Genomic DNA, 55,658 nt, shown 5'->3' on the forward strand with positions numbered 1-55,658 from the left:
CCACGCACGAGCGCAGGTGTTTCTTGCCCTGTGCCTTCGCCTCGTCGTCGCTATCACCAACTACGAACGCGGAGACAATCCAGGAAGTACGATCATCACGGTGTGAGAACTCTTCTATGACACCCTCGAAGAGGTTCTCCATCCCACCGGGTTCGGACGACGTGATGTCGGTTACCAGCGTTCGGAACTCGTCGGCGGTTTCGGTGAGCGTCTCGGGGTCGAACCCCGCGGCGTCGACGACGGTGACGACGTCTTCTGTCACACCGATGGTCGGATCATCGGTTCGCTTCTGCCAGACCGGATCGAACGGATCGGTCGATCCATCAGTGATCGGTTCGTACTCCGCATCGAGCACGGCTGTCTCGACGCGATTACGGTAGTGCTGAACGTCCATGTGCGGAACACAGACGTATAGAGTATATGTTATTCGGTGTCCAGTCGCCGACCTATCAACCAGTTGTCTACCGGAGTCCCCGTCGGATCACTGCGGGCTTCGGATGGATTTAGTGGATGGCGACCGTAACTGGGCGTATGCCGTACGATCCAGCCACGACCGCGCTCGTCGTCGTCGATATGCAGAACGGCTTCTGTCATCCGGATGGCTCGCTGTACGCCCCCGGCAGCGAGGACGCGATCGCCCCCGTCGCCGAGTTGGTCGATCGAGCCCACGAGGCCACCGCTCCCGTTATTTATACCCGAGACGTCCACCCGCCCGATCAGTTCGATGACGTCCACTACTACGACGAGTTCGACCGCTGGGGTGAACACGTCCTGGAGGGCTCGTGGGAGGCCGAGATCGTCGACGAACTTCCGGCCGACGACGCGGACCACGTCGTCGTCAAACACACCTACGACGCCTTTTATCAGACCGAGTTGGAGGGCTGGCTGCGGGCCCACAACATCGATACTCTCCTGCTCTGCGGGACGCTGGCCAACGTCTGTGTGTTCCACACCGCAGGCAGCGCGGGGCTCCGGGATTTCAAACCCGTGCTCGTCGAAGACGCCCTTGGCTACATTGATGAAGACCACCGTGAGTACGCGGTCGACCACTCGGAGTTCCTCTACGGTGAGGCGACGACCCGCGAGGAGATCGCCTTCGACTGATCCGTTCGGCTTGGCTGGCGCGTTACCGATTTTTGAGAAACCGCTGTAGGTGTTTTTTCAGCCGGTTCGTATCGGATACTGATGCGAGAGACGACATACAGCAGGCGGGCAGTCGTCGGCACGACGGGTATCGCGGCGGTCACGCTGCTGGCGGGCTGTTCGGGGGGCGGCTCCGGCGACGATCGGACCGCCGATCGGGAGTACCTCGACGAGGAGCCAGCCTACGACAACTGGTTCGAGGGCGTCGACAACTACAACGGTACCGTCGATTGGACCGGCCAGGAAGCGGTGACCGTCGAGGTCGGGTACAATCAGTACGAATTCGATCCGACGGCCATCGCTGTCTCGCCGGGGACGACCGTTACCTGGGAGTGGACCGGCATGGGCGGCGGCCACGACGTCGTCTCCGAGGGCGAAGCGGGGCTCCTGGAGAGCGATCTCGTCAACAGCGAGGGCCACACCTACAGCCACACCTTCGAGACGTCGGGACTGTACCGCTACAGATGTACCCCCCATGAATCCCTCGGGATGCGGGGTACCGTATACGTCGAGTAGCCGACACACTGCGACCGCCCGGCCGCAGCCGAGCTACTGGCTGCTCCGGACCGAACGATTAACGCCGTGCCGCGAGGGCTATCCTGTATGGCTCCCGGCGACCTCACAGCAGTCGATGCCCACCCCGACCTCTACTGCGTCGACACCGGCATGTACGACGTCGACGGCTACGGCTCGGTCTACATCCTGGATGCCGACCGGCCCGCGCTCGTCGATACCGGCATCGGCACGAACCACGAGTACATCATCGACGCGCTCGACGAACTCGGGATCGACGACCTCGCCTCCATAATCCCGACCCACGCCCACCTCGACCACGCGGGGGGAGCGGGCTTTCTCGCCGAGCAGTATCCCGAGGCCGAGGTCCTCACACACGAGCGAGGAGTCCGGCACCTCGTCGACCCCGAGCGACTGATCGCGGGCACCAAAGCCGCCGTCGGCGAGATGTGGACATACTACACCGAGCCGAAACCGGTCCCCGAAGACCGGATTCGCGGACTCGCAGACGGCGACCAGATCGACCTCGGTAGCCTTCGCCTAACGGCCCACGAGGCTCCCGGCCATGCCCCACACCAGCACGTCTTCGAGACCGACACGGGCGTGGTCTTCACCGCGGACGCCGCAGGACTCTACGTCCCCGGCCGCGACGAAATCCGGGTTACTTCGCCGCCGCCGCAGTTCGACGTCCATGGGTGTCTCGACGACGTCTCGATGATCCAGGCACTCGATCCCGAGCTACTCTGTTTCGGTCATTTCGGGCCGCGTGGCTACAACGAGCGACTCCTCGACGGCTACAAGCGAACGCTGGTCGAGTGGGTCGAGGCGGTCCGCCAGCGGCGCGACGAACTGGCCGACGACGAGGCTGTCATCCAGCATTTCGCAAACAATACCGAATTCACCGAAATCTGGGGCAACGAGAAAGGCCGCGAGGAGGCAAAACTCAACGCTCGCGGTGCCCTCGCCTTCCTGGACCGCGAAGACTGATCCACATTTTTATACTATCGCCCCGCTCCTGCGAATATGGACCGCCGAGACGCCGAAGCAGCGTTCGATCACCCGTCGCTGGGATCGTCGTCGATCCCCGCGTTGTTCGCCGGGACCGCAGCCCGCCACCCCTCGGCGGCCGCCCAATCGTATAAGGGCGGCATCTATGACCGATCGCTGGTCGAGGCCGACGCGATCCAGGCGGCCCCCGACGGCGAGTACGCCAATCTCTCCTACAGCGACCTCGAAGCGGTCGTCCAGCGGCTCGCGGCCGGGTTCGGCGACCTCGGCCTCAGGGCCGACGACCGGCTGGCGATCGTCTCTCACACCCGCATGGAGTGGACACAGGTCGATCTCGCGGCGCTTTCGGCAGGCGGGGTCGTCACCGCGGCCTACCCCTCGGCCAGCGATGACCGGCTCGAATCGCTTCTCACCGATTCGGGACCGACCGGCATCGTCGTCGAGAACGCGGCGCTCCTCAAGCGCGTGCTCGCAGTTGACCCGGCGGTCGACCCCGCGTTTATCGCCGTTATGGACTCCCTTCCGGACGGCAGCGGGATGGCCGCGGCGGCCCGCGACCGGGACGATATTTATCCGTTAGGCACCGTTTACCAGCGCGGCGCGGCGGCGTTCGATTCCGACTCCTGGACCGAGTGGCTCGACGCCCGCCGCCCGGACGATCTCGCTTCCATCATCTACACCTCCGGAACCACCGGCGAGCCGAAGGGGGTCCGGCTCACCCACGACAACTTCTGTGCCAACGCCGAGGGAATGCTCCGTCGGCTCGGCTCGCGGTCGGATCGCCCCGCCGCAGTCCCGTCGCTCGACCACACCAGCCGACAGCTCTCGGTGCTGCCGCTGGCCCACGTCTTCGAGCGACTCGTCGGGAGCTATCTCCCGATCGCCGCGGGAGCGACAATCGCCTACGCCGAATCTCCCGAAACGCTGGGCGAGGACTTTCGGCTGGTCTCGCCGACCTGCAGCACCGCCGTCCCGCGGCTCTACGAGCGACTCGTCGAGAGCTTCGAGCGAGAGGCGAGCGGCTCGCCCGTTAGCGAGCGACTATTTAAATGGGCCGTCGACGTAGCCGAGCGGTTTCATCGCGCCGAGTCGCCCGGTCGACGCTTGCGGGTGGCTCACGGCATCGCCGATCGACTGGTCTACTCGTCGATCAGGTCGGCTCTCGGCGGCGAGATCGAGCTGTTCATCAGCGGCGGCGACAGCCTCTCGGCGGAGCTCTGTGCGACCTTCCACGGGATGGGCCTCCCGATTGTCGAGGGGTACGGCCTGACCGAGACCGCACCGGTCGTCAGCGTCAATCCGCCGGAAGACCCCCGCGTGGGGACGATCGGTCCCCCGCTTTCGAACGTCGAGACCAGATTGGATACGACGGTCGGCCTCGACGACGGCAAACTGCAGTCAGCCGACAGCGCAACCGAACTCGGCGAACTGCTCGTCCGTGGGCCGAACGTGACCGATGGCTACTGGAACCGTCCGGAGTCAACCGAGGCGGCATTCGTCTCGTCGTCGGGTGATGACGGCGACCGTGAGTGGTTCCGAACCGGTGACTTGGTCGGGCAGGGCCCCGATGGCTATCTGACGTTCCGCGGTCGGCGCAAGCAACTGCTGGTGCTGTCGACCGGCCACAACGTCGTTCCCGGTCCCATCGAGGAATCGATCTCCGAGAGTCCGCTCGTCGAGCAGTGTTTGCTCGTCGGCGACGGTCGACCCGCGGTCGGCGCGCTCGTCGTTCCGGAGTTCGAGGCCGTCCAACAGTGGGCCGACCGTAAGGGCATCGAGCCCCCGAATCAGCGCGATCGACTTGTCGACGACGAGCGTCTCCTGGACCGTATCGCGGCTGCTGTCGAGCAGGCTACTGAGGGAGTCGAGCCATACGAGCGGATCGAACGGGTCGCTCTCGTCGCGGAGCCGTTTTCGATCGACAACGGACAACTCACACCGACACTTAAAAAGAAACGCCGGGCGATCGCCGAACAGTACGCCGATCGGATCGACCAGCTGTACGAATAGAGGCAAGCGACTTCAACGCAGCCGATGGAGTCCACGTATGACCAGCTACGACCTCTCACATCCGATCGAATCGGAGATGTGCGTCTACCCGGGTACCCCGCCGGTTCGGGTCGAACCAACCGCCACCGTCGAAGCCGACGGCTTCCGAACCACGTCGATCGAGCTCGACTCCCACGCCGGGACGCATCTCGACGCCCCGGCTCATATGCTCGCCGACGGGACGACGGTCGATGAACTGCCGATCGAGACCTTCCGATTTACTGCGCGCCGGGTCGACTGTCGGCCGCTCGATTCACGGGCCGAAATCGGTGTCGAGACGATCACAGCCCCCCTCGACAGTGACCTCGATGATGCAGTCGACTTACTCGTGATGCAAACGGGGTGGGACGACCACTGGGGGACCGACCGCTACTTCGACCATCCGTATCTCACCCGCGAGGCCGCCGACTGGCTCGCCGACCGCGGGCTCCATCTCGGGATTGACGCGCTCAACGTCGACCCGACACCGACCGACAACGCTCTCCCGGACGAACCGACGGGGTATCCGGTCCACCACGCCCTCTTTCGTAGTGACCGACTACTGGTCGAGAACCTTCGGGGCCTCCACCGATTGCCGCCGCGTTTCGAGCTTCACGCCTACCCGCTTGCGGTCCGCGGCGGCGATGCCGCACCGGTTCGGGCCGTCGCTGTGGTCGACGCCTGACAAGCAGATGAATGGTACCACACAACATATCTTACTGCCCCTCGTCTACGGCCTATGGCTCGCGTTCCGTACGTCGACGAGAGTGCACTGCCGACCGAACACCAGGATCTGCTCGTTTCGGCACTCCAGGGGAAAGAACTCAACATCTACCGGGCGATCGGCAACAATCCCGACGCCTTGTACGGGCTCCGGACGTTCCTCGGGGCGCTCTGGCGTGATTCCGGACTCGATCCCGAACAGCGCGAACTCGTCATTCTGGCAGTTACCTGCGAGATCGATTCGGCCTACGAGTTCCACCAGCACGTCGCCATCGCCCGCGACGTGGGCGTCTCCGACAGCGACATCCTCGCGCTCGCTGGCGGTGATTTCGACCACTTCGACCGCGGCGACCGGCGGCTCATCGAGTACGCCGTAGCTGTCGTGCGGGGGACGGTCGATGACGACTACCACGACGCCCTCGCGGCCAGCTACGGCCCCGAGACGATCGTCGGGGTTGCCTCGCTCGCCGGTGGCTATCTCTTGGTCGGACGGCTGCTCGCGGCCCTCGATGTCGAGACCGAGACGCCGTTCGTCGGCTGGCGGCTCGAAGGTGAGGAGTAGGAACCGACTACCGGCCGAACGGAACTGGTTACTCGCTGACTACCCGCCAGTCTCACGTCCGGCTGGCTGACCCGGAGCAGCGTCGACGCCCCTCTCGGCGTCCGCCGAGCAGTCAGCAGGGTCGAATAGCTCCGGGGCCACGTCGGCCGACACGTGTTGGCAGTCGGCCGAGGCGATCGAATCAGTCATCGGCGTGAGCGATTCCCTGCGTCGACTGCGGCTCGTCGTCCTCAGCGAAGGGGTACCACGACTGTTTGGCGTCGTGGAGGCATGGGTCCTCGTAGTTGGTCTCCTCGGGCTCGCTGAGTTCGATCAGCATCTCGTCGCCCGTGGCGTCGACCCACTCGCGGAAGGTCTGGCCCTCGAAGCGATGGGCGGCGAACGCCTGGACGAGGTTTTTGAGCGCGCCGGGGACCTCGTCGGCGGGCACCCGCTGGCGGATCCAGTTGACGAACGAGGGCTCCTCGCCGATCCCCCCGCCAACGCCGATATCGAGGGCTTCGACCATCTCGCCGTCCTTGCGGCCGCGCATCCCGATCAGGCCGATATCGGCGGTGTTGGCCTGCCCGCAGTCGGCCGTACAGCCCGAGAAGTGGATCTTGAGTTGGTCGACATCGTCCGGCAGGTCGACGTTGTCCCGCAGCCAGCGCAGCATCGCAGCCATCCGGGTTTTGGTTTCGGCGAGCGCCAGCGAGCAGAACTCGGTACCGGTACAGGCCATCGCCCCGCGGACGAAGGGGTTGGGTTCGGGTTTGTGTTTGTGCAGCAGCGGCTTCCGGAGGAGTTCGTCGACCCGGTCGGGATCGACGTCGACGATGATCGGGTTCTGGCGGCGCGTCAGGCGGATTTCCCCGGAGCCGTACTCCTCGGCGAGGTCGGCGAGTCGGATCACTTCGGGGGCTTCCATCCGGCCGACGGCAACGTTGATGCCGACGTAGCAGTTGCCGTCTTTCTGCTCGTGGACGCCGAGGTAGTCGAATTTGCCGTCTTCGCTGGAGCGGCCCGCGTTATAGGTGTAGTTCTCCCGCATATCCTTGCCGCCCGTTTTGAGTTCGAAGTCGACGTACTCCTCCTGGAGCGTCTCACGAATCCAGTCGGTGCCTTTGTCATCGACGAAAAACCGCGAGCGGTTCTTCGAGCGGACCTCCCGGTTGCCGTGGTCGTGGTAGAGTTCGACGAAGCCGCGGACGACCTCGTAGGCGTTGTCCGGCTCGACGAAGACGTTGAGCGCGCGGGCGACCCGCGGCTCGTGGCCGCCGAGACCGCCGCCGACCCGGACGTTAAAGCCCAGCACCTCTTCGCCAGCGTCAGACTCCGTCTGACTGGCTTCCGAGTCGGACTCGGAAACGTCGATCTCCTTTTTCGCGGGTTCGAGGCCGATGTCGTTGATCGAGTCCTGTGCGCCGCCCTCGGGCGTCCCAGTGATCGAGATGTTGAACTTCCGGGGCATGTTGCACAAGGCGTTGTCGCCGCGGATCTCCTCCTGGAACCGTTCGAGGATCGGCAGCGTGTCGATGAGCTCGTCTATGGCCTTCCCCGCGACCGGGCAGCCCGAGATGTTTCGCATCGTGTCGCCACCAGCCGAGCGGGTGGTGACGCCGACCGATTCGAGTTTCTCCCAGACCTTCGGGACGTCTTCGAGTTTCACCCAGTGGAGCTGGACCGATTGGCGGGTGGTGAAGTCGATCCAGCCGTTGCCGTACTCTGGGTTGCCGACCGGTCCCTGGGCGTAGTCGCGGGCGACCTCGCCGATCGCCCGAAGTTGCCCCGGCTCCAGGATGCCGTTACAGTTGGTCAGCCGCATCATGAAGTAGCCCTCCTGGCCCGAGCGGTGGGCGAACACGCCCCAGAACTTGAACCGCGAGAGCCAGGCGTCCTTCTCGTCGTCGGGGATCGAATCGTACCCCTGCTCGGCGAACTCTATGAGTTTCTCGCGTACCTCGTCACCGTACAATCCGTCTTTGTACTCCTCTTTCTTTTTCTGACTCATTGGGTGGTATCTCCTATGGAGAACTGCAACTCATCTCTACTATCGGTGGTTGAATGGGCAATTGACATGGATATCACTTTGTGTATTAGCATAAAAAGCTGCTCGTTTAACAAATATCGAAATAAGTATCGAAACCAAATGAACTCCCAACCGGGGACGAACGGCGGAAATATTACAGCAAATAGAAGCCGAATTTTAATTTCGGCGTAACGAGGTCCTGGAGTGTGACAATTTTCACCGGCGGCGGGTCGCTGGCGGGTCCAGGAGGTTCCGCATTGGTCTCCTCGCCGTTGATCGTACCACCCAGTTTCTCGCTTTCTCACTTTCGTACTTGCTCACTCACTCACTCACTTCCATCGCCGCTCCGAACAGGGGATCGACCCAGGTTCCGACGCTCCGATTCCTTTGGGTTGATACTGCCATTCGAACGAATTTTTAGATTTTTATACTACGATTCGGTAGTTATATCGGTGTTAGCAAACTGTTTATGAGGCTGCGCTCGGCATACGAGTACAACTACCTGCTGAGATAATGTTCACACAACCAACAGACACGGACCGACGAGTCGGCGGCTCGATACCGGTGATCAGTCGATGAGCCCGTGGCAACCGACGACCTGTATGCGGTGTGCGGTCGGCTGCGGCCTTCGCCAGTGCGAGGACACCGAAACCGGTGGGCGTATCGAGGCCCGGGGGAACCCCGCCCATCCGACCAACAGCGGCGCGGACTGCGAGCGCGGGATTCGAGAGACCGTCAGCCCCGACGGCAGGCGGCTGACCGAACCGCTCGTCCGCCGCGGCGGGGACCTCCAGCCGACCGACTGGGATACCGCACTCGGCGTTGTCACCATGCGGTTCATCGAGGCGCTCCGCGAGGAGACCGGCGGTGTCGCAGTGCTCGGCAGCGGCCAACAGACCAACGAGGCCGCCTATGCGCTGGGGAAGGTCGCCCGGGGCGGCTTCGGGACGCCGTACTACGATGCCAACACGGGGCTCTGTATGGCCTCGGCGGTCACCGCCTACGACCGAGCCTTCGGCGGTAACGCCCCACCGCCGACCTACGAGGACATCCCCGACGCGGAGACTCACCTCGTCTGGGGAGCCAATCCCGCAACCGCCCACCCCGTCCTCTACGATTGGATCGCAGACAGTGCGAGCGGCGACGACAGCCAGCTGCTGGTCGTCGACCCGGTCGCAAGCGAAACCGCACAGGAAGCCGACAGCCACATCCAGCCCGACCCCGGCACCGATCTGGCGTTCGTCCGGGCGGTGATGGCGCAGGTCGTTACCGCCGGTGATGTCGATACCGACTTCGTCAATGCCCAGACGACTGGCTTCGAGCCAATGGTCGATTCGCTGCCCGACGTCGAACGGGCCGCCGAGACCGCTGGCGTGTCGGTCCAGGAGATCGAACGGATCGCGACGGCGCTCGCCGACCCCACGCTAATCTACTGGGGAATGGGTGTCAACCAGAGCGTCCAGGGGACGGCGACTGCCCGCGCGCTGATCGATCTCTGTCTGGCGACCGGCAACATGGGGCCGGGCAGCGGTCCCTTTGCGCTCACGGGCCAGGCCAACTCGATGGGCAACCGCGTCTGTTCCGCAAAGGAAACCTGGCCCGGCCACCAACCGTTCGGGAGTTCCGACGTTCGCAAGGAGGTCGCCTCGACGTGGGGAGTGCCGTTCAGTCGGCTCCCGCGGGACCGCGGGGCGGGCTTCGTCACGATCGTCGACCGGATCGCTCGCGGCGACATCGATGCCTGTTGGACGGTCGCCACCAATCCCGCGGCGGGGATGCCGGATGCCAGCCACGTCAAATCCGTCCTGGAAGACGTATTTTTGGTGGTCCAGGACTCCTTTTACTCGGATACCGTCGCGTGTGCGGATGTGGTGCTTCCGGCCGCGACGTGGGGCGAAACCGAGGGGACCACGATGAACATGGAGCGGCGTGTCTCCAGAGTGACCGCAGCCACCGAGCCGCCGGAGGGGGTCCGCCAGGACCTCGACATCATCGCAGCCATCGGGAACCGGATCGAGCCCGACCTCTTCGGGACGCCGCCGCTCGATCCTGAGTCGGTGTTCGACGAACTCCGATCGCTAACCGCCGACACGACGGCCGATTTCTCGGGCATCTCCTACGGCCGACTGGCCGACGAGCTGGCGGTTCGCTGGCCCGCCCCCGACGCCGAAAGCGAGGGCGGCTACCAGTACTACGACGACGGCGAGTGGGCCTTCGACACCGAGTCGGGGCTGGCGGCGTTTTCGGCGGTTTCCCACGGCGGACTGGCCGAGCCGATCGACGACGCCTATCCGCTCACGCTGACCACGGGTCGACAGGCCGACATCTACAACACCGGCGTCCGGAGCCAGTCGGCCGACGGCGATGGCCTCCCGACCGCCCGGATGCATTCGGAGACGATCGCCAACCGACTGTCGGCCTTCGAGCGGGGCCGGACCGTCATCGTCTCACGCCGTGGGGCCGTCATGGCCGCGGTCGAAACCGACGACGGGATTCCACCCGGCCTCATCTGGCTCCCGATCCACCATCCGGCAGTCAACCAACTCACGCTGCCGACCGTCGACCCCGAGTCCGACGAACCGAATTACAAACAGTGTGCGGTCGACCTCGAAGCACCGACCGGAGCCGACCCGCCTGCCGAGCCCGATCCACACGCCGAATCTGTCGGTAGCTAAGTACGGTCGGCCGCCGACCCAACAACTGTTTCGGCTGCGCTAGTGGTTTGGGGCCTGTTTCTGATTGTCAACCGTTCCGTTCCAACCGAGATCGTACCGAAGCACGCGGCTACCAACATCTATAACGAATAATATTCGATAAAATCGGCTGTATCAGCCCTCTGCTGTCGAACTTTTCGAGGAGTATTTTGCAGTATTTCATTTCTCACCGCCGCTTGTTGAATTCTATGTCTCCCTCTGATCGAAACCACAGATAAGCTCTTACGAAGCCACTATCAACACATATGTCAAGCGTTTAGTTTATTAATCCCTCATATGCATGGTCAATACGTGCTTGAACCAATGATACAGACATTATCTGCGCAAACCGTGCAGGAATCACGTACCAATCCGTCCGTCGTGTTGTCGACCTCGAACCGGCCGTCTGAGCAGGCACACCGGGAAGAGACGGCCCAAGGGAGTGAGCTGGCATGAAAGACAAACACAAGACGTTGATCATGGCGACGATCATGTTCAACCTCGGTTTCGTCATCTGGTTTTCGTTCGCCCCGTTCACGGATGCGATCGCCGAGGAGTTCAGCCTCAGTGTCGCTGATCTCGGTATCGTCGCGAGTACAGCGATCATCGCCGTACCGCTGGGGCGGATCATCGTCGGACCGTTGACTGACAAAGTCGGTGCCCACGTCACAGGTGCGATCACGATGCTGCTGGTCGGCTCGTTTGCGATCCTCAGTGCGTTCGCCCAAAGCTATGAGGTGTTTACCGCCTCACGGATCGTCGCCTCGCTGGCGGGGATCACCTTCGTGATCGGCATCCAGCACGTCTCCGAGTGGTTCGAAGAGGAGGAACTCGGGACTGCAGAGGGGATCTACGCCGGGATCGGCAACGCGGGTGCGGGCCTCGGTGCCTACCTCACCCTGCCTCGGGTGTTCGGTGAGAACTACGTCGACCCGATCTTCGGGGCGGGCTTCCTCGCCGTCTCCAGCAACTGGCGGGCGGCGTTCTTCTACACCGGCCTGCTGTCGGTGGTAGTCGGCATCGCCTACTACCTGTTTACCGAACCCGCCAAGAACAGAGCCAAACGCGAAGCGACACAGGCTGGGGTGAGCTTCGAGCAATGGAAGTTCATCGTCACCCGCTACGGGGCGGTCGTCCTGTCTGTGGCCTACATCATGAGCTTCGGCCTCGAGTTAGCGATGAACGGCTGGCTCGGCACCTACTACCGCGAGGCGTTCGGTCAGGGCGATATCGTGATCGCCGCCACGTTCGCGGCGACGTTCTCGATCGCTGCTGGCCTGTTGCGGCCGATCGGCGGCTACGTGAGCGACGTGGTCCAGCGCAGAGAGACGAACATCCTGCCGTGGTTCGAAGGCCAGTACCGCAACCAGTGGACGTTCGTCACGCTCGTCTTCATCATGGTGATGATGTTCGCAATGACCGCCGCTGGACTCTCCGGCAACATCTACATCGCCGTCGTCACCGGCTTCTTTGTCGGGATGTCTTGTGCGTTCGCCGAAGGGGCGATTTTCGCTCAGGTTCCGGCGATGTTCCCCGACAACTCCGGTACGGTCGCCGGTATCGTCGGTGGGATCGGAACCACCGGCGGCGTCATCTACCCGCTGGCGTTTTCGGCAGCCTTCCTCCCGAACCTCCATGTCGGCTACGCCATCGTGGCGGTCTCAATGGTTCCGATCATCGCGCTGTCCGCCTGGGTCTTCCAGCCACATATCGCCGAACGCGCAAACGAGGCTGGCTGGATCGTCTCCGGCAAGCGACCCTCGAAAACAGGGATCACGAGCGACGACTAACCGGTGACGGAACCACTGTTTCGACTGCCATGATCCATGGAGATCGACTGTCGACGTTGTGGCTCGGACGGAGCTACACACCGACAGCCGACCGCGCCGTTTCGAGCGATTCAAGTAGCTGCTGGTGCTCATCTCGGAGTATGAAAGATCAGGGACACTCCACGCGGAAGCGGACCGGCGGTCGGCTCAAGCACTTCAGCAAGAAGAAACGCCACCAGCTGGGCCGTGAGCCCGCCGAGACGACCGTCGACGAGCCACGACTCCAGTTCATCGACTCCCGTGGCAACGAGGACAAGCTTCGGGCGCTCTCGACCAACGTCGCCCAGCTCTCGGCGGACGGCGAGACGACCGAAGTCGAAATCGAGGACGTCGTCGAGAACCCCGCGAACGTCAACTACGTCCGCCGAAACATCATCACGAAGGGCGCAGTCATCCAGACCAGCGAGGGGAAAGCCCGCGTGACCTCCCGTCCCGGCCAGGTCGGCCAGGTCAACGCCGTCTCGATCGAGTAACGCCCCTTTACTTTCGACTCGTAGCCACACTCAGTTCGTGGCTTACAAGCCGTTTGCCCCGTAGCCTTCGGTATGGAACTCTCGACGTTCACCGCTCGGCTGGACGAAGAACTCGATACCGACGCCTACAGCGATGTCGACGCCAGTGCCAACGGCCTGCAGGTCGGCCCACCTACTCAGGAGATCGCACACGCCGCCTTCGCGGTCGACGCCGCCGAGGCAACGATCGAAGCCGCCGCCGAGTCGGATGCTGATGTGCTGGTCACCCACCACGGCCTCTCGTGGGGCGGCATCGAGCGCGTTACCGACCGGCAGTACCGCCGCATTGCGCCATTGATAACCAACGACATCGCACTCTACGTTTCGCACCTCCCGCTCGATGGCCACCAGCGACTGGGTAACGCCGCCGGAATCGCCGAGTTGCTGGGTCTCGTCGACACCGCGCCGTTCGGCTCGATGGGACCGGTGACGATCGGCCAGCAGGGGCGGCTGGCTGACCCCCGCACGATCGCCGACATCACCACCCAACTCGAAAGCGAGCTGGAAGGCACCGACGCCGTCCAGCTGTTCGAGTTCGGGCCCGACGACGTCGAGACGGTGGCCATCGTCACCGGCAGCGGATCGGACTGGCTCGACGAGGCCGTCGCGACCGACGCGGACCTCCTCATCACCGGAGAGGGCAAACAGAAAGTCTACCATCAGGCCCGCGAGGCCGGGCTCAACGTGATTCTGGCGGGCCACTACGCGACCGAAACGTTCGGCGTGCGGAGCGTGCAGTCGCTGGTCGAGGAGTGGGGACTGTCGACGAGCTACCACGCCCATCCGACAGGACTGTAACCCGACGGGAGACGACTCTCAGTGGTGATAACTGGGGGATGTGGTTTTATCAGTCATGATATCTAACTAGTCGCTATCACTATGAGTACGGAGCAGTCATCAACCATCATCCGCGGCAGTTACGCGGCAAAGCTGACACTGTCGTTGCTCGGGGTCGCCGGTATCGTCGTCACCGCCGGGCTGTTCGTGCATATCGAGGCCGTCGGTGCGCTCGGTGCCGAAAGCGCGGCACTCGGATCGAACATTCTCGGGCTCATCCTCCTGACGGTCATCAGTCTCGCACTGATCGGCGTCACGATCGGAAGCCAGACGATCATTTCGTTGCGACACCTCGCCGGGAAGGCCGACCGCATGGCCGACGGCGATCTGGACGTCGACCTCGAAACGAGTCGCCAAGACGAGATCGGCCAGCTCTACCGCTCGTTCGACTCGATGCGTCGCTCGCTGCGCCAGGAGATCGACGCCGCCGAGGAGGCCCAACGACAGGCCGAAGAGGCGACGCAGGACGCCCAGGAGGCCCGCGACGAGATGGAGCGCCGGGCATCCCGAATCGAGCGGCAGGCCGAGAGCTACGAACGAACCATGCGACAGGTCGCCAACGGCGATCTGACCCAGCGGGTCGATCCTAACGGCGAAAGCGAAGCCATGAATCAGGTCGGCGTCGCGTTCAACGAGATGCTCAACGAACTCGAAGGGACCGTCGGCGAGGTCACGACGTTCGCCGATACGGTCGGTGAGGCTGCAACCGGCGTCGACAACCGTGCCGAGGAGCTCCAGCAGACCAGTGGCAGCGTCTCGGAGGCCGTCGAGGACATTTCCGACGGGGCCCACACCCAGACCGAGAACCTCCGCGAGGTCGCAAACGAGATGGACGGCCTCTCGTCGGGTGCCGAGGAGGTCGCCGCCACCGTCGAAACGGTCGCCAACACGACCGAGAACGCGACCGAGGCCGGAACCGAGGGCGAGGCCGCCGCCGCCGACGCGCTCGAACAGATGGCCGCCGTCGAGGAGACGACCGACGAGACGATGGAGGACATCGAGATGCTCGACGAGGAGATGACCGAGATCGGCGAGATCGCCGACATGATCAGCGAGATCGCCGAACAGACCAACCTGCTGGCCCTGAACGCCTCGATCGAGGCCGCCCGCGCGGGCGAGGAGGGTGCAGGCTTCGCGGTCGTCGCCGAGGAAGTCAAATCGCTGGCCGAGGAGACCAAAGAGGCCGCCAGCGAGATCGACGGGAAGATCCAGAGCGTCCAGGAGAAGACCGGCGATGCGGTCGCCGGAATGGACGAAACCACGATCCGGATCAGTCAGGGCGTCGAAACCGTCGAGGGCGCGATCGACCAGCTCAACAACGTCATCGAGTACGTCGAGGAGATCGACAGCAGTATGAGCGAGATCAACCAGACGACCGAAGACCAGGCTCGCGCTGCCGGCGCGGTCGTCGACATGATCGATGAGGTCGCCTCGATCAGCGAACAGACGAGCAGTGCGGCCGACAACGTCACCGACACCACCGAACAGCAGCTCGAAAGCCTCCGGACGGTCGAACGCGAGGCCGCCGATCTCGGCGAGCAGGCCGAGAAGCTCATGGATCTCCTGGATCAGTTCGAGGTCGACACTGCCAACCGTTCGACCCGAGCCGGGAGTTCGACGGTCGGCAACGAGATCACGGTCGACAGCTCGACGACCGGGAGTTCGATGGCAGCCACCGACGGCGGGAAGTACACCGACGACGATGACGGTGGTTTCCAGTTCGGTGATGATCGATGATACTGACGGTCCAACAGTGGGCTGCGGTGGGTGCAGTTGCGCTGGCCGCCGGGACGCTCCCGTCGGTGTACTTCGCGCTCAACGAGCCCGAAAACCGGACCTACTACGGAATCCTCGCAGCCATTACGGGGATCGCTGCGACCTCCTACACGCTGACCTCTCTGGGAATCGGGACGATCCCAGTCGACGGGGCAAGTTTCTACGTACCACGTTACGTCGACTGGCTGTTGACGACGCCGCTGTTGATCCTTTATATGGCGTTGCTCTGTAAGCCGGGGAAACGGCTCTACGCGATGTTGATCGGCCTCGACGTCGCGTTGATCCTGCTGGGAACCGCAGCGATCTTCTCCAGCGGCGCGATCTCGTTGGTGCTGTTCGGCGCTGGCTGTGTGGCCTACCTCGCACTCGCCTATCTGCTCGTGGTCGCGCTCCCCGAGCAGGCGGCCTTCGAGACCGACCGCGTGGCGATGGTGTTTACCAAACTCCGCAACGTGACTGTCGTCCTCTGGACGATGTACCCCGTCGTCTGGCTGTTGGCACCGGTCGGCTTCGGACTCCTACAGGCCAACACCGAGATGTTGGTGATCGTCTACCTCGACATCATCACGAAGGTCGGCTTCGCCGTCTTCGCACTGCTCGGTCGGGATGCCCTCAATCCGCTGCAAAACGAGGCACTGGCGATGGACGCCGGGGGCGAGGAGTCGACTGCCAACCCGAACCTCGCCGACTAACCGCAACACGACTGCTCCGTACTCGCTTTTCAGCGCGTTTCCGTCCCGCCGTCAGTCGCCACATCCGACAGCAGCGGCGCGAAGGAGTCGACGCGATAATCACCGAGCACACACCGCCCTCGCCGCTGTGGTCCGTGGCGCTCGACGTGAATCCCGTCGAGGCCAGCGTTCCAAGCGGCTCCAATATCGCTTTCACCGTCACCCGCTAGCACGCCACGCTGGCCCGCGGTGACGCCCATTTGGCTCATCGCGTGGCTCACGGGCGCGGGATCGGGCTTCCACCCCAACTCTTCGGTACAGCAAACGACCGTATCGAACCAGTCGCCGATGTCGAGGTGGTCCAATACGGGCTGGGTCAGAAACTCCTGGCAGTGGGTCACGAGGCCGACCGGGACGTCTTGGCGTTCGATTTCGGCCATGAAGTCGACCGCGTCGGGGTGGAGATAGGTCGACTCCGCCCGGACGACCGGCCGTTCCTCGTCGTGGAAGATGGGCCAGAACTCCGCGGGGTCGATCCCCCACTGACGGAGTTGGGGGTCACGGGCACCACCCAACCCATGCCAGAGGATTTCGGCTTCCTGGTCGCTGAACTGGCGGCCGAGTCGATCGCCGACGCGGTCGAACACCTCGCGGGTGTAGGCCCACTCGGTGTCGATCAGCGTCCCGTCGAGATCGAACAGCCAGAAATCGTACGCCTCTGTGACCATTGGACAGATAGTTACGTGACCTTGCTATATGTGTGTTACGGTGTAACAATCTGGCCGGTAGCTGAACAGTCAGGTGTTTCCGGACCGGACGTGGATCGAACTGCCGAGGTATTTGTGGAGCACCTCATCGACCGAGTCGGCGTTGAACTGTGCGAGATCGGCTGCGATCTCGCTTTCTAAATCATCGAGATACGACGGGTCGGTTTCGAGTTCGCTGAACGTGACCGAGTCGACCGGCACGCCGAGGTGGTCCTCGGCAACCGACCGAAAGTGACTCTCGTCGCCGACGTTACCACGCCAGAGGTTCTGCTGGAAGAACAGCCACCCCTCCTCGCCGGGGTCGGCAGCCGGTATCCGGAGGACGGTTTCGAACTCGTTGGGATCGACCCGAACCGCATCGGGATCAAGCCGGAACCGAACGCAGAACACGTAGGCGGCCATGGATACCCTTCGCTTTCAGTACTCGTCGTCGAACAGCTCGGCGAGTCGGATGTCGTCGTCAGTGATCCCACCGGCTTCGTGGCTTGTCAGCCGTACCTCGACGCTCCGGAAGCCGATGATCAACTCGGGGTGGTGGAACTCCTCGTCGGCGATTTCGGCGAGATCGCTCGCGAACGAAACACCGTTGAGATAGTCGTCGAACTCGTAGGTGCGGACGATTTCGTCGCCTTGGCGGTCCCACTCGTCGGGAAGCTGTGTGTCGACCTCGTCGTCAGTAAGGGTCATACCGGAGTGTCGACGCCCGGCTCAATAACAGTTACTGGCCATCGATCGGACCGGCTCTTACGACCCCGTTCGATCGGTGGGTTCTGTGATATAACCCAACACCACACCGCCGACACCGCCGAAAGCAGCATATCAATCGCATCGACTTTTCAGTCGGTGGACGACCGTTCGGGGACATGGGGTGGATTACCGCAGGTGAGACACCGCTGAGGGACTCCACGTGAAGATCAGTCGACTGATCCGACAACTCCGTTTCTGGGTATCGTGACAACCGAACACGAACTGTCCGTTACTCCAGCCGTTTTGCTCTCTCCGGAATGATTTCGAGTCTATTATAATATCAGTCTACCTGATATAATTCATGATTGAGGACTATGATCACCACCTCATACGGACCGCAACCACCTTTGCCGACCGGATAACCGAAAACGGGTTCGAATCACTGTGTGAAGCCACGGAGGGTCCGCAATCCCTTTTTGAAGAGTTCTGGTACGACTACAACGCTGACGGCTGGCAAGCGGTAAACAAGGAGGTCGACTGCCTCGCGTGGGCAATGGGTGTCTGTTACATATACGGGTTCATTGAACACGATCGAGGGAACCTCGCCGAGTCGGAAGCATACTTTTTTGCAAAGGATCTCGCCATGTTTGCATATCCGCTTTCGGAGGGCGTCATCACGACCACCGATGTGGTAGATAGCGTGACACAGTATCGGGAACTGCTTGATATCAAGGACTCCTTGGAGTGGGCGAACCTCTCTGCGGAAGCAAAACGGACCAAAGCCGGTGAGACACGTCTCGACATCGCGGATATGACCGGACACGATATCGAGTTTTATCTCGACCTATCCACGAAACAGATCTTCCAAGAACTATCAGACCGAGAAAAACAGGCACTCGGGGTTCGAAACGTCGATTCCCGTGATTTCGAAATTGGACGTGAGGACTGGGACGATCCGTGGCAACCACTCGCCGAAGACGACGAGGCACACCGCTTGCTCGAACAGAACTCCGCCGAGAGAGCGCGACGGTTGGGACTCTCCGAAGAGGTCTACTCCGAACGATGGTTTCTCCCGCACAAAGCCGTCGAGTCGTACACTGATGGCTGCTTCGCTGCGAGATACGCCGAGCTAGCCGGGGCGACTCTACTGGATCAGTTCGACACCCAAGCACAGGTATTCACACGGGATGCTGGAGCCGAAACCAAGCGAGCGATAGCCGAACGGACGTTGAAAGAAAGCGACGGCCTTCGAGGCCCTGGAAACTTGGCACTCTACTATGCATTGCCCGTTGAACTCCACGATACGAAAACCGGAATCGCAACTAGACGAATCCCACACGCCGTTGCACCCCATCTCAAAGCAACCCAACTGCGCAGAGTCTACGACGAAGGGGTCGACTACAACGATGTTCGTAACTTTGCGCTCTCTTATAATCAAGAAATCGATACCTCACTAGACCGTTGGGCGGGATTTCTCAACTGGTGTGATGGACCGGAACCGATCACCCATCTACGCAGTCGAACACACTGACGCGGACTTAGTCGTCGGACAGCTGTTCGAGCACATGGGGCGGGATCTCGTCCGGTGAGACGCCGTCGGGGATCTCCGCTGGCATCTCGGTCGACTCCGCTGCCGACTCCCCGTCCATCTCGGCATCGTTCGGTGGGAACTCGCCGTCGAACTCGGGATTGAACAGCTGCATCGCCGTCTGGATCGTCGTCCAGTCGTCCTCGGCGGCGGCCTCCCGCAGGCTCTTGGTTGGGGCTGACAGCAGTTGGCCGACCAGCGAATCCGCTAGCGATTCGATCACCTCACGCTGTTTGTCGGTCAGCTCGCCGTGGGCGTCGAGCTTGGCGAACGCAGTGCCGACCTCCCGGTTTTTGACGCGCTCGGCGTTCTCGTACATCGTACTGATCGCCTCGTCGGCCCGCTTGCGTTTGAACAGCGCCAGCAGGCGGTCGAACTCCTCGTCGATCATTGCCTCGACTTCCGCGGCGGCGGCCTGCCGCTGGCGGTGGGTCGACTCCGTCACCGATTCGAGGGCGTCGATGTCGAACAGTTCGACCTCGGCGAGTTCCTCGGCGTCGGGATCGATATCCCGCGGTTGGGCGAGATCGATACAGATCGTCTCGCCAGCGTCGGCGAGCCCCTCCGACTTCAGCACGTACTCGGAGCTCCCGGTCGCAGTAATGACGACTGTCGCGCGCTCGGCGGCCGACGCCGCCGCATCGAGGCCGATCGCCGACGCCTCGACGTCGACAGTGTCGGCGATGTGGGTGGCGTGGGGGATCGTTCGGTTGGCGACCAGCAGGCGGTCGACGCCCGCCGCATCCAGGGCGTTGGCCGCCAGCGATCCCATCTCGCCTGCGCCGACGACGAGTGCGGTCGACTCGGCGAGATCGGTCTCCCGGCTGGCGAGTTCGACGGCCGCCGAGCCCAGCGAGACGACGCCCTCGTTGATCGCGGTCTCGGTGCGTGCCCGTTCGCCGACGTGGATCGCCTTCATGATCGCGTCCTCCAGCAGCGGGCCGATCCCGTCGGCCGATCGGGAGGCCTCGAAGGCGGTTTTGAGTTGGCCGATGATCTGGTCTTCGCCCAACACCAGCGATTCCAGCCCGGCGGCCACGCGCATGAGGTGCCGCAGGCTGGCCTCGTGGTTCATGTGGTCGACCGCGCCCTCGCGGACATCGGCCGTGATCTCGGCGACTGCCGCCCGGCCCTGTTCGGCCCGGTCGGTGACGACGTAAGCCTCCGAGCGGTTGCAGGTCTGGATGGCGAAAGCCTCCGAGACGCCCGGATTCGTCAGGAGCGTCGAGACGCGGCTGCTTACGTCCTCGCAGCTCGCGGCTTCGATCTCGTCGACGCTCGCGTTGGCATGCGAGACGCTAACGCCCGTGATGACGCCGGTCCGAATCATCGGCTTGCCCCCTTGTCGTCGTGTTCAGCTGCCATTACGCGCTCTGCCTCTTTTTCTGCGTTGGGAGTACCCGTATGTAAAGCCTTCCAAACCGATGACGACCGGACAACCGATCGGACAGCCGCCCGGCGATCTGCCGCCGAGTAGTCCGACTCCTTGATCTCGCTCCTGAGTTCGCCCGTGAGTTCGGCCATCGCGCCCGCATCCTGGATCTCGGTTTCGATCTGCTGGCGGAGATACCGCGAGAGTGCGGGGCTCTTGCCGCCGGTCGAGACGGCGACTGACACTGGACCGTCCCGTACCGTCGCCGGAACGACGACGCTACCGACATCTCGGCTTCCCGATCGGTCGGTGCGGTTTATAAGGAGCCCACGCTCGTCGGCTGCCTCGCCGACCGCCCTGTTGAGCTCGGTGTGGTCGGTGGCCGCGACGACCATGGCGGGCTCGAACCGGTCGAGCCACTCGCCGACCGCTTCGGGTTCGGGGGCTGCGCGAATCCGGTCGACAGCCGCCTGTTCGGACTCGTCGAACTCCTCGAAGCGGTCGTCGAACGTCGGACTGACGACGACCACAGTGGCCTCGCGAGCGAACCGTCGAGCTTTCCGGGCCCCGACGCTGCCGCCGCCGAAGACGAGCACCGTTTCCTCACTGAAATCGTGGTAAAGCGGTATCACTCCGTGTTCGCCTCCGCCCGTTCGGCCAGCCGGATGCCCGTTTTTTTGAGGATTCGGGTCGAAAACAGCGAGTCCCAGTCGTCGTCGCCCACGTCCCAGAAGTCGTCCATTCGGTCTTTGACCTCCTGGATGCGCTGTTGGCTCTCTTCTTCTGTCCGACCGTGAGTCATCGCGAAGAAGTTGTAGGGCCAGACGCCCTCGTGGCGCGGTCGCTGGTAGCAGTGGGTGACGAACCCGCGGCTGGCGATTTCGGGGCCGACCTCGGAGACAATCTCGTCGGGGACGTTCCAGACGGTCATCCCATTCTCTGTGTACCCCAACGCGTAGTGGTTCGGAATAACGCCGACACGCCGGACTTTCCCCTCCTGATTAAAGCGTTTGATCGTAGCGATCACCCAGTCGACATCGGCATCGAGCGCGTCGGCGACGTCCCGGTAGGGCGTCGCGGTGATCGGGAGCCCGCCTTGAATTTCGATGACGAGATCCCGTTCGGCGGGGGTGAGGGTCGTCCGGTCGGTCGGCTCGACGTCCGGGCCGAGAGTCGAGAGGTCGATGTCGCCCGCCTCGATCGGCCCATCGAGCATGAACTTGGCCTCGACACGGAACTCCTGGAGTTTGGGCAGGTTGTACGTCTCCTGGCCGGTTTCGGCCTCGATCTCGCCCAAGACCTCTTCGATCCGGTCCTCGTCGGCGACCGAGACGACGAACCACATATTGAGATGTGGGTGTTCCCGCTCGTAGTTGTGGGCAACCTCGCGGAAGGCGTTGACCTGCTCGGCGACCTCGTCGAACCGCTCGGGCGGGGCGTGCATGGCGACCAGCGAGGCGTTGCCGCCGATTTCCTGGGCGTTGACCAGCGCGCCGAAGCGCGTGAGGGTTCCTTCCTCGTCGAGGTGTTGGACGCGCGCGAGCAGTTCGTCGGCCGTCACGTCGACCCCCCGGTCACGGAGTGCCGCCGCCGCGGGCTCGAACGGACGCTCGACCGTCGGAAATCCGCCCTGAAAGGCGTTGACGATCGCGCGGTCGAGTGCCGACAGCTCCGCATCGACCTGTTGCATACCCACACTGGGGGTTGGGGGTGAATAAGCGTCTCGGAGCGACTGTCTCGAAGCACGGCTGCTGCGGGTCAACGGTAGAGATCTGTCACTGTCGACCGGGTGTAATCCTGCCGGAGATGCGAACGTTTAGGTCCACTGCCCGGTCTCGAAAAAATAGACCGTTGTGGCCGACTGCCGCAACCGAGGAGTATCCCTCCGGGCGATGGGGCTCGCCCGCCCAAACCGCCGACCGGGCTGATGGCTCCTGGCTTCCATCCATGACACCCAAACAGCTCCTCTCACAGCTCGAACCGATCCTGTTGATCGCCGTCGGCGGCTTCGCCGGGGCCAACCTCCGGCACTTTGTCGACCTCCTCGTTCCCGGCACACTGCCGGGCACGCTCGCAGTGAACGTCCTCGGCAGTTTTGCCCTCGGCGTGTTGGTCTACGATTCGTTGGGCCAGTCAGCAATCGGCGACAACTCAAGGCTCGTGTTCGGAACGGGATTTCTCTCCTCGTTTACGACCTACAGTGCGTTCGTCCTGGATGCCGTCCTCACTGAGCCACTGACTGCGCTCGGCTACGTCGGCGTGAGCTACGCTGGTGGCTTCCTCGCGGTGCTCGCCGGTCGACAGTTCGTCCGCGGAGGTGATCGCTGATGGTCCCTACCGAGCCCGCCTATCTCGTCGGCACTGGCGGGGCGATCGGGGCCGTCCTCCGGTATCTGATCGCCACGCTCATCGCTCGCTGGGGCGGCCAGAGGCGGTTCCCTCTCTCGACGCTCGTCGTCAACGTCGTCGGGAGCTTCGCCCTCGGTGTCGTGATATTCGGCGGGTTCGGCGAGACCACGACGCTGTTCGTTGGCGTCGGCATCTGCGGCGCGTTCACGACCTACTCCTCGTTTAGCGTCCAGACCGTCCGGCTCTGGGAGGACGGCATGACTGGCTATGCGCTCGCCAACGCCGTCGGAAACCTCGCGCTCAGCGCCGTCGCCGTCGGGGCGGCGTGGCTACTGGTCGGCTGAGGTTCGGTTAGGCATCGGTAAATGACACACCACCGAGGTCGACTTCGAGATCGTCGACAAACGCGTTGAACGCCTCGACAAATGGCTCGACATCGTCGGCGAGCGCCCGGACATCCGGTGCCGACGGCGGGCTGTACTGGGAGAGCAGATAGACGCCGCCTTCGCCGCCAACCCGAAGATACGAGACCTGTCCCTCTTCCCATTTGAGTTCCCAGCGCGTGCCGTCGACCGTCGTCGAAAAAGTGCCGTAGTCGGTGCCCTCATAGCGGTAACACTGCTGGGCGATCTCGGTGGCGACCTCGTGGATCGCCGCGACAATGCGGTCGCGGTCGGCGACGACGGTTTCGGTCGATCGGACGTCGGGGAACGCCGGATCCACGTCGTCGAGGACGTCCTCGCGGGTGTCGACGAAGTCGTTGTAGGCTTCGACGAAGGCGTCGTAATCCTGCATGGCATCGCGGAGTGCCTTTGGTTCGGGAGGCTGTTTGGTCGAGATGACGTAAGTTTCGGCCCCGGATTTGCTCTCGAACAGCAGGAATTCGAGCCGCCCGGCCTCGTATTTGACCGTCCACTCGCCGTGGTCGCCGGTGAACGACCGGCGGCCGTAGTCGCCGCCCTCCAGGAGCGCGAGTTCCCGGGCGATCTCACCGGCATGGGACCGCACGTCGGCGAGAATCGCCTCCCGCTGGGCCCGAAGCTCGTCAGTTGATGCCGTCTCTACATCGAGCCCGTCGTCCATTCACTACTGGTAGGCGCGTCAGGATAATAAAGCGTTCACTGTCGGTCGGAGTAAGAGTAAGACCGAATCCGAACCTCACTCGCGGCAAAGCTGCTCCCTGCTTCGAATTCCTGTGCCGCTGCTGCTCACTTCGTCTGCTCACGGGTGCTCCGCACCCGTTCGCTTGGTCCGAGAGACTCCGTCCCTCGCTATTCGGAGACAGCGGGCACGATGGGACTCCCGCGAGCGACCGCAGGGAGCGAGTGGGAGTAAACCGTGCCCGTGAAGGAACGTAGTGACTGAACGGGCACGATGGGATTCGAACCCACGATCGAGCAGTTAGGAACCGCTCGCCTTGTCCACTAGGCCACGTGCCCAAGCGCAGTCGCTACTCCAGACTGAAGAATGAAAAAACGTCCGGCCCGGACGGGCTTAGTTGGCTTTCTCGGTTTCCGTCTCGGTCTCGTCGTCCTCAACAACCGGCTCGGTGTCGGCCGAAGCCGACGGCGTCGATTCGGTATCAGGGTTACTGATATCCTGGAGTTCGTCTTCGATCTCTTCGCGGCCTTTCTTGAACTCGCCCATCGCCTGGCCCGTCGAGCGGGCGAGCTTCGGGATCTTGTTCGCGCCGAACAAGAGCACTAACACGAGCAGGATGATGAGCATCTCCGGGCCGACTGGGCCGAACAGCGGAAGCACGTTGACCATGTCTATCAATCGATAACCCTGTCGCAACTATAGGCTTTTTGCTCACAACCGGGCCGAACCGGCCTGACGTATCAGCCAACTGGCGCGTGTGCGCGACCGGTCGACAGTAGCACAACGAAACACTGAAACGACACACAGGCAAAGCGAAGGTATGGAACTGCGGGTTATCGAGAAGACAGAGACGGAACTCCGCATCGAGATCGCCGGCGAGGACCACACCTTTATGAACGTCCTCAAAGGCCAGCTCCTGGAGACCGAGGGCGTCTCGGCGGCGACCTACGATGTGAACCCCGAGCAGTCGGGTGGACAGACCGATCCCGTGCTCTCGATTACGACCGAGGACGGACTCGATCCCCTGGACGCGCTGGCGACCGCCGCTGGCTCCGTTCGGGAGGCGACAGACAGCTTCAGCGACGCCTTCGAAGCCGCGGTCTGATCGGCGAGGCGAAGTAGCATAGCGTAGTAAAAAATAAGCGGCCGTCCTTCCGGTTTCGACCGTCTTTACCGGCTGTTTTCGAGCGAGACCACGTGTGTCGAGTCGACGGTCAACCAGTGTGTCATCCGGTCGTGGGGCGACAACTCACTGGGGGAGACCGTATACTCCTCTCGGCCGTCAGCTGTCGTCGTGGTTCGTCCCTCGAAGATGACCTCCGTCGAGAGGTCAGGGGGGGTTTCACCGATCGACCACAGCAACGGTTCGATGACGGTGCTCTGGAGGGGGTTGTTAGTGGAGGGCACGTCGGAACGATTGGGGCCCCGCATAAAATCTGTTGCCATTCCGTGGAGACTACTGAGTGACAGGTAGTTACCGTTCGCTTACCACCCGACTGCGGCGCGAGTGATAGTCACCGTCCGGATACCGTCGATCAGCGCCGAACGGGAATTCCCTGCGACTGGAGGTGTTGTTTGACCTCCTGGATCGAGTACTCGTCGAAGTGGAAGATCGAGGCCGCCAGTCCGGCGTCGGCTCCGGCCTCGGTGAACACCTCGGCCATGTGATCCGGCGAGCCACAGCCCGAGGAGGCGATCACCGGCGTCGAGACGTTGTCACAGACCGCCTTTGTCAGCGGAATATCGTAGCCGTCCTTGGTGCCGTCGGTGTCGATAGAGTTGACGAACAGCTCGCCCGCGCCGCGCTCTTCGGCTTCGATCGCCCATGCGACGACATCGCGGCCGGTGCCTTCGCGGCCACCCTTGATCGTACACTCGAACCAACATTCCTCGCCGTCGACGGTCGCGTAATACTCGCCCTCGTCGTCGAATCGGCGGCGGGCGTCGACCGAGATCACGATACACTGGCTGCCGAAGGCTTCGGCGCCCTCGGTGATGAGTTCGGGTCGCTGGAGCGCCGCGGTGTTGATCGAGACCTTGTCCGCGCCCGCCCGGAGGGTCTCTTTGATATCCTCCTTCGTTCGGATGCCGCCGCCTACTGTCAGTGGAATGAAACACTCGTCGGCGACCTGCGAGACGGTTTCGAGCATGGTTTCCCGACCCTCGGCGGAGGCGGTGATATCCAGGAAGACGAACTCGTCGGCACCCGCGGCGTTGTAGGCTTTGGCCATCTCGACGGGGTCGCCGGTGTATTTGAGGTCCTCGAAGTTGACGCCGGTGTAGACGGCGGGGTTGCCCTCGTCGTCGATGTCGACGTCGATACAGGGGATGATGCGCTTTGTCAGCATTGGATACCGGACGGTAGGCGGGTCGGTGGTTTCATCGTTTCGACCGGCATGAATATTGGGCCACGGGAGGCGGCGGTCGCGCCGAACCGCGGGAACTTATCAACCGGCTTCGCCTGCCATCGGTATGGTCGGTTCACTCGTGGCGACGGCGTTTTGGGCGATGTTGCCCGCCTACGTCCCGAACAACGCGGCGGTTCTGGCCGGTGGGGGTCGCCCCATCGACGGCGGCCGCACGTGGGATGGACGGCGCGTACTGGGCGACGGGAAAACGTGGCGCGGCACCGCCGTCGGCACCCTTGTCGGCGTCCTGCTGGCGCTGGGCCTCAACGCGGTTAACGCACCGCTCTCGTCGGCCCTCGGATTCTCGCTGCCGACGTTCCCGCTCCACGCCGCGGTCGCGCTTGCGTTCGGCGCGATGGTCGGCGATATCGGTGCCTCCTTTATCAAACGCCGGAGCGGCCGCGAGCGCGGCGCTGCCTTTCCTGGACTGGATCAACTCGATTTCGTCGTCGGCTCGCTCCTCCTCGCGTTTCTCGTCGCGGGCGACTGGTTCCTCTCGACGTTTACGCCCGGCGTTCTCGCCGTGATCCTCGTTATAACGCCGCTGCTGCACGTCGGCACCAACGTCATCGCGTTCAAAATCGGCGCGAAAGACGAGCCGTGGTAGTCGGCACCTACTTTTAAATAGCGTCTTCAACGATCCGCGTTTCGCCAGCCGTGACGGCCTCACCTTTCTCGACCAGCAGATCCTCTCGTGAGTAGGCAGAGGGTAACAGCACATCGACCCGGCTGCCGAAGGAGATGTGGCCGATGCGCTGGCCCCGAACCAGTTCGTCGCCCGGTTCGACGTATGGGTGAATCCGGCGGGCGAACCAGCCCGCAATCTGAATAACGTGGTACTCGCCACAGTCGATGACCACCTGCTCGTTGCGGTCCGAATCCTTCGAGAAGGCGGGTTTGTAGGCTCCAGGACGGTGGTCAACCGTCTTCACGGTCCCCGCGGTCGGCGCGCGGTTGATGTGGACATCGGTGACGTTCATAAACGTCCCAACCCGGAGCCGGTCGCCCTCTTCGCGGATGACCGAGATGTGCCCGTCCGCAGGCGCGATAATGCCCGATTCGGGCGGCGTTCGCTCCGGATCACGATGGAACCACAGCGAGCCGACACCGAGTGCCAGCGCGACGGCTGCGAGCGGCGGGGCGAAGACGGCGGCGGGCAGCGCGAGGGCGAAGTAGGCAATCGCATACCGCCAGCCGCCCGAGGCGACGGCGTAGGGGAGTCCGGTCATGGATTAGGCCGTCGATCGCAGTTCGGTTCGCCCCTCGGCCCACGCGGCCAGCAGGTGGGTGAGGTGGAGGCGGTCGTCGAGTCCCTCGGTAAGTTCGAGATCGACCTCGCCCGCCAGTGCATGGAGGCGGGTGATGTCGCTCGTCCCGAACTCCGACCGCGAGCGGGCGACCCGCAGGAGTTCGCCCAGCAGTTCGTTGCCGTCGTACCCCTCGTCGGCCAGTAGGTCATCGACCGTCTTGCGGGCCGATTTGAGGTCGCCGTCGCGGGCCTCGGTGAGCGCGCTCAATATCTCGTCGTCGTCACCGATATCGCCCAGCGTTTCGTACGCTGTTTGCATCGTGAGTTCGTCGTTCTGCGTGGCGGTCGTCTGGGCGGTGAGAATCGCCCGCCGGAGATTGCCGCCCGCCGCGCTGGCGACGAATTCCAGGCCCGCCTCGTCATGGTCGACGCCTTCGGCCTCACAGATCCCCTCCAGGACGGCGATGGTTTCGTCGGTCGTGGGCGCCCGCATCGGTACCGGGAAACACCGCGAGTTGATCGGCGCGATGAGTTTGGCGGGCTGCCGGGTCGTGAAGACGAACTGGGTGGTCCGGTGGTGTTGTTCCATCACCCGACGCAGGGCCTGCTGGAAGTCCTCGCGGATCGCCTCGGCGTTGTCAAGGAGAATGGTTTTGAAGTTCCCCGAGACGGGTGCGTGGCTCGCCGACTCCTTGAGGACGTGGCTGATCATATCGCGTTTCGACATGCGACTCCGACCCGTGAGGAACCCCTCGAAGCGGGGGTCGTTGCTGATCTCTTTTTTGGTTCGGTCGAAGAAATCCGCCACGTTGAGTTCGATCAGGTCGGCCTCGGCGTCCTCGTGGACCTCACGGGCCAGTGCCCGTGCGGCGGCGGTTTTGCCGACGCCCGGCGGGCCCTGAAGGACGAGGTTCATCGGTTCGCCGACGGTCCGATCGAGGCGTTCGACGACCTCCGGCTGGGGGAGCTCCGAGAGGGCGGGCGCGTAGGTGTCGATCCACAGCGGCGCGTCCATTGGCGACCCTATCGACTCCGTGGTGATGAATCGGTCGGTTGCGGTGCTCCGGTCGGCGACACCCACGGTTTTGGAGTCGGGCCCCATCGGTCCGATATGGCACGAACCGCAGTTATTGCCGGTGTCGGTCCAGGACTCGGAGAATCGCTCGCACGCAAATTCCTCGCGGAGGGCTGTCAGGTCGGCCTTTTCGCCCGGTCGAAGGACTATCTCGACGAGCTCGCCGCCGACCTCGGCGACGACGCTTTGGCCGTCCCGACCGACATCACCGACCCAGAGGCAGTCGCCGCTGGCTTCGCGGCGGTTCGGGAGGCCTTCGGCCCAGTCGATATCCTCGTCAACCACGCCAGCGGCGGCTCCTGGAAGGGGATCGAAGAGATCACCCATGAAGAGTTCGAAGACGCCTGGCGCGTGTCGTCGTACGGCGCACTGTGTTGTTCCCAAGAGGCCGTCGACGACATGCTCGACGGCGGGGGCGGCACGGTCATTTTCACCGGCGCGACCTCGGCACTGCGTGGCCGTGACGGGGCACTGGGATTCAGCGCGGCAAAATTCAGCAACCGCGGGATGGCCGAGTCGATGGCCCGCGAACTCGGTCCAGAGGGTGTCCACGTTGCCCACGTCGTCATCGACGGCCAGATCGCGACACCGAGCGTCGTTGAGCAGTATCCCGACCGCGACGCCGAGGAGTTCCTGGATCCCGACGCGATCGCCGACTCCTACTGGCAGCTCGTCGAACAGGATCGCTCGGCGTGGTCGCTCGAAGTCGACGTTCGGCCCCACGTCGAGGAGTTTTAAAAATAGGGCGCGGGTTAGCTGTAGTGTTCGTCGAGATACGCGACGATATCATCGCTTTCGTACATCGTCACGCCCCGCGCGGAGTCAACGAGATACGGGATCTGATCCGCGCCGCCCGCGGTGAGTTCGTCATGCGTAACGTCGTTGGTCACGTCGCCGCCCACGTCGCCGGGCAGCCGGGGGTTGTGGCTGACGTAGGAGACGCCGAGTTCCGAGAGCTTTTCACGGACCTTCGCACAGTGCGGGCAGCCTTCGGACTGGTACAGTTCGAGCATAACTATCGGCCGCCGGTAGGACTGCCAGCTACAAAACCGTCCCGCTTCTGCAACCGGTCGACCGTCGTGGATTTCCTCGGAATACGCGATTTCAACTCGATTTACTGCCGTTCGATCGATCGAGGCCGTGTTCCGCTCGGCTGGCGGATGGTTTATTTTTCAGCACATAGTAGTGTCTGTTGATGGAATTACTGGGTAACCTCACCTTCGTCTTCGTTGCCGGGTTCATCACCGCCCTGGCGACCGGGATCGGCGCGTTGCCGTTTTTCTTCTTCGAGACGATCAGCGACCGCCGGAACATCCTCCTGTGGGGTCTGGCCTCCGGGATCATGGTTTCGGCGTCGCTGTTCGGGCTCATCGAGGAGGGACTCGCCGAGGGCAGCGGGTGGGAGATTGCCGTGGGGATGGCCGCGGGCGTGGTGCTTGTTGTCGTCGCCCATGAGATCATCGTCGACGCCGAGATCGACCCCCAGGAGTACGAGGAGGCCGATTTCAAGAAGCTCGTTCTTATCCTCGGCATCCTGACGGTCCACAGCTTCCCCGAGGGGGTCGCGGTCGGCGTCTCCTTCGCGGATCTCGGGCTGGCGGGCGGCACGCAGATCCTCGGGGCGACCGTCCCCGTGTTGGCGATCTTCATGACTGTCGCCATCTCGATCCACAACATCCCCGAGGGGACGGCGATCTCGATCCCGCTCAAATCGATGGGCGTCGCCAACTGGAAACTGGTCTGGTGGGCCGTCTTTTCGAGTCTTCCCCAGCCGATCGGCGCGGTGCTCGCCTTCGGCTTCGTCCGGGTCGCCCGGGAGTTCCTCCCCTTTGGCTTCGGCTTTGCGGCCGGGGCGATGATCTATCTGGTCCTCTCGGAGTTCATCCCCGAGGCGCTTGATCTCGGCGAGAACGTCCCCCGCGGCGGGAAACCCGAACTGGTCGGCGGGATCGCCTTCGGGGTGCTGTTGATGCTACCGCTCCGATACGTCTGAGTAGTCGACGCCTACGACACCATACGTAGCATCTACTGCGGGAGAGGGGGCTGGTTCGATAGCCGGGTTCTTATTCGTCGTCTTCATCTTCCTCATCTGCGTCGTCTTCGGGCTCCGGCACCTCCTCGTCAGTGTCATCCTCGTCCGTCGACTCGTTGGCCTCGTCGGGTTCCGGCTCCGATTCGGTATCCGGCGGCTGTTCATCACTGGCGTTTTCGGCGTCTCCGTCAGTCCCGTCCGTTTCGTTTGTCTCGTTGGCACCGTCTCTCTCCGGGTCGTCATCGTCGACGTCGCTCTCGTTCGATTCGTTGGCATCGCCCGCGTCGTCTTCGTCCGCATCGTCTTCGTCGTCATCCTCGGCAGGCACGGGTTCGCTGTCGGTGACCGGCTCACCGTCGACATCGGTGTACGGTTGGTCGTCCTCGTCGGCGTCGAAAGTTTCGTCGTCGTCCGCATCCAGGACCGTGACTGCGGTCAGGGTGGTCTCAACGTCGACCTCGTTGGTGAGGTCGATCTCGATGTCTTGGTAGCTTCCCCTGTCGAGATACGACGAGACGCCGATGACCGAGCCATCGTCGTCGGTGATGACGACGAAGCCACCCTCAGAGAGCCGCACCCGGTCGACGACGACCGACTCGTCGTCGGTCTTCTCGGCGTCGAACTCGATCTCGGCGACCGGAATCACCTCAACTACCGCCTGCTCGCCGCGGTCGGTCGTCAGGTAGCCGTGGATGTAGCTGCCGACGTCGAGGGCTTCGGTGTCGAGCTCGATCGAAACGGTGCGGTCGCTGTCGGCATCGATGGTCACCGTCGACCGGTCGACCACGTCGCCGTCGAACCGGAACTCGACCGGCTGGGTCGTCTCGAACTCGTTGGGGTTCGAGACGGTTGCGGTCACCGTCACCGTCTCGCCGACAGCCACTTCGTCAGGCGCGTCGAGTTCGCTCACGTCGAAGGACTCTCCAGGATCGTCGTCCGGTGGTTCGTCGTCTGACTCGCCGTCGTCGACGGTGATCTCGCTGTCGTCTACCTGCAACGGCGCGGACGATACCGAGGCGTCGGCTGTGTCGGCTCCGACCGCAACGCCTGCAGTCCCCAGCGAGAGGAGTACCACCACTGCGAGAACGGTGAGGCCGACTGATCTGGGTTCATACATTGGAAATCTCGTGGGCCACCGGCAGTGAGCCTCGTTGCCACACCAGTTCATGCCACGATGAATAAACCGAGACGACCGTTTCAGTGGGTTGCCACGCTCCCCGAATTCTTGGTGAGCTTACTCTGTGTATCGACCCGCTATCGCTTCCTATGGATCGGTATCCGTGACAATCGGCCGTCTATCACGCGGTAGCCGGTTGGCACTCGGTTGGGGTTCGACCGCGACAGGAGCCGCCGACGGTCGGCGGGCGTTCCGAAGGGCGTTTAGTCGCCCGCGGTCGACTCCCCTCCATGTCGTTACGTGTGACCTTTCTCGGCACCAGCGGGGCCGTGCCGACGACCGACCGGGCCCCCAGTGCGATCTTTATCAACCGCGAGGGCGACGGCCTGCTGTTCGACTGTGGGGAGGGCACACAGCGACAGATGATGCGGTTCGGCACCGGCTTCGATGTGACGGCCCTTTTTATTACCCACCTCCACGGCGACCACATTCTCGGGATTCCAGGACTCGTCCAGTCCTGGAGCTTCAACGGCCGGGAAGAGCCACTGACAATCTACACCCCGCAGGGGACGGGCCACGACATCGAGACCCTGCTCACCGTCGGCGACTACAGCCCGGCGTTTCCGGTCGAGATCGTCGAGATCAGCGCCGGTGACGTTGTCCGCGAGACCGACGAGTACGAGGTTCGGGCCTTTCAAACCCACCACCAGACCAACGCGGTCGGCTACGCGCTGGTCGAGGACGACCGGCCCGGTCGGTTCGACCGTAAAAAGGCCGAAGAGGAACTCGGGATTCCGCCAGGACCCGCGTATGGTCGACTCCACGCCGGAGAGGCAGTCGAACTCGACGACGGCCGCGTCATCGAGCCCGAGGAAGTCGTCGGCAAGCCACGCCCCGGCCGGAAGGTGGTGTATACGGGCGATACGCGCCCGGTCGACGCCACAGTCGAGATCGCCGACGGGGCCGACCTGCTGATCCACGATGCGACCTTCGCGGCCGACAACGACGAGCGAGCCCGAAAGACCGCTCACTCGACCGGCGGCGAAGCTGGTGAGATCGCCGCCCGAGCGGGAGCCGACCGACTCGCGTTGACACACATTTCTTCGCGGTACGGGGGCGATCCCTCCCCCATCGAGCGGGAAGCCGACGCCGCCTTCGACGGCGAGGCCTTCATTGCAAGCGACGGCCAGACCGTCGAACTCCCGTACCCCAACGAGTAGGCGCGGACTACTTTCCCGTTCCATCGGGACGAGTATGGAGCACACAATAGGCCTCTTAGCAGCGGTTTTGGGCAGCGGTAGCCACCGACTATATATGACGGTCGCCCCCGCGGTTCGACTGCTCGTGGTCACCGACGACTGCCTGTTCGAGGAGTACACGGCTGCGGCGGTGCGGCGGTCCCCAGCGATGGGCGTGCGGTCGGTGTCGCGGCTCTCGGCGGCCCGCGAGACGGTCGCCGACGGCGGGGTCGGCTGCGTCGTGCTCGATTGGGAGTTCTCGCCCGCCCGTATCGGGATCTTTCACCGGTCGCTCCGGCGTGAGCGGCCGAGGCTGCCAGTGATTCTCGCGGCCGGTCGACCGCCGACCGAGCTGTCGGCGGTGGGTTCCTACCACGCGTTCGTCCGCAAAACCGGCCCCGAGATGGGAACGTCGGTCACGGATGCGGCGCGGGTGCTGACCACCGCCGATGTTGCTGACGACCACGACACAACCCCGGCGACCGTCGAGTAGTCGCCGGTCCCGGCGTGGAGTATTTACTGCCTGCGGTTCTATCAGGAGTGTGACCGTCCGGACGAACGCACTCGACGGGCCGGTGTTCGGCGTCGACATCCAGAGCGGCGACATTCGCGGCGATGCACCCTCCTATGCGCTCGCTGTGCTCGATGACGGCCAGATCGAGCGGGACGTGGTCTCGTTCCGTAAGCTCTGTCGACTGATCAAATCCGAGGAGCCGGGGCTGTTGGCGACCGACAACGCCTACGAGCTCGCCGAGGACAAAGACGCCCTCGTTGGCTTCCTGCGACGGCTTCCCTCCGCGACAACGCTCGTGCAGGTGACCGGCGATGAACGGCCCGAACCGCTCTCGCGGGTCGCCACCCGCCACGGCGTCCCCTACGGCAAGAAACCGATGCAGGAGGCCGAGGCCGCCGCCCGACTCGCCGCCGCCAACGTCGGCTGTGAGGTCTCGGCGTTTACGAACACCACGACCGTCAAGGTCGCCCGGGGTCGGTCGACCGGCAAGGGTGGCTGGAGCCAAGATCGGTATACGCGCCGCATCCACGGCAGCGTCAAGCGGATGGCCAAAAAGGTCGAATCCAAGCTCAGCGAGGCGAATCTCGACTTCGAAAAGGACGCCACTGAAAAGTACGGCGGCTATTCGAATGCGATCTTTACTGTGGAGGCGACGCCCGACGAACTGCCAGTGTCGACCCACCGTTCCGGCGACACGCGGATCGAGATCGAACGCGAACAACGCGACGGGATCAGCTACGAGCCGCTGGTGAAACGCCGGGATCGGGTGATCGTCGGCATCGATCCAGGAACGACCACTGCAGCGGCGGTCGTCTCGCTCGATGGCCGTGTCCTGGACCGCTTTTCGAGTCGGACGGCAGACACTGCTGCGGTCATCGAGTGGCTCATTGATCGCGGTCGACCGCTCATCGTCGCCGCCGACGTGACGCCGATGCCCGAGACGGTCGAAAAGTTCCGGCGGAGCTTCGATGCAACGCGGTGGGTGCCGCCGAGCGATATTCCGGTCGACGAGAAGGTCCACCGGGCCCGGGACCACGAGTACGAAAACGACCACGAGCGGGACGCGATGGCCGCGGCGCTGTACGCCTACGACGACCACGAAGACCAGTTCGACCGGATCGCCGAGAAGACTCCCCGGCAGTTCGACCGCGAGGAGGTGATCGCCCACGTCGTCGCTGGCGGCGCGTCGGTCGAGGCCGCCCTGCGAGAACTGTCGGACGACGAGGAGGCCGACAGCGAGGAGTCGACCCACGAGGTCCGTGAGCTCTCCGAGGAAGAACAGCGGATCAAGCGGTTAGAGGAGCAAGTAGAGCGGCTCCAGAGCCACACCGACGAGCTGGAGGCGAAACTCGACGAGCGTGACGAAACCATCGAGGAGTACAAACAGGAGCTCTCGGAGGCCCGCCGCGAGGAGCGCCGGGAGGCACGGGAGCGGCGGGAGATCTCCCAGCGCAACCGCGAGATCAACCGCTTGGAACGGGAGCGCGACGAGGCCGTCGAGCGGGCCGAGGAACTCGAATCGAAGCTGGATCGACTCAAGGAGCTCTGGAAGCTCGACCACTCGAACGTCGACTGGGCGGGCGACCGGAACCTCGTGTCGGTGAAGATGGTCGAGCAGTTCACCAACCGCGCCATCGAGGCCGCCGACGAGCAGTTCGGCCTCACGAGCGGCGACATCATCTACTTCCGGGATGCCTCGGGGGCCGGACGCAGTACGGCCGAAATGCTGGCCGACATCGAACCGCGGGTCGTCCTCCGGGAGGGCGGGCTGTCGGACGTGGCCGACGAGGTGCTTTTTGAAGCAGGGATTCCGGTCGGCCCTGCGGAGGACGTATCGATCCAGGAGATCGACGAACTCGCGGTGGTCGACGACAGCGAGATCGAGGCCGTGATCGAGGATTGGGAACGGCGGGCCGAAGAGCGGGAACGCGAACAGAAAGCGAGCATGGTCGACGAACTGATCAGCGAACACCGCGCCGACACGAAAAGTAGCGGGAGTTAAAAAGAAGAGCAGCGTCGAGTGCAGGCCATCAGCGAGGCCTGCGTGGGGCCACCGCTCGCCGTGCGATCCGGTCCGAGGCCGGCTCAGTCGTCGATGAACGGCTCGATGAGCTCTTCGACATCGTCCCGGGGGAGCGGGTTGTCGAAGGCGTTGGGGAAGCCGCTGTCACCGCCGAGCACGCGGACGAACGACGCGTGTCGACCTTCCACACTGTGGATACTGAGTGCGGGCGGAATGAGGTCCGGATCTTCGATCTCCGTGGCGGCCCCGGCGTAGGCCGCGACACCCGTGTCTTCGAGCAGGGCTGCGGTCTCGATGAACTCTTGGGGGTCTTCGACGGCCTCGCCGAAGTCGAAGTCGGGTTCGTCGACCGGATCCCCACCGAGATCCTCGATGACGTCACCGAGAACCTCGGCGTGGATCTCTTCGTGTTCCTGGATGACCTGGATCTCGTCGTACAGGTACTCGAAGGCCATATTTCCGGCTTTCTTCCCGACGCCCGAGTCGAGGTGGTCGTCGACTTTGTCGACAACGCCCATGTGGAGGATGTCGTCTTTCTCGATGTTGTCGAGAGCCGCCTCGTAGAACCGCGCTTCGAGGAGTTCGAGCGTGCGGGCGTAGTTCAGGATGTCGACGTCGTCGTCGAACTCGCTGTCGACGGCCTCCGGGGGCTCGTCGTCACCGGTCGGTTCCGGGCCGCCCCCGGCGAGGGCGGGCATCGTGAACGCGCTGCCGACGCCGACCACGCCGAGCGCGCCAGCAGTGCCACCGAGGAACCGTCGTCGACTGTTCGATACTGTGCTTCGCTGTCGGCTATCTGTCTTGGAGTCGTCTACCATCCGGATAGATGGTAGCAACCCACTGACAGTATTGTTTATTACCCATTTATGGTAGCGTGACAGCCGCCTTTTGATCAGATACATACCACTCGGCTCGGGTCCCCGCTCTCGACGGGCGGCGTCGACATTCAGAAGTCATTTTACAGCGCTGACCCGAGAGACGTGCATGGACGCCTACGAGTTGATCACCCGCAACGCCGATGAGGTGGTCACCGACGACGAGGTTCGCACGCTAGCCAACAGCCCCGAGGGCAAGCGAGCCTATGTCGGCTACGAACCCTCCGGCGTCCTCCACATCGGTCATATGCTGACGGCCACCAAACTGATCGACCTCCAGGAGGCGGGCTTCGAGGTCACCGTCCTGCTGGCCGACGTTCACGCCTACCTGAACGACAAGGGCACCTTCGAGGAGATCCGCGAGACTGCCGAGCGGATGCAAGAGCAGTTCATCGCCTACGGCCTCGACGCCGAGCAAACCGAGTTCGTCCTGGGCTCGGAGTTCCAACTCGACGAGGAGTATACGCTCGATCTCCACGCGGCTGAACTGGAGACGACCCTCTCGCGGGCCAAGCGGTCGATGGCCGAGATCCAGCGCGGCGACCACGCCAAGGTCTCCCAGATGGTCTACCCCCTGATGCAGGCGCTCGATATCGAGTACCTGGACGTCGACCTCGCGGTCGGCGGGCTCGACCAGCGGAAGGTCCACATGCTCGCACGGGAGACCCTACCCGAACTCGGCTACGACGTGCGGCCCGCTCTCCACACGCCGATCATCGCCGACCTCTCTACTGGCGTCGGCAAGATGTCCTCCAGCGACGGGGTGACGATCTCGATGGACGACTCCAGCGAGGAAATCCAGGAGAAAGTAACCGACGCCTACTGCCCGCCGACGGCCGACCCCGACCCCGACGATGAAGGCAACGAGCGGGAGAACCCCGTCCTCCAGCTGTTCAAATACCACGTCTTCCCGCGGGTCGACACCGTGGTCGTCGAACGGCCCGACGAGTACGGCGGCGATCTCGAATACGACAGCTACGAGGCACTGGCGGCCGACATGGAGTCGGGCGAACTCCACCCGATGGATGCCAAAGGCGCGCTGGCAGCTGAACTCGACGCGCTGATCGCACCGGGCCGACAGCAACTCGACGCGTAGTGTTGCGCCCAGCGTAGCAAAACCACAGGTACGTCAACAGACTACTGCAGATGTGCGAGTGCGGAACCCGCGTTTTTACATTGGATGATTTCCAATCGACACCTATGAGCGAAAACGAGGGGCGACGTGACCTCCGAATGCCAGACGATGACGAGGTCTTCGCCGAAGTAACGAACATGCTCGGGGCGAACCGCGTTACCGTCCGCTGTGCCGACGGCACCGAGCGCACCGCCCGGATCCCCGGCCGGATGCAGAAACGGATCTGGATCCGCGAGAACGATATCGTCCTCGTCGAGCCGTGGGACTGGCAAGACGAGAAGGCCGACATCACGTGGCGCTACGAGAACTCCGAGGCCGAACAGCTCCGCGACGAAGGCCATCTGCAGTAGCCCCGATTCGGCGTTTCCTCTCGGCCCCATCGACCTCCTTGCTCCGATCTCCCGACAGCGGAGCCAACCATAGCCAACGCCCAACGACGGTATTCGGCAGGTCGTATACGGCAGACGGTTTTCAAAGAGTAGTTCGTTTACGGTACACTTTTATCAAAGAGTATGTACAATTTGCTGTAATGAATGGCTACTCGGTCCGACGGGGTATTCCCCAACTGGTCGACCTGAGTAGTTCCGATGGTGGGGACGTCGGGAGGGCCGTTTGGAATGGGTACACGTAGCCAGTCCGATGTGATCGGCGTCGTGTTGTTGACGGTGATCGTCTCGCTGACGGTGACCGCCACGGGGGCTGTCACGCTGACCGAGTGGCAGAACGACCTTGGGGGCGACCCGGTAACGGATATCGAAAGCGAGCTCGCTGTCGACCGCGTGGAGCTCGAACATTTCGGAGGTGACGAGCTGAACGCCTCCGAGACGGTCGTGTTGTTGGACGGCAAGCGGACGATTCCTCTGGAGGAGTTCGACGGCGTCGGCGACCAGTTCGTCGGGGGAATGCAGATCTCGAACGACGAATTCGAGCCGTTGGCCGGAGACGTTTCGCTGCGAGTCGTCCACGAGCCGTCACAGTCAGTCGTCCACAGCGAGACGTTCGGTCTAGAGTTCCTCCTCCTGGTCGAGGGCGAAACCGGCCCCGTGTTCATGTATGAGGAGCCATCGATCAACTACACGCTTTCGGACGATGCCGAGCTGACGGGTTCGGATGCGACGGTTATCGATCTCGACGAGGACGACTCGACGATCACCGGCACACGGACCGGTGAGACGACGCTGACCGCCGACGACGGCGAGGAGACACAGACGATCGACCTCTCGGTAATCGAACCCGATGAGCTGGGCGTCACCACTGTCGAGACGAACGCACTCGGAAGCGATCGGATCGAACTTACGAGCGAGCTCACCGAACTCGGGGCCCTCGACGAGACGGAGCTATTCATCCGCTACCGACAGCAACGGCCAGTCGAGTTCAACGGCAAGCCCGACGACAACGGCGACGAAGTGATCGCCCACGGCGAATTCACCGAGGACGAAGACCCTGACGGCTACACCCATGACGGCCGCTGGGTCCACGACAATACGCGACTGCTTCCAGGAACTAACCGGACCTACGAATATTATGCGGAGAGCCAGGTCTCCGAAATCGTCGCAACGCTTCGATCGGAGCCGGAAACCGAGGAGACGTTCGAATCCGAGGAGTTCGCTATCGAGGGGATCGGTGACTTCGATTTTATCCGTGATGACAACAACGTCCCGGTCGGCGAGCCGTTCGAGATCACGGTCGAATACACCGACGACAGCGAGGAAGTCCGGGTCTACGTCGAGGGTCAACACGAATGGACGTGGGACAACACCAACAACATCGGCGACTACGACGAGCTGTACTTCTCGACTCGGGAGGGTGGCAACACGCTACGGCTCGTCTCGTCGCCGACGATCGGCTCGGAACGGACCGAATTCGTCGATACGACCGACTCGGCGACGAGCTTCACCGGTTCCGTCTCAGGGCTGCAGCCGGACACGGCTTACTTCGTCGAAGCCTATGCCGAACGGGAAATCAACGGCCAGACGATCAATACGACCGGTGAGACCGTCGCGATCCAAACCGAGAAACTGGTCGAGACACGCGAGCCGACGGCGGTCGGAGCCGAGAGCGTCCGATTCGAAGGCGAGCTCCTGGAGAGCTTGGGTGAGACGGATCTCTCGTTCGTCGTCGAAACGCCCGACGGAACCGAGGTCGCCAACACCACGGCCGCGACCGGCCTCGACAGCTCACGGACGTTCAGCACGACCGTCCACGGGCTGGAACCCAACAGCAGCTACGTCTACTACGCCCGTGCCGTCGAGTCGGGTGGTGCCGCACCGAAGATTACTGGCACGGGCCAGGAAGTCCCATTCACGACTGACGAACCGGTGATCGTGACCCTCGATCGGCGTGCGACCGGGCCGAACAGTATCGAAGTCGACGGGGAGTTGACGAACATCGCCGAGTTGGATGAAATGGATCTTTCCGTCCGCTACCGCACCCAACGGTCAGTCGGGTTCACGAGCGACCCAGAGGAAGACGAACTGATCGGCGCGGGTGGGTTCCAGACCGATCCGGCTGGATATGCCCACGACACGTGGGTCCACGACAACACGCCGCTGTACCCCGGAACGAACCGGACCTACGAGTACCTCGCCGGATCGGACACTGCCGTAATCGTTGGAGCACTCCGGGACGAACCGACCGACGATACCTCGGACTCGAATGCGATCGACGAGATCGGTGACTGGGACGACTTCATCCAGGATTCCGACAAGATTCCGCGAGGCGAGCCGTTCGAGATCACGGTCGAGTACACCGACGACGGTGAGGAAGTCCGGGTCTACGTCGCCGGAGAACTCAACCAGACGTGGGATTCCAGTGAGAATATCGGCGACTACGACGAGCTGTACTTTACCACCGGCGACAGCGGTGAGCCGCCCGAGGGTCTGCGAGTGGTCTCGGCACCGACGTTCAGTGAGCCCCAGTTCGAGTTCGCCGAAACCACGACCACAGCACCGACCCCGTTTACTGCCGAAATATCGGGCCTGGAGGCGGGGACTGTCTACGCCGTCGAAGCTACGCCGAGCGGACGGTCAACAACCAAACGATCACTGCGACCGGCGAGACGCTGGCTGTCGATACAGCGGAGTGACAGCTCTGGCGGGTGTGACCGACGAGACTTTTCCCGCTTCACGGCATACAGTCACCAATGACCGACGAGTTCGGCCTGGTCGACACCGACGTATCAGCCCCACCCGGCGACGAGTGGGAGCAGATCGACGTCAGCGACACCGAGGCAGACCGCATTGCTCGCCGCCGGGACCGGGAGTTCGAGGAGTTCCGCAAGCGAATCAAAGACGCCGACCAGTTCAAGGTCGAACAGTCGGTCTTCGACGATGCGACGTTCGGAGCCCTCTATAAACTCGTCGGCGACGGCTACATCGAGGCCTTCGGCGGGCCGATCTCGACCGGCAAGGAGGCCAACGTCTACGAAGCCCTCGGCGGCGAGGGCGAGGAGGTCGCGGTCAAAGTCTACCGGATCAACGCCTCCGCCTTTAAACAGATGCGGGACTATCTGGAGGGCGACCCCCGCTTCGAGGGGATCAGCAACGACAAGGGCCAGGTCGTCCTCGCGTGGGTGCGCAAGGAGTACGCCAACCTCGAACGCGCCCAGCGGGCCGGGGTTCGGGTCCCGAACCCGATCGCTGTCGAGCGCAACGTACTCGTGATGGAACTCGTGGGGCTCGTCGAGGATCGAGCCCGCCGACTCGCCGAAGTCGAGGTCGAAAACCCACAGACGGCCTACGAGGTCGTCCGGGAGTATATGCGCCGCCTCTACAGCGCGGGGCTGGTCCACGGCGACCTCTCGGAGTACAACATGATCATCCACGACGGCGAACTCGTCATCATCGATCTCGGTCAAGCCGTGACGGTCCACCACCCGAACTCGGATGATTTCCTTGACCGGGACTGCGAGAACGTGGCCTCGTTTTTCCGTCGACAGGGCCTTGCGGTCACCGACGACGAACTCTACGAGTTCGTAACCGATGTCGAGGCCGATCCGAGTCGGTGAGCCTTCGGCGGACGACCGGGCCGACAGGAACACTCTTAAACGGATACGCCGGGTAGCGGTGGTATGCAACACGTAAAGGTTCCACAGGACCGGATCGGGGTCCTGATCGGCGAGGGTGGCGAGACGATGCGGGCGATCGAGTCCCGCTCGGAGGTGCGGCTCGACATCGACTCCGAATCCGGCTCGGTCGCCATCGAGTCGGTCGGCGATCCGGTCACCGCGCTCGTGGCACCTGACATCGTCCGGGCGATCGGTCGCGGCTTTAAGCCTGATGCCGCACTGTCGCTTCTGGACGACGAGATGCGGATGTTCGATCTGATCGACATCAGCGACAAGACCCGCAACGACAACGACCTCCGACGGCAGAAAGGCCGACTCATCGGGGAGAACGGCCGGACCCGCGAGTTGATGGAGGAACTCTCCGGCGCGGATGTCGTTATTTACGGGTCGACGATCGGGATGATCGGCGATCCCGAAGAGGTCGAGGCCGTCCGCCGGGCGACCGGGATGATCCTGGATGGCGCGCCACACGGCGCGGTCTACTCGTATCTCGAACGGAAACACCGCGAGCTGACGGGCGGTCCGGATCTGGCCTGACAGCACCGGTGCCGGTTTTTCTCGGTGAGTAGTTGTCCGCCACAGTAGTACAGGCTCGACCCACAGTTGGTACTCACCTGTGGGTTCACGGTCGCAGTCTCGAAGGAGTGTGGCGGGTCGAGACGTCGGAGTGTGGTGTGAGCCGGTATCCTGCAGCTCGGTCGCCTACTGACCGAGCGCCGCTTCGGCCGACTGCTCCTCGAAGACGACTTTTTCGAGGGCATCCAGGAGGGACATGGGATCGTCGTGCTGCCAGACGTTGCGGCCGACCGCCAGCCCGCTGGCCCCGGCGTCGATGGCGGTTTCGACCATCGAGAGGAAGGTCAGGTCGTCGCTTTTCGAGCCGCCGCTGAGCAGGACGTTACAGTTGCCGGATGCGTCGACCGCGTGGGCCATCGCCTCGCCGCTGCGGGGGTATTTGACCTTCACGAAGTCAGCGCCGAGTTCGAGGCCGATCCGGGTCGCATACGCGATGGTGTCGGGGTGCCGGTGTTCCTTGATCGGCTGGCCGCGGGGGTAGGACCACATCGCCACCGGGAGGTCCCGGTCCTCGGCGGCCTCCTGGACCTTATAAAAGTCCTCGAACATCTCGTGTTCGGTGTTCGTGCCGGGGTAGACGGTGTAGCCGATGGCGTCGGCCCCCAGCTCGGCGGCGTGTTCGACCGACCACGTCTGCGGTGAAAACGGCTCGCCGGAGCGGAGGCTGCTTGAGCCGTTGCATTTGGCCAGGAGGTTTACCGAATCCTCGTAGGAGGGGTAGTACTGTTTTGCCAGGCCCTTCTGGACGGCAAAGGCGGTGACCGCATCGTGGGTCGCCATCTCGAAGACCGTCTCGGGGTCGAGTCGGTCGGGAACCGCCGAAAACGCCGTCGGGCCGTGTTCGAGCCCGTGGTCGTGTGCCAGAACGATCGATTTTCCGTCTCGCGTCAGTGGAGAGTGGGTCAGGTCGGTCATCGCTAGCTGAAACAAGCATAGACACTCACTAAATAATACTGAATAGAATTGTTTTTGTTTGTTTTTGCTGGTAAAATATATCTACTGAACAATCGGGATCGTCTAATCGCTGTACTGCGGGCTGGTGGGAGACCGTACGCGGTACTACTCCTGCTCGGCGAGGCAACCCACAAACAGCGCCTGTCGCAGATTCAAAACCGCCCGTCTCCGATCAGGAAAACAGTCGCTTGAGCCGGGCGATAACGCCGCCGGAGTCGGCCGATTCGGATTCGGTCGGCTCCGTCTCGGCCGGTGGCGTCGACTCGGTTGCTGGCTCGTCGGTCATCGCCGAATCGTCCGTGTCGGAACCGACCGTTTCGCTGTCTGCGGTGGCCGTCTCGGCGTCCTCGGCGGCTGTCTCACCGCCAGCGCGCTCGATGGCCTCGTCGATGAGGCCGTCAGCGTCGTTGACACCGTCTTTGACGCTCGCCTTGACGACGACGTGGTCGCCGAAGCGATCCTGCTGGACCGAAGTGTCGGCGGCGATGATCACCGCGTCGGCTGCCGCGAGGGTGTCATCCGGGATTTCGTTTTCCGTCCCCATCGCACCCTGGACTTCGACGTGGATCTCGTGGCCGCGTTCCTCGGCGGTCGTCTGGATGTTTTCGGCTGCCATCTGGCTGTGTGCGATCCCGGTCGGACAGGCGGTGATAGCGACGAGTTTCATTGGTTCACCGTTTTGGTAACCATTGATTTAGTGTTTTTTGTGAGCGCACGGTCACGACGGTCGACAGCCTCCGAGCGATCGATTTCAGTAATGTTCGCTTTGACTGCCGGAACGGTGACTGCACTCATACTCAGTTCGTCGAGTCCGAGCCCGACGAGCAGTTCCGTGAGGTCGGGATCGCCAGCCATCTCGCCGCACATCCCGATCCAGGAGTCGTTCGCATGGGCGGCCTCGACCGCCCGGTCGATCGCCCGCAGTACTGCGGGCTGCTGTGGGTCGTGGAGCTCCGCGACGGCCTCGTTTTCCCGGTCGGCGGCCATCACGTACTGGGCGAGATCGTTCGTCCCGATCGAGAGGAAGTCGACCCGCTCGGCGAACTCCGGGGCCATGAGGACCGCTGCGGGCGTCTCGATCATCACGCCGAGTTCCGGCTGGGCGTAGTCGATCCCCTCATCGTCGAGGTCGCTCGCGACGCGGTCGACCGCGTCGAGGGCCGCAGTGAGTTCCTCGATGGTCGAGACAAGCGGGAACATCACCGACAGCGTGCCTTTGCCCGCGGCGGCCGCCCGCAGGAGGGCCCGAAGCTGGCTCTCGAAGAGGTCGCTGTCCGCGTCGAGCGAGCGCCGAATCCCGCGGTTCCCCAGGAAGGGGTTTTCCTCCTCGGGGAGGTCGAGATATGGAATCGGTTTGTCGCCGCCGATATCGAGGGTACGGACGACGACCCGCCCCTCGGGAAACGCGTCGAGCGCCTCGACGTAGCTCTCGAACTGTTCGTCCTCGCTCGGCGGGCTCTCGCGATCCAAAAACAGGAACTCGGTCCGGAAGAGGCCGATACCGTCGGCTCCCTGGTCGACCGCGCCGTCGAGTTCGGCGGCCGTGCCGATGTTGGCCGCCACTTCGATCTCGGTTCCGTCTCTGGTTTCGACGCGGTTCTCCCGGACCGTCACGTCGCGTCCGGCGGTGACCTGCTCGCGGACCGCGGCGTCGGGATTGGCGACGACGACCTCCCGCTCGGCGTCGATGGCAACTTTGGTCGCCTCGCGGATCTCCGCGAGTTCCTCGCCAGCGCCGACGACCGCCGGAATGCCGAGCGACCGGGCGAAAATCGAGACGTGTGAGGTCCGCCCGCCGGTCATCGTTACAAAACCGGCGATCGTGTCGGGATCGAGCTGGGCCGTGTCGCTCGGGGTGAGTCGCTCGGCGAAGAGGACAGTCCCTTCCGGGAGATCGGTGAGGTCGGTTCGCTCGCCGCCCGAGAGCAGCCGGAGCAGTCGGTCCCGGATGTCTCTGAGGTCGTCGGCGCGTTCGGCCATCATGCCCTCCATGCCTTCGAACTGCTCGATGGCGCCGCCGAACGCCTTGTCGACGGCCTCCTCGGCGGCCGCGCCGTCGGCGATTGCGGCCTCGATTGGGTCGGTGAGCTGTGGGTCGTCGAGGAACTGGAGGTGGGCATCGAAGACCGCGGCCTCCTCGCTGCCGACGCGCTCCCGTGTCTGCTCGCGTTCGGTTTCGAGCTCCTCGCGGGCGGCTTCTTGGGCGTCGTCAAACCGCTGTCTTTCGGTTTCGGGGTCAGCGGCCGATACCTCCCCGGGGTCCGGTCGCTCGCCGGAGCGATACCAGCGGGCGGTGCCGAGTCCCGACAGCGGCGTCGCGCTGATACCGGAGATGGTGCGGGTCTTGTGTGGGTTGTCGAGCATTATGATTCGGGGGTGGTCAGGATCGTTTCGAGTTCGTCGAGGGCTGCCTGTTCGTCTTCGCCGTCGGCAGTCAGGTCGACCGCGTCGCCGGAGCCGACGCCCAAACTGGTGACCGCGAGCATGCTCGATGCGTCGACGCTCTCGCCGCCAGCAGGGCCGACGGTGACCCGACTCTCGTACTCGCTGGCGGCTTCGACGACCTGCGAGGCGGGCCGGGCGTGCAGGCCGTCCTCGGGGACGACCGTCACGGTGCGTTCGATCATTCGACGGCCTCCAGGACGATCGACTCGACGCGGCCGGGCGAATCGGCCTCCAACAGCGCGGTTCGCGTCTCCTCGTGCATCAGCGACCGCGACAGCGAGCTGAGCATCTGGAGGTGCTCGTCGCCGCCTTGGGCGGGGACCAACAGCAGAAACAGCAGCCGGACGGGCTCGTCGTCCATCGAATCGAAGTCGATCCCGTCGGGCGCTCGCATAAAGGCGATCGTCGGCGAGACGACGGCCTCGCTTTTGGCGTGGGGGATGCCGATTCCCATGCCGACGCCGGTGGTGGCCTCCGCCTCGCGGGCCCGCAGGTCCGCCAGTGCCTGCTCGCGGTCGTCGACGCGACCGGCCTCGACGGCGAGGTCCAGGAGCGATTCGATGGCTTCGGGTTTGGTTTCGGGTTCGTTCGTCAGGTCGATCAGGTCGGGTATCAGCGGTTGGTGAGTTGCGTCTGTCATTGTATGAGTGGTCTTCGAAAGGGAGTGTGGTGAGTCGAACGGATGCGTCTCGACCGGCTTAGGCGGTCGACCCCGTTGTTGTCGTCGATTCGGTCTCTTCGGTGTGGTCGGATTTCAGCAGCGTGACCATCACCGCAGTCACGGCCGCGCCGAGGGCGATACAGGCCAGGAAGCCGAGGATGCTGCTCGAAAGGATGATCACCCAGACGCCGCCGTGAGGGGCGGGCATCGTGACGCCGAGGCCCATCGCGGCGGCTCCGGCGGTCGCACTGCCGACGACGATGCTCGGAATGACGCGCAATGGGTCGGCGGCGGCGAAGGGGATCGCTCCCTCAGTGATGAAGGAGAATCCCATCGGGACGGCGGCGACGGCGCTTTCGCGCATCTCTTCGGGGTACTTCTGTGGAGCGATGAAGTACGACAGTGCCAGTCCGAGCGGCGGTGTCATCCCGGCGATCATTACGGCGGCCATCGGTCCGTAGATCCCGTCAGCAACGAGCACCGTGCCGAACACGTAGGCGACCTTGTTGACCGGGCCACCCATGTCGACGGCCATCATTCCACCGAGGATCAATCCGAGGAGCACGGCGTTCGCGCCGCGCATTCCTTCGAGCGTCGACGTCAGGAAGGCGTCGACGAGGGCGATCGGCACCCCGAGGACGAAGATGACCACCGGCGCGAGCAGCGCGGTCGTCAACACCGGGATGACGAGGATCGGCATCATCGGTTTGATCACCGACGGCACGTTCCAGCCTTTCATCCAGCGGGCGACGTACCCCGCGAGAAGCCCGGCGACGATCGCACCGAGGAAGCCAGCGACCGCACCATCTGCGGCAATACCGACTGCTGCGCCGGCTGCGTCGATGATTCCGGGCTGTTGGATCGCATACGCGAGGATGAACCCCGGTGCGAGACCGGGTTTATCCGCGATCGCGTAGGCGATATATCCGCCCAAAACCGGAATCATGATCGTTAGCCCGAGGTTACCGATTTGGGCGAAGTACCAGCCGAGGGTCCCCGTTTGATCGAATACTTCTTGGGTGTCTCCGATCATGAACCCCAGCGCGAGGAAGATCCCGCCGATCGTCACGAACGGAATCATGTACGAGACCCCAGTCATGAGGTCTTCTTTCACCGATGTGAGGTGTGTCTGTAACCGTCCTTCCGTTTGGTCTTTAGTTACCATCGTCTGTCCTCTACTATCATGAGTATATGGAAAAGTATCTTCGAATTTGATTATTTCTGAGTTTAAATCAAAAATTCAAATATAATTAGATACTATACAAATAATCTGGCACAATTAATATATTTTATCATTAGGGATTCGCCGGAGGAATCGGTCTCTCAGTCGACTGAGACAGTTCTTCGCGCAGTTCCATCACGCCAACGGAAGGTATACTCCGAACAGACGACTCTCTCTCGGTGTCGAATGCCTGTTTGTCTGCGTACTTGGGCGTTTTAGCGGTTTAATTTATATTTCAATCATAATCGCGCGATATTTTTCAATACAACTATGGTGGCACCACCGAAACAAGAGACAACTCACAGACAATGTTACCAGAAGCCCGGCAGCGGGAGATCGTCGAACACGTCACCGAGAAGGGTGGCTGTTCGGTCGATGAGCTCGCGGCGTTGATGGAGTGTTCGAAGGCGACGATCCGGCGGGATCTCAACACGCTCGCCGAGAAACAGCTGATCGAACGCTCTCACGGCGGTGCCGTGCCCGCGACGTCGGTCGGCCAAGAGCAGAACTACCGCCAGCGGGAGGTCCAGAACCTCGAAGCCAAGATGGCAATCGCCGAGCGCTCACTCGAAGAGGTCCACGACAATCAGGTCGTCTGTTTCGATGCGGGCTCGACGACGATGCAGATCGCTAAGGGTCTGTCGGCCAACGGGAGCCTCATGGCGGTGACGAACTCGCCGCTGCAGGCGATGGAGCTCGACGATACCGGGGTGGAGGTCAAACTCACCGGCGGCTCCCTGCGGAGCCCGACCTACTCGCTTGTCGGACCGAGCGCCGAGCGGTTCATGGAGCGGATGACGTTCGATCTGCTGTTTTTGGGGACGAACGCGATCCACCCGACCGAGGGATTGATGACACCCAACGAGGCCGAAGCCAATATCAAATCGCTCATGATCGAGAAATCGAACCGTGTCGTCCTCGTCAGTGACCACTCGAAGTTCAACGAACAGAGCTTCATCAGCTTCGCCGATTTCAGCGAGATCGACCTGCTGATCACCGACGGCGAACTCCCGTCGGAGCTCCAGGACACCTTCGAGAGCACCAACGTTGAGGTCGCCTCGGTGAGCGCCGAATGATCGTCACCGTCACACTCAATCCGGCGGTCGACCACACGATTCAGGTCGATGCGATGCCGGAGCCTGAGACGGTCGCCCGCACCGACACCGCACAGTTCGACGCCGGTGGCAAGGGGATCAACGTCGCCCAGTACCTCGTCGGACTGGGTGCCGAGACCGTCGCCACGGGGCTCCTTGGCGATTTCTTGGGCGACTACATCCGCCGGGAGCTCGACGCCGACGGGATCGACGCCGACTTCGTCGAAATAGCAGGCCAAACCCGGCTTAACACGACGATCCTGGATTCGGAGGCGGAGTACAAAATCAATCACAACGGTCCCACCGTCGAGGGGGCGGCTGTCGACGACGTGATCGAGGTCATTCGAGCCCACGAGCCCTCGATGGTGCTGGTCGGCGGGAGTCTGCCGCCGGGACTCGACTACCGCGCGATCGACCGGATCGCCGAGGCAGGCTCCTGGAAAACGAGCGTCGATGTCGGCGGCGAGATCCTCGCCCAACTCGACGCGGAGTACGCCCTTTGCAAGCCGAACCGCGTCGAACTGGCGGCCGCGACCGGCGCGAGCGTCGACTCCCTGGAAGACTGTATCGCGGCCGCCGACCAGCTCCGAGCGGGCGGCTTCGAGCGCGTTGTGACTTCCCTCGGTAGCGATGGCGCGCTCGTCGTCGGGGCCGACGACTGCCTCCATGCGGCCGCACTCGACGTCGATGTCGCCGACACCGTCGGGGCGGGCGATGCGATGCTGTCGGGGTTCCTGCTCGAACTCTCGCGTGGCAACGACGCCCGTGCGGGCCTCCGCCGTGGGATCGCCGTCGCTGCTCGAATCGTGGGTGTGCCGGGAACACGAATGCCCCCGTTCGACGATCTCGACGACGCTGTCGGGCAGGTCGAGATCACCGAGCATTCGGTCCCGTCGAGCGAGTAACGGCGACTCCGGGCGGCTGTTGCCGCTCTTATTTATAACTGAATCACCATCGATAGTGGGACCAGTGACTACTGATCGGCTTATAAATGATGGAGGGTCGAACGGTGGAGGGGCGAACGTCGCGGGAACTGCGTTAGGCTTCGATGTCGGAGTCGAGTCGCGTTTCGAGTTCGTCGATGAGCGACTGGGTCCCGAAGAAGGTGGGAATCCGCTGGTGGAGCCCCTCGGGTTCGACATCCAGGATCGGCTGGCTGCCGGTCGAGGCCGCACCGCCTGCACACTCGAGGGCGTAGGCAACCGGGTTCGACTCGTAGAGGAGCCGGAGCACGCCGTCGGGTTTGGTCGACCGTTCGGGGTAGCCGACGAGGCCACCGAATGCGAGCAGCAGCCAGACGTCGGCGATCATCGCCCCGGTGTACCGATGGGCGTACTGCTGACCCAACGTCTCCTCGTAGGATCGCAGGGCTGGTGTCCACTCGGTTGGCTGGCCCGAAAAGCTCCAGATGCCGCCCGATTCGGGGAGCCGAACCGCTCGTGAGCCGACGATGGCACCGTCCTGGATGGTGTACTCGATGAGTTCGTCATCGGCGGCGACCCCCAGCGTCGGGACCGGGCCGAGCACCAGACAGAGACTGGCGACCAGCTCACGACCACGCGCCGGGAGTTCGGCGTCGTACACGCCGATGATGGTGCCGACGGTCGTGTTCGTCTTGATGTTCGACGAGCCGTCGAGCGGGTCAGTTGCGACCGACAGCCCCGAACCGAGGTCGGTGATTCCCTCGCGTTCTTCGCTGACGTACTGTCCGATCCCATCGAGCGAGTTCACGCAGTCGAAAACGATCTCGTCGATCTGCTCGTCGGCAACCCGTTGGGTATCCCCGCTCGGATTTACTTTACCGCTGGCTCCGCGCTCGGCGGCGAGTACTGACTTGATCTCCGGAATCGATTCGATCAGCGCCTCGATGAGGCCGGTGACTTCGGGTCTCGTGTCTTGTCTGTGGTCAGTGGGCGGGCCCATACGGTAGTCGTCGTTCAGCAGTTACAAACAAGCATTGAATAGGATTGTTTTTGATTGGTTTTGCCTGGGAATAGGAATGGCACGCAGGTGGATCGGCTGTAGAACGCGGCTTGCAGCCCCGCTGAGTGGTACCGCGACCGGGAAAACGAATTCGACTGTCGCTCCGAGCAGTAGTCGACTCGTCGGTTCCCGAGAGCCGATCACTGACTCTCCTGTTGGCCTGCTGCCAGCCGTTCGGTGACGGATTCGGCGACACCCAGCAGATGGGCCTGGCCGAAGGTTGCGACGACGATCGCCCCGAGGGTGTTGAACATCATATCCCGAACCGTGTCGTCGAGGCCGTGTTGGGCCAGCGGCATCGAGATCCCGGTCGTGTCGGCGACGATATCGAGGCCGAACTCGAAGAGCTCCCAGATCACCCCGAAGGACATGACTACGAGCAGGATGAAGACGAAGGCGAACTCCTTGGGGATGTGGATCTCGTCGCTGTGGAGGTCGACCGCCCGCGCGAAGGTGTATCCGATGGCGGCGATGAGCGACGCGGACATGGCGTGGGTGAGGTGGTCCCACCAGCCGATCTGTCCGTACAGTGCGGCCGATCCCATCGTGTGCAGGGAGACTGCGAGCGTAATCCAGAGCCCCAACCACGGATCGAGCGGGAAGTCGTATTTCCGTTCCATCACTGCCGGGACGAACGTGATGAGCAGACCCATACTCCCGTTGGTGATCGCCTTCGGCGCGCCAAAGGCGACCCCGTAGGCGACGATCCCGACCAGCACCAACTGCATCCCGCGGGTGAGTCGGCGTTGGGTCCGAACCGAGGGCCGCGGCAGTAGCCTCATCGTCGCACCACCGCCCCGAGCCGCCGCCGGAGCTGTCGGCCACGGCCCCTGAAGTAGGCGTCGAACAGCACGCCAGCGGCGAGTCCAGCCAGCGTTACCCAGATGAACTCGCCCATCAGCGCGGCGTTGGCAGCGTCCTGTGTCATCCCCGGCTCACGCAGGAACTGGGTGCCGAACTGCTGGTCGAGGTTCCACCTGACGACCGACCACGCTGCCACCGACGCCAGCGTCGTCAGCACGACCAACAGTACCGCAAACCAGTGGGTGAGCCGGATAGAGGTGAACATATGCAGCTCGACGGTCACGATGAGTGCAAGCCCAGCCACGGAGAGATAGTAGCCGAACGTCCCGAGTTCGCCGCCGAACAGCGCCCGGACCCAGATCGGCAACAGCGCCACCGAGAGCAGCTCCCACGGCAGCATCATCCGCCACTCGCGGTAGGCCATCGGCGGAATCAGCACGATCGCGGCGGTGAGTGTGGTAAACAAGATCCAAAGCCGGTCTACGTCCAGGACGCTCTCGACGACGACCAACCCGAGCATCCCCACCAACAGCCACGCAACAACGGCGTTCATCCGGCCGCTTTTAAATAGCCGCGCGAGGACATCGGGCGGCACTGAGCTGTGGTCGCCGTCTGCTGATTGCATGGACGAATGTTATCACTGTTCCTGATAAGTCTTGTAGCCCGAATCGGTTCGGTCGACTGTCAGCTCTGTTGGGACGACGCCTCAGTTCCGGTAGCGATCGGGAACGTACTCCGAGAGTGCTTCCGGGACGAGCCCGAAGACGATCGGCGCGATAGCCGCCAGCCGTCGGCGGAGCCCGACGTAGACGCCGCCGACCAGGAGTGCAAGGCCGACGACGAGTCGAAACGGGGCCTCCAGGACGACCAACAACGGGATCGCAACCGTCGATAGCAACAGCAGGTCCCGCGGCGAGCCGTCGTACGGAATCCAGCGTTTGGGTCGCCGCCACTCCCCGCGGACGTGGTCGTAGACCGCCCGCTCGGAGCCACCCTCCCACGGCCGGAGCTCCAGACCGCCGCCAAAGCGGTCCATCTGGCAGTGGGCCGCCGCGCCGACCAGGAAAAAGAGACTGGCGACGACCGCGGGCTGTGGGACCAGCGCGGCCACGACTGCTGTGGGGAGGACCGCCACCAGGTAGCCGGTCGGGAAGTGGAGCGTCTTTCGGTGCCCCGAGTAGAGATCCAGATCGGGGACGATCCCGCCGAGGAGACCGCCAGCCAGCGCCGCCGGGGCGAGTTCGGGCGCGAGGACGACCAGCGGGGCCGCCAGCGCCAGCCCGATCACCGCGTGTGTGGGTAACATCATGATTCGACGACCTCTCTATCAGCAAGAGACTCTCACCTGTTATGAGTACGTCGTCTGCGTTCGGTCCGGGCTGTGTCACGACAGCCGACTGCGTCCTATCACCGTCTGCTACTATATAAAGCACGACATTGACACGCATTCACACAGTCGAATCCGTCCGACGGGGGCCGGATCGATCGGCTGCATGCAAAAGACTTATATAGAATCACAAACAATCACGAGGTGATTATGTCTCAGCGACAGCGCATGGGTAACCAGCCGATGATCGTACTTTCCGAGGACAGCCAGCGGACCTCCGGAAAGGATGCACAATCGATGAATATCACGGCAGGCAAGGCCGTCGCCGAGTCCGTACGGACCACACTCGGTCCGAAGGGGATGGACAAGATGCTCGTCGACAGCGGTGGGTCGGTCGTCGTCACCAACGACGGCGTCACCATCCTCAAGGAGATGGACATCGACCACCCCGCCGCGAATATGATCGTCGAGGTCTCCGAGACCCAGGAGACCGAGGTCGGCGACGGCACCACCTCCGCCGTCGTCGTCGCCGGTGAACTCCTCGATCAGGCCGAGGAGCTCATCGATCAGGATATCCACGCCACGACGGTCGCCCAAGGCTATCGTCAGGCCGCCGAGAAAGCCAAAGAGATCCTCGAAGGCGAGGCCATCGACGTCTCCGCGGACGATCGCGAGACCCTCATCCAGATCGCCGAGACCGCGATGACCGGCAAAGGCGCCGAGGGCTCGAAAGACCTGCTGGCCGAACTCGTCGTTGACGCCGTCCTCGCGGTCCAGGACGACGACGGCATCGACCTCGACAACGTCTCAGTCGAGAAGGTCGTCGGCGGCTCGATCGACCAGTCCGAGCTCGTCGAGGGCGTCATCGTCGGCAAGGAGCGCGTCGACGAGAACATGCCCTACATGGCCGAGGACGCCAACATCGCCGTCTTCGATGGGGCTTTCGAGATCGCCGAGACCGAGATCGACGCCGAGGTCAACGTCACTGACCCATCGCAGCTCCAGGAGTTCATCGACGAGGAGGAAAAACAGCTCAAAGAGCTCGTCGACAAACTCGTCGCAGCCGACGTGGATGTCGTCTTCGTCGGCGAAGGCATCGACGACATGGCCAAACACTACCTCGCCGAGGAGGGCATCATCGCCGCCCGGCGCGTCAAAAGCTCCGAGCTGACGGCGGTTGCCCGCGCGACCGGCGCTCGCGTCGTCTCGAACCTCGATGACCTCTCCAGTGAGGACCTCGGACACGCTGGCAGCGTCGCACAGAAGGACATCGGTGGCGACCAGCGCCTCTTTGTCGAGGACGTCGAAGACGCCAAAAGCGTCAGCCTGATCGTCCGCGGCGGCACCGAGCACGTCGTCGACGAGATCGAGCGCGCTCTCGAAGACTCCCTTGGCGTCACCCGATCGACGCTGCTCGAAGGGCAGGTCCTGCCCGGCGGCGGCGCACCCGAGACCGAACTCGCACTCCAGCTGCGCGACTTCGCCGACTCCGTCGGGGGCCGCGAGCAGCTGGCAGTCGAAGCCTTCGCTGAGGCACTCGAAGTCATCCCGCGCACGCTGGCCGAGAACGCGGGTCTCGACACTATCGATTCCCTCGTCGAACTCCGTTCGCAGCACGATAGCGGCGAGTTCGGCGCCGGTCTCGACGCCTACACCGGCGACGTGATCGACATGGAGGCCGAGGGTGTCGTCGAACCGCTGCAGGTCAAGACCCAAGCGATCGAGTCGGCCACCGAGGCCGCGGTCATGATCCTCCGGATCGACGACGTAATCGCCGCTGGCGATCTGGCAGGCGGCCAGGTCGGCGACGACGATGACGACGGCGACATGCCTGCCGGCGGAATGGGCGGCGGCATGGGCGGAATGGGCGGCATGGGTGGCATGGGCGGCGCAATGTAAGCTCGGCCACAGACCACTTACATCCCCATCGACCCACTGCTGACCGACGCCTGCATCGCTGTCGACCATCGACCGACGCCCCTTCACGCGCCGGATCGATCTCCCGTTTTTTTGAGTACCCAATGACAGAGTGGCCAGTCGCTGGCTTGCCGCTGGTAACCAGAGATTAGAGGCCGTCGGCCGTCGTTCTACTACGATTTATCATGAATGACATGACGACTCACCGATCGGTTGGCCGCCAGCAGCATCACCGCGAGCGATCGGCGGCCGTCTCGCTGGGGTCGCTGCCCACGACACTCACCACCGACTACTGGGTCGTAGACGAGACGGGGCGGCTCGCCGATCCGAGCCGAGTGGCCGACCTGCCCGGTGCCGCTGGGACCGACTCGCCGCACAGCCTCGCGGTCGAGACCTCACCCTGTGAGAGCTGTGCCGAACTCCACCGGAGCCTCACTGATCGGCTTCGGTCGACCGTCACCGCCGCCCACGACCGGGGCTGTCGGCTGCTCGCACTCGGAATCCGGCCAGATCTGCTGGCCGACGACTCTCCGTTCCCGGGGGGACAGCCGCCGCCATCGGCCACCGCCGGGACGCGGGTCGCCTTCGAACCCGAGGCGGCCGCCGCGGCCGACTGCTACAACACGCTGTTGGCGCTCGATCCCGCCTTCACCTGTGTGAATACGACCACCCGCGCTGACGGTGACCAGCGGTACGCCTGTGGGCGGCCGTCGCTGTCCTACGGTGGGCCCCCTGGTCGGTATCGCACCACAGGAGATCACGACGCCCCAGCGGGA

The 55,658-nt window shown here is 63.3% G+C and carries 58 protein-coding genes, 1 tRNA gene, 1 pseudogene and 1 riboswitch (1 of these 61 running past the window's edge); of the genes and pseudogenes, 32 read left to right on the top strand and 28 right to left on the bottom strand.

The window, feature by feature from the left end; genetic code table 11:
• The 7 genes and pseudogenes from NO877_RS04755 to NO877_RS04785 form a co-directional block, all read left to right on the top strand.
• Positions 1-106: pseudogene (locus NO877_RS04755) on the top strand (IS5/IS1182 family transposase); the annotation flags it as partial.
• 425 nt (positions 107-531) lie between these two features.
• Complete coding sequence (locus NO877_RS04760) at positions 532-1,104, top strand: cysteine hydrolase family protein (RefSeq protein ID WP_256395176.1); 573 nt, start codon at positions 532-534, stop codon at positions 1,102-1,104.
• Positions 1,105-1,185: 81 nt separating this feature from the next.
• The gene (locus NO877_RS04765; RefSeq protein ID WP_256395177.1) at positions 1,186-1,659 is read left to right on the top strand and encodes a halocyanin domain-containing protein; all 474 of its coding nucleotides are present in this window, start codon (positions 1,186-1,188) and stop codon (positions 1,657-1,659) included.
• Between the two features lie 87 nt (positions 1,660-1,746).
• Positions 1,747-2,643 (top strand): MBL fold metallo-hydrolase, encoded by an 897-nt coding sequence (locus NO877_RS04770; RefSeq protein ID WP_256395178.1) that lies wholly within the window; start codon positions 1,747-1,749, stop codon positions 2,641-2,643.
• Between the two features lie 36 nt (positions 2,644-2,679).
• Positions 2,680-4,674 (top strand): AMP-dependent synthetase/ligase, encoded by a 1,995-nt coding sequence (locus NO877_RS04775; protein ID WP_256395179.1) that lies wholly within the window; start codon positions 2,680-2,682, stop codon positions 4,672-4,674.
• A 37-nt stretch (positions 4,675-4,711) separates the two neighbouring features.
• Positions 4,712-5,377 (top strand): cyclase family protein, encoded by a 666-nt coding sequence (locus NO877_RS04780; RefSeq protein ID WP_256395180.1) that lies wholly within the window; start codon positions 4,712-4,714, stop codon positions 5,375-5,377.
• A 54-nt stretch (positions 5,378-5,431) separates the two neighbouring features.
• A complete protein-coding gene (locus NO877_RS04785; protein WP_256395181.1) occupies positions 5,432-5,977 on the top strand; it encodes a carboxymuconolactone decarboxylase family protein in 546 nt (181 codons plus the stop codon).
• Between the two features lie 39 nt (positions 5,978-6,016).
• On the opposite strand, the gene NO877_RS04790 is transcribed toward NO877_RS04785, so the two are convergent.
• Together NO877_RS04790 and NO877_RS04795 are read right to left on the bottom strand one after the other, a co-directional pair.
• Positions 6,017-6,166, bottom strand: coding sequence for a hypothetical protein (locus NO877_RS04790; RefSeq protein WP_256395182.1), 150 nt, complete (start codon positions 6,164-6,166; stop codon positions 6,017-6,019).
• Entirely contained in the window at positions 6,159-7,967 is a 1,809-nt protein-coding gene (locus NO877_RS04795) for a nitrite/sulfite reductase (RefSeq protein WP_256395183.1), read from the bottom strand. Before NO877_RS04795 ends, NO877_RS04790 begins: the two co-directional genes overlap by 8 nt.
• Positions 7,968-8,560: 593 nt before the next feature.
• Between NO877_RS04795 and nasA the strand changes: the two genes are divergently transcribed.
• The 6 genes from nasA to NO877_RS04825 all read left to right on the top strand — a co-directional run bounded on the left by nasA (position 8,561) and on the right by NO877_RS04825 (position 16,324).
• Complete coding sequence (nasA, locus tag NO877_RS04800) at positions 8,561-10,660, top strand: assimilatory nitrate reductase NasA (protein WP_256395184.1); 2,100 nt, start codon at positions 8,561-8,563, stop codon at positions 10,658-10,660.
• Between the two features lie 470 nt (positions 10,661-11,130).
• Positions 11,131-12,468: an MFS transporter gene (locus NO877_RS04805; RefSeq protein WP_256395185.1), complete on the top strand. Its 1,338-nt coding sequence runs from the start codon at positions 11,131-11,133 to the stop codon at positions 12,466-12,468.
• Positions 12,469-12,608: 140 nt separating this feature from the next.
• Positions 12,609-12,980 carry a 30S ribosomal protein S8e gene (locus tag NO877_RS04810; protein ID WP_256395186.1) on the top strand — a complete coding sequence of 124 codons (372 nt, stop codon included), beginning with the start codon at positions 12,609-12,611 and terminating at the stop codon, positions 12,978-12,980.
• 72 nt (positions 12,981-13,052) lie between these two features.
• Positions 13,053-13,817 carry a Nif3-like dinuclear metal center hexameric protein gene (locus tag NO877_RS04815; protein ID WP_256395187.1) on the top strand — a complete coding sequence of 255 codons (765 nt, stop codon included), beginning with the start codon at positions 13,053-13,055 and terminating at the stop codon, positions 13,815-13,817.
• Positions 13,818-13,898: 81 nt separating this feature from the next.
• The gene (locus NO877_RS04820; protein WP_256395188.1) at positions 13,899-15,593 is read left to right on the top strand and encodes a methyl-accepting chemotaxis protein; all 1,695 of its coding nucleotides are present in this window, start codon (positions 13,899-13,901) and stop codon (positions 15,591-15,593) included.
• A complete protein-coding gene (locus tag NO877_RS04825) occupies positions 15,590-16,324 on the top strand; it encodes a bacteriorhodopsin (protein ID WP_256395189.1) in 735 nt (244 codons plus the stop codon). The genes NO877_RS04820 and NO877_RS04825 overlap by 4 nt, the downstream gene beginning before the upstream one ends.
• Positions 16,325-16,353: 29 nt before the next feature.
• On the opposite strand, the gene NO877_RS04830 is transcribed toward NO877_RS04825, so the two are convergent.
• From NO877_RS04830 to NO877_RS04840, 3 genes are all read right to left on the bottom strand, one after another.
• A complete protein-coding gene (locus NO877_RS04830) occupies positions 16,354-17,031 on the bottom strand; it encodes an HAD family hydrolase (RefSeq protein ID WP_256395190.1) in 678 nt (225 codons plus the stop codon).
• 69 nt (positions 17,032-17,100) lie between these two features.
• On the bottom strand, positions 17,101-17,472 hold the full coding sequence (lwrS, locus tag NO877_RS04835) for an LWR-salt protein (RefSeq protein ID WP_256395191.1): 372 nt from the start codon (positions 17,470-17,472) through the stop codon (positions 17,101-17,103).
• A 15-nt stretch (positions 17,473-17,487) separates the two neighbouring features.
• Positions 17,488-17,757 carry a 4a-hydroxytetrahydrobiopterin dehydratase gene (locus tag NO877_RS04840; protein WP_256395192.1) on the bottom strand — a complete coding sequence of 90 codons (270 nt, stop codon included), beginning with the start codon at positions 17,755-17,757 and terminating at the stop codon, positions 17,488-17,490.
• Between the two features lie 361 nt (positions 17,758-18,118).
• On the opposite strand from NO877_RS04840, the gene NO877_RS04845 reads away from it, so the two are divergent.
• Positions 18,119-19,288: a hypothetical protein gene (locus NO877_RS04845; protein ID WP_256395193.1), complete on the top strand. Its 1,170-nt coding sequence runs from the start codon at positions 18,119-18,121 to the stop codon at positions 19,286-19,288.
• Positions 19,289-19,295: 7 nt separating this feature from the next.
• Here NO877_RS04845 and hemA read toward each other — a convergent pair whose 3' ends face one another.
• From hemA to ahbB, 3 genes are read right to left on the bottom strand one after another with little or no spacing between them, the layout of a single operon-like run.
• Positions 19,296-20,675, bottom strand: a complete 1,380-nt coding sequence (hemA, locus tag NO877_RS04850) for a glutamyl-tRNA reductase (RefSeq protein ID WP_256395194.1) — start codon at positions 20,673-20,675, stop codon at positions 19,296-19,298.
• On the bottom strand, positions 20,672-21,349 hold the full coding sequence (locus tag NO877_RS04855) for a precorrin-2 dehydrogenase/sirohydrochlorin ferrochelatase family protein (protein WP_256395195.1): 678 nt from the start codon (positions 21,347-21,349) through the stop codon (positions 20,672-20,674). The genes hemA and NO877_RS04855 overlap by 4 nt, the downstream gene beginning before the upstream one ends.
• Positions 21,346-22,407, bottom strand: coding sequence for a siroheme decarboxylase subunit beta (gene ahbB, locus NO877_RS04860; protein ID WP_256395196.1), 1,062 nt, complete (start codon positions 22,405-22,407; stop codon positions 21,346-21,348). Before ahbB ends, NO877_RS04855 begins: the two co-directional genes overlap by 4 nt.
• A 189-nt stretch (positions 22,408-22,596) precedes the next feature.
• Positions 22,597-22,661: riboswitch (Fluoride riboswitch) on the top strand.
• 3 nt (positions 22,662-22,664) lie between these two features.
• On the opposite strand from ahbB, the gene NO877_RS04865 reads away from it, so the two are divergent.
• Together NO877_RS04865 and crcB are read left to right on the top strand one after the other, a co-directional pair.
• Positions 22,665-23,045: a fluoride efflux transporter FluC gene (locus NO877_RS04865; RefSeq protein ID WP_256395197.1), complete on the top strand. Its 381-nt coding sequence runs from the start codon at positions 22,665-22,667 to the stop codon at positions 23,043-23,045.
• Complete coding sequence (gene crcB / locus NO877_RS04870; protein WP_256395198.1) at positions 23,045-23,410, top strand: fluoride efflux transporter CrcB; 366 nt, start codon at positions 23,045-23,047, stop codon at positions 23,408-23,410. Before NO877_RS04865 ends, crcB begins: the two co-directional genes overlap by 1 nt.
• A 7-nt stretch (positions 23,411-23,417) precedes the next feature.
• Here crcB and NO877_RS04875 read toward each other — a convergent pair whose 3' ends face one another.
• The 3 genes from NO877_RS04875 to NO877_RS04885 all read right to left on the bottom strand — a co-directional run bounded on the left by NO877_RS04875 (position 23,418) and on the right by NO877_RS04885 (position 24,836).
• Complete coding sequence (locus tag NO877_RS04875) at positions 23,418-24,149, bottom strand: profilin-fold protein (protein WP_256395199.1); 732 nt, start codon at positions 24,147-24,149, stop codon at positions 23,418-23,420.
• A 283-nt stretch (positions 24,150-24,432) separates the two neighbouring features.
• A tRNA-Arg gene (locus NO877_RS04880) sits at positions 24,433-24,505 on the bottom strand.
• A 55-nt stretch (positions 24,506-24,560) separates the two neighbouring features.
• A complete protein-coding gene (locus NO877_RS04885; protein WP_256395200.1) occupies positions 24,561-24,836 on the bottom strand; it encodes a Sec-independent protein translocase subunit TatA/TatB in 276 nt (91 codons plus the stop codon).
• Between the two features lie 151 nt (positions 24,837-24,987).
• On the opposite strand from NO877_RS04885, the gene NO877_RS04890 reads away from it, so the two are divergent.
• Positions 24,988-25,272 (top strand): DNA-directed RNA polymerase subunit L, encoded by a 285-nt coding sequence (locus tag NO877_RS04890; RefSeq protein ID WP_256395201.1) that lies wholly within the window; start codon positions 24,988-24,990, stop codon positions 25,270-25,272.
• 65 nt (positions 25,273-25,337) lie between these two features.
• Here the strand turns inward: NO877_RS04890 and NO877_RS04895 are convergent, their stop codons facing one another.
• Entirely contained in the window at positions 25,338-25,574 is a 237-nt protein-coding gene (locus NO877_RS04895; RefSeq protein WP_256395202.1) for a DUF7511 domain-containing protein, read from the bottom strand.
• Positions 25,575-25,702: 128 nt separating this feature from the next.
• Positions 25,703-26,515 carry an imidazole glycerol phosphate synthase subunit HisF gene (gene hisF / locus NO877_RS04900; RefSeq protein ID WP_256395203.1) on the bottom strand — a complete coding sequence of 271 codons (813 nt, stop codon included), beginning with the start codon at positions 26,513-26,515 and terminating at the stop codon, positions 25,703-25,705.
• Positions 26,516-26,639: 124 nt separating this feature from the next.
• Here hisF and NO877_RS04905 point away from each other — a divergent pair, with 124 nt between their 5' ends.
• Complete coding sequence (locus NO877_RS04905) at positions 26,640-27,182, top strand: CDP-2,3-bis-(O-geranylgeranyl)-sn-glycerol synthase (RefSeq protein WP_256395204.1); 543 nt, start codon at positions 26,640-26,642, stop codon at positions 27,180-27,182.
• 13 nt (positions 27,183-27,195) lie between these two features.
• On the opposite strand, the gene NO877_RS04910 is transcribed toward NO877_RS04905, so the two are convergent.
• Both NO877_RS04910 and NO877_RS04915 read right to left on the bottom strand, forming a co-directional pair.
• Positions 27,196-27,804, bottom strand: a complete 609-nt coding sequence (locus NO877_RS04910; protein ID WP_256395205.1) for a protein sorting system archaetidylserine decarboxylase — start codon at positions 27,802-27,804, stop codon at positions 27,196-27,198.
• A gap of 3 nt (positions 27,805-27,807) precedes the next feature.
• Complete coding sequence (locus tag NO877_RS04915) at positions 27,808-28,839, bottom strand: AAA family ATPase (protein ID WP_256395847.1); 1,032 nt, start codon at positions 28,837-28,839, stop codon at positions 27,808-27,810.
• A gap of 96 nt (positions 28,840-28,935) precedes the next feature.
• On the opposite strand from NO877_RS04915, the gene NO877_RS04920 reads away from it, so the two are divergent.
• Positions 28,936-29,637 (top strand): SDR family NAD(P)-dependent oxidoreductase, encoded by a 702-nt coding sequence (locus tag NO877_RS04920; protein WP_256395206.1) that lies wholly within the window; start codon positions 28,936-28,938, stop codon positions 29,635-29,637.
• A gap of 14 nt (positions 29,638-29,651) precedes the next feature.
• Here NO877_RS04920 and NO877_RS04925 read toward each other — a convergent pair whose 3' ends face one another.
• The gene (locus NO877_RS04925) at positions 29,652-29,912 is read right to left on the bottom strand and encodes a glutathione S-transferase N-terminal domain-containing protein (protein WP_256395207.1); all 261 of its coding nucleotides are present in this window, start codon (positions 29,910-29,912) and stop codon (positions 29,652-29,654) included.
• 182 nt (positions 29,913-30,094) lie between these two features.
• Between NO877_RS04925 and NO877_RS04930 the strand changes: the two genes are divergently transcribed.
• Positions 30,095-30,892, top strand: coding sequence for a ZIP family metal transporter (locus NO877_RS04930; protein WP_256395208.1), 798 nt, complete (start codon positions 30,095-30,097; stop codon positions 30,890-30,892).
• Positions 30,893-30,962: 70 nt separating this feature from the next.
• Here NO877_RS04930 and NO877_RS04935 read toward each other — a convergent pair whose 3' ends face one another.
• Entirely contained in the window at positions 30,963-32,048 is a 1,086-nt protein-coding gene (locus tag NO877_RS04935; RefSeq protein ID WP_256395209.1) for a DUF7282 domain-containing protein, read from the bottom strand.
• A gap of 290 nt (positions 32,049-32,338) precedes the next feature.
• Here NO877_RS04935 and rnz point away from each other — a divergent pair, with 290 nt between their 5' ends.
• From rnz to NO877_RS04950, 3 genes are all read left to right on the top strand, one after another.
• Positions 32,339-33,268 (top strand): ribonuclease Z, encoded by a 930-nt coding sequence (gene rnz / locus NO877_RS04940; protein WP_256395210.1) that lies wholly within the window; start codon positions 32,339-32,341, stop codon positions 33,266-33,268.
• Positions 33,269-33,362: 94 nt separating this feature from the next.
• Positions 33,363-33,779 carry a hypothetical protein gene (locus NO877_RS04945; protein ID WP_256395211.1) on the top strand — a complete coding sequence of 139 codons (417 nt, stop codon included), beginning with the start codon at positions 33,363-33,365 and terminating at the stop codon, positions 33,777-33,779.
• Between the two features lie 49 nt (positions 33,780-33,828).
• Positions 33,829-35,802, top strand: coding sequence for a DUF460 domain-containing protein (locus tag NO877_RS04950; RefSeq protein WP_256395212.1), 1,974 nt, complete (start codon positions 33,829-33,831; stop codon positions 35,800-35,802).
• A gap of 83 nt (positions 35,803-35,885) precedes the next feature.
• Here NO877_RS04950 and NO877_RS04955 read toward each other — a convergent pair whose 3' ends face one another.
• Positions 35,886-36,641 (bottom strand): ferritin-like domain-containing protein, encoded by a 756-nt coding sequence (locus tag NO877_RS04955; protein ID WP_256395213.1) that lies wholly within the window; start codon positions 36,639-36,641, stop codon positions 35,886-35,888.
• Between the two features lie 166 nt (positions 36,642-36,807).
• Here NO877_RS04955 and NO877_RS04960 point away from each other — a divergent pair, with 166 nt between their 5' ends.
• From NO877_RS04960 to NO877_RS04980, 5 genes are all read left to right on the top strand, one after another.
• Positions 36,808-37,794, top strand: a complete 987-nt coding sequence (locus tag NO877_RS04960) for a tyrosine--tRNA ligase (RefSeq protein ID WP_256395214.1) — start codon at positions 36,808-36,810, stop codon at positions 37,792-37,794.
• A 104-nt stretch (positions 37,795-37,898) separates the two neighbouring features.
• Positions 37,899-38,183, top strand: a complete 285-nt coding sequence (gene eif1A / locus NO877_RS04965) for a translation initiation factor eIF-1A (protein WP_256395215.1) — start codon at positions 37,899-37,901, stop codon at positions 38,181-38,183.
• A 267-nt stretch (positions 38,184-38,450) separates the two neighbouring features.
• Positions 38,451-40,979, top strand: coding sequence for a type IV pilin N-terminal domain-containing protein (locus NO877_RS04970; protein WP_256395216.1), 2,529 nt, complete (start codon positions 38,451-38,453; stop codon positions 40,977-40,979).
• Positions 40,976-41,839: a serine/threonine-protein kinase Rio1 gene (gene rio1 / locus NO877_RS04975; protein WP_256395217.1), complete on the top strand. Its 864-nt coding sequence runs from the start codon at positions 40,976-40,978 to the stop codon at positions 41,837-41,839. Before NO877_RS04970 ends, rio1 begins: the two co-directional genes overlap by 4 nt.
• Before the next feature lie 63 nt (positions 41,840-41,902).
• Entirely contained in the window at positions 41,903-42,436 is a 534-nt protein-coding gene (locus NO877_RS04980) for a KH domain-containing protein (RefSeq protein ID WP_256395218.1), read from the top strand.
• Between the two features lie 165 nt (positions 42,437-42,601).
• Here the strand turns inward: NO877_RS04980 and NO877_RS04985 are convergent, their stop codons facing one another.
• The 6 genes from NO877_RS04985 to NO877_RS05010 form a co-directional block, all read right to left on the bottom strand.
• On the bottom strand, positions 42,602-43,390 hold the full coding sequence (locus NO877_RS04985) for a class I fructose-bisphosphate aldolase (protein ID WP_256395219.1): 789 nt from the start codon (positions 43,388-43,390) through the stop codon (positions 42,602-42,604).
• Positions 43,391-43,601: 211 nt separating this feature from the next.
• Positions 43,602-44,096: a PTS fructose transporter subunit IIB gene (locus NO877_RS04990; protein ID WP_256395220.1), complete on the bottom strand. Its 495-nt coding sequence runs from the start codon at positions 44,094-44,096 to the stop codon at positions 43,602-43,604.
• The gene (ptsP, locus tag NO877_RS04995) at positions 44,093-45,793 is read right to left on the bottom strand and encodes a phosphoenolpyruvate--protein phosphotransferase (protein WP_256395221.1); all 1,701 of its coding nucleotides are present in this window, start codon (positions 45,791-45,793) and stop codon (positions 44,093-44,095) included. Before ptsP ends, NO877_RS04990 begins: the two co-directional genes overlap by 4 nt.
• The gene (locus NO877_RS05000) at positions 45,793-46,053 is read right to left on the bottom strand and encodes an HPr family phosphocarrier protein (protein WP_256395848.1); all 261 of its coding nucleotides are present in this window, start codon (positions 46,051-46,053) and stop codon (positions 45,793-45,795) included. The genes ptsP and NO877_RS05000 overlap by 1 nt, the downstream gene beginning before the upstream one ends.
• Positions 46,053-46,514 carry a PTS sugar transporter subunit IIA gene (locus tag NO877_RS05005; RefSeq protein ID WP_256395222.1) on the bottom strand — a complete coding sequence of 154 codons (462 nt, stop codon included), beginning with the start codon at positions 46,512-46,514 and terminating at the stop codon, positions 46,053-46,055. The genes NO877_RS05000 and NO877_RS05005 overlap by 1 nt, the downstream gene beginning before the upstream one ends.
• 58 nt (positions 46,515-46,572) lie before the next feature.
• Entirely contained in the window at positions 46,573-47,700 is a 1,128-nt protein-coding gene (locus tag NO877_RS05010; RefSeq protein ID WP_256395223.1) for a PTS fructose transporter subunit IIC, read from the bottom strand.
• A 365-nt stretch (positions 47,701-48,065) separates the two neighbouring features.
• On the opposite strand from NO877_RS05010, the gene glpR reads away from it, so the two are divergent.
• Positions 48,066-48,833: an HTH-type transcriptional regulator GlpR gene (gene glpR / locus NO877_RS05015; RefSeq protein WP_256395224.1), complete on the top strand. Its 768-nt coding sequence runs from the start codon at positions 48,066-48,068 to the stop codon at positions 48,831-48,833.
• Positions 48,830-49,756, top strand: a complete 927-nt coding sequence (gene pfkB, locus NO877_RS05020; RefSeq protein WP_256395225.1) for a 1-phosphofructokinase — start codon at positions 48,830-48,832, stop codon at positions 49,754-49,756. The genes glpR and pfkB overlap by 4 nt, the downstream gene beginning before the upstream one ends.
• A gap of 133 nt (positions 49,757-49,889) precedes the next feature.
• Here the strand turns inward: pfkB and NO877_RS05025 are convergent, their stop codons facing one another.
• From NO877_RS05025 to NO877_RS05040, 4 genes are all read right to left on the bottom strand, one after another.
• Complete coding sequence (locus NO877_RS05025) at positions 49,890-50,774, bottom strand: class 1 fructose-bisphosphatase (protein WP_256395226.1); 885 nt, start codon at positions 50,772-50,774, stop codon at positions 49,890-49,892.
• Between the two features lie 200 nt (positions 50,775-50,974).
• Complete coding sequence (locus tag NO877_RS05030) at positions 50,975-51,616, bottom strand: DUF2238 domain-containing protein (RefSeq protein WP_256395227.1); 642 nt, start codon at positions 51,614-51,616, stop codon at positions 50,975-50,977.
• Positions 51,613-52,263, bottom strand: a complete 651-nt coding sequence (locus NO877_RS05035; RefSeq protein ID WP_256395228.1) for a hypothetical protein — start codon at positions 52,261-52,263, stop codon at positions 51,613-51,615. Before NO877_RS05035 ends, NO877_RS05030 begins: the two co-directional genes overlap by 4 nt.
• Positions 52,264-52,344: 81 nt before the next feature.
• On the bottom strand, positions 52,345-52,947 hold the full coding sequence (locus NO877_RS05040; RefSeq protein WP_256395229.1) for a metal-dependent hydrolase: 603 nt from the start codon (positions 52,945-52,947) through the stop codon (positions 52,345-52,347).
• 261 nt (positions 52,948-53,208) lie between these two features.
• Between NO877_RS05040 and thsA the strand changes: the two genes are divergently transcribed.
• Positions 53,209-54,864 (top strand): thermosome subunit alpha, encoded by a 1,656-nt coding sequence (thsA, locus tag NO877_RS05045; protein ID WP_256395849.1) that lies wholly within the window; start codon positions 53,209-53,211, stop codon positions 54,862-54,864.
• Positions 54,865-55,076: 212 nt separating this feature from the next.
• Positions 55,077-55,658: the 5' portion of a glutamate-cysteine ligase family protein gene (locus tag NO877_RS05050; RefSeq protein ID WP_256395230.1), read on the top strand. 420 nt of this gene lie beyond the right edge of the window; only the first 582 of its 1,002 coding nucleotides appear in the window; its start codon is at positions 55,077-55,079; its stop codon lies off the right edge, out of view.

Source organism: Halohasta litorea, assembly GCF_024494645.1.
GTDB lineage: Archaea > Halobacteriota > Halobacteria > Halobacteriales > Haloferacaceae > Halohasta > Halohasta litorea.

Bases quoted from the DNA above. Each gene is read 5' to 3' on its own strand.
- NO877_RS05025 (WP_256395226.1), bottom strand. From the start codon at position 50,774: ATGGGCCCGCCCACTGACCACAGACAAGACACGAGACCCGAAGTCACC.
- NO877_RS05005 (WP_256395222.1), bottom strand. From the start codon at position 46,514: ATGACAGACGCAACTCACCAACCGCTGATACCCGACCTGATCGACCTG.
- thsA (WP_256395849.1), top strand. From the start codon at position 53,209: ATGATCGTACTTTCCGAGGACAGCCAGCGGACCTCCGGAAAGGATGCA.
- NO877_RS04885 (WP_256395200.1), bottom strand. From the start codon at position 24,836: ATGGTCAACGTGCTTCCGCTGTTCGGCCCAGTCGGCCCGGAGATGCTC.
- NO877_RS04985 (WP_256395219.1), bottom strand. From the start codon at position 43,390: ATGACCGACCTGACCCACTCTCCACTGACGCGAGACGGAAAATCGATC.
- NO877_RS04910 (WP_256395205.1), bottom strand. From the start codon at position 27,804: ATGACCGGACTCCCCTACGCCGTCGCCTCGGGCGGCTGGCGGTATGCG.
- NO877_RS04815 (WP_256395187.1), top strand. From the start codon at position 13,053: ATGGAACTCTCGACGTTCACCGCTCGGCTGGACGAAGAACTCGATACC.
- ptsP (WP_256395221.1), bottom strand. From the start codon at position 45,793: ATGCTCGACAACCCACACAAGACCCGCACCATCTCCGGTATCAGCGCG.
- NO877_RS05030 (WP_256395227.1), bottom strand. From the start codon at position 51,616: ATGAGGCTACTGCCGCGGCCCTCGGTTCGGACCCAACGCCGACTCACC.
- NO877_RS04865 (WP_256395197.1), top strand. From the start codon at position 22,665: ATGACACCCAAACAGCTCCTCTCACAGCTCGAACCGATCCTGTTGATC.
- NO877_RS04820 (WP_256395188.1), top strand. From the start codon at position 13,899: ATGAGTACGGAGCAGTCATCAACCATCATCCGCGGCAGTTACGCGGCA.
- NO877_RS04955 (WP_256395213.1), bottom strand. From the start codon at position 36,641: ATGGTAGACGACTCCAAGACAGATAGCCGACAGCGAAGCACAGTATCG.
- NO877_RS04920 (WP_256395206.1), top strand. From the start codon at position 28,936: ATGGCACGAACCGCAGTTATTGCCGGTGTCGGTCCAGGACTCGGAGAA.
- NO877_RS04780 (WP_256395180.1), top strand. From the start codon at position 4,712: ATGACCAGCTACGACCTCTCACATCCGATCGAATCGGAGATGTGCGTC.
- NO877_RS04960 (WP_256395214.1), top strand. From the start codon at position 36,808: ATGGACGCCTACGAGTTGATCACCCGCAACGCCGATGAGGTGGTCACC.
- NO877_RS05010 (WP_256395223.1), bottom strand. From the start codon at position 47,700: ATGGTAACTAAAGACCAAACGGAAGGACGGTTACAGACACACCTCACA.
- nasA (WP_256395184.1), top strand. From the start codon at position 8,561: ATGAGCCCGTGGCAACCGACGACCTGTATGCGGTGTGCGGTCGGCTGC.
- NO877_RS04970 (WP_256395216.1), top strand. From the start codon at position 38,451: ATGGGTACACGTAGCCAGTCCGATGTGATCGGCGTCGTGTTGTTGACG.
- crcB (WP_256395198.1), top strand. From the start codon at position 23,045: ATGGTCCCTACCGAGCCCGCCTATCTCGTCGGCACTGGCGGGGCGATC.
- NO877_RS04810 (WP_256395186.1), top strand. From the start codon at position 12,609: ATGAAAGATCAGGGACACTCCACGCGGAAGCGGACCGGCGGTCGGCTC.
- NO877_RS05035 (WP_256395228.1), bottom strand. From the start codon at position 52,263: ATGCAATCAGCAGACGGCGACCACAGCTCAGTGCCGCCCGATGTCCTC.
- NO877_RS04795 (WP_256395183.1), bottom strand. From the start codon at position 7,967: ATGAGTCAGAAAAAGAAAGAGGAGTACAAAGACGGATTGTACGGTGAC.
- NO877_RS04790 (WP_256395182.1), bottom strand. From the start codon at position 6,166: ATGACTGATTCGATCGCCTCGGCCGACTGCCAACACGTGTCGGCCGAC.
- NO877_RS04915 (WP_256395847.1), bottom strand. From the start codon at position 28,839: ATGGACGCGCCGCTGTGGATCGACACCTACGCGCCCGCCCTCTCGGAG.
- eif1A (WP_256395215.1), top strand. From the start codon at position 37,899: ATGAGCGAAAACGAGGGGCGACGTGACCTCCGAATGCCAGACGATGAC.
- NO877_RS04980 (WP_256395218.1), top strand. From the start codon at position 41,903: ATGCAACACGTAAAGGTTCCACAGGACCGGATCGGGGTCCTGATCGGC.
- lwrS (WP_256395191.1), bottom strand. From the start codon at position 17,472: ATGGCCGCCTACGTGTTCTGCGTTCGGTTCCGGCTTGATCCCGATGCG.
- NO877_RS04760 (WP_256395176.1), top strand. From the start codon at position 532: ATGCCGTACGATCCAGCCACGACCGCGCTCGTCGTCGTCGATATGCAG.
- NO877_RS04805 (WP_256395185.1), top strand. From the start codon at position 11,131: ATGAAAGACAAACACAAGACGTTGATCATGGCGACGATCATGTTCAAC.
- NO877_RS04945 (WP_256395211.1), top strand. From the start codon at position 33,363: ATGACGGTCGCCCCCGCGGTTCGACTGCTCGTGGTCACCGACGACTGC.
- NO877_RS04825 (WP_256395189.1), top strand. From the start codon at position 15,590: ATGATACTGACGGTCCAACAGTGGGCTGCGGTGGGTGCAGTTGCGCTG.
- ahbB (WP_256395196.1), bottom strand. From the start codon at position 22,407: ATGCAACAGGTCGATGCGGAGCTGTCGGCACTCGACCGCGCGATCGTC.
- pfkB (WP_256395225.1), top strand. From the start codon at position 48,830: ATGATCGTCACCGTCACACTCAATCCGGCGGTCGACCACACGATTCAG.
- NO877_RS05040 (WP_256395229.1), bottom strand. From the start codon at position 52,947: ATGATGTTACCCACACACGCGGTGATCGGGCTGGCGCTGGCGGCCCCG.
- NO877_RS04905 (WP_256395204.1), top strand. From the start codon at position 26,640: ATGGTCGGTTCACTCGTGGCGACGGCGTTTTGGGCGATGTTGCCCGCC.
- rnz (WP_256395210.1), top strand. From the start codon at position 32,339: ATGTCGTTACGTGTGACCTTTCTCGGCACCAGCGGGGCCGTGCCGACG.
- NO877_RS04775 (WP_256395179.1), top strand. From the start codon at position 2,680: ATGGACCGCCGAGACGCCGAAGCAGCGTTCGATCACCCGTCGCTGGGA.
- glpR (WP_256395224.1), top strand. From the start codon at position 48,066: ATGTTACCAGAAGCCCGGCAGCGGGAGATCGTCGAACACGTCACCGAG.
- NO877_RS04830 (WP_256395190.1), bottom strand. From the start codon at position 17,031: ATGGTCACAGAGGCGTACGATTTCTGGCTGTTCGATCTCGACGGGACG.
- NO877_RS04840 (WP_256395192.1), bottom strand. From the start codon at position 17,757: ATGACCCTTACTGACGACGAGGTCGACACACAGCTTCCCGACGAGTGG.
- NO877_RS04845 (WP_256395193.1), top strand. From the start codon at position 18,119: ATGATTGAGGACTATGATCACCACCTCATACGGACCGCAACCACCTTT.
- hisF (WP_256395203.1), bottom strand. From the start codon at position 26,515: ATGCTGACAAAGCGCATCATCCCCTGTATCGACGTCGACATCGACGAC.
- NO877_RS04765 (WP_256395177.1), top strand. From the start codon at position 1,186: ATGCGAGAGACGACATACAGCAGGCGGGCAGTCGTCGGCACGACGGGT.
- hemA (WP_256395194.1), bottom strand. From the start codon at position 20,675: ATGATTCGGACCGGCGTCATCACGGGCGTTAGCGTCTCGCATGCCAAC.
- NO877_RS04875 (WP_256395199.1), bottom strand. From the start codon at position 24,149: ATGGACGACGGGCTCGATGTAGAGACGGCATCAACTGACGAGCTTCGG.
- NO877_RS04930 (WP_256395208.1), top strand. From the start codon at position 30,095: ATGGAATTACTGGGTAACCTCACCTTCGTCTTCGTTGCCGGGTTCATC.
- NO877_RS04785 (WP_256395181.1), top strand. From the start codon at position 5,432: ATGGCTCGCGTTCCGTACGTCGACGAGAGTGCACTGCCGACCGAACAC.
- rio1 (WP_256395217.1), top strand. From the start codon at position 40,976: ATGACCGACGAGTTCGGCCTGGTCGACACCGACGTATCAGCCCCACCC.
- NO877_RS04770 (WP_256395178.1), top strand. From the start codon at position 1,747: ATGGCTCCCGGCGACCTCACAGCAGTCGATGCCCACCCCGACCTCTAC.
- NO877_RS04990 (WP_256395220.1), bottom strand. From the start codon at position 44,096: ATGAAACTCGTCGCTATCACCGCCTGTCCGACCGGGATCGCACACAGC.
- NO877_RS04925 (WP_256395207.1), bottom strand. From the start codon at position 29,912: ATGCTCGAACTGTACCAGTCCGAAGGCTGCCCGCACTGTGCGAAGGTC.
- NO877_RS04935 (WP_256395209.1), bottom strand. From the start codon at position 32,048: ATGTATGAACCCAGATCAGTCGGCCTCACCGTTCTCGCAGTGGTGGTA.
- NO877_RS04890 (WP_256395201.1), top strand. From the start codon at position 24,988: ATGGAACTGCGGGTTATCGAGAAGACAGAGACGGAACTCCGCATCGAG.